Raw genomic sequence first — 57,671 nt, forward strand, 5'->3', positions numbered from 1 at the left:
CCCTCGCTGCCGCAATGGGTGCTCCAGATCGACCACACGACGCTGGTGATCGTCGACGAACACGTCAAACTCGGCGACCGCAAACGCCTGCGGCTGCTGCAGTTCCTCGCCGCCCGCGACGCGACGATCCGCTGTCTGGGCGATCCCCGTCAGCTGTCCTCGATCGAGGCCGGCGGCGCGCACACCGATATGAGCGAGGCCACCGGAGAACCCCCATTGACCTTGAGTCACGTGGTGCGTTTCGCTTCCGCGGGGGAAGCCTCGGCGAGTCTGCTGCTGCGCGAGGGCGATCCGTCCGCGCTCGGCTTCTACCTCGATCACGGCCGCGTCCACTCCGGCAGCGCCGCCACCGTGGCCGACGACGCCTACACCGGCTGGATCGCCGATCACCTCGGAGGTCGCGACGCGATCATGCTCGCGCCGACCCACGAAATCGTCGACGCGCTCAACCGCCGCGCCCGCGCCGATCGCCTCGCACGCGCGAATGCACCATTCGGTCCGGAAACCGTACTGGCCGACGAGCTGGGCGCCTCGGTCGGCGACATCATCGTCACCCGCCGCAACGATCCGAAGCTGCGGTTACCGGACACCGATTGGGTCCGCAACGGCTATCGCTGGATCGTCGCAGGGATCGGCGGCGACGCAAGTCTGACGGTCACCCACCTGCGCGCGGGCCGCGAACTCGGCCACACGACAACCCTTCCTCCCGACTATGTCCGCGCCCACGTGCGGCTCGGGTATGCGACCACCATCGACTCCGCGCAAGGCGTGACCGCTGATACCTGCCACGTCGTGCTCACCGGGTTCGAGAATTTGGCGCAAATCTATGTCGCGATGACGCGTGGTGTGCACGCCAACCACGCTTACGTTCCCACCACGCTCGAGGGCGGTGAAGGTGCGATCTACACCGAGCCGGCCCTGTTTCCGCGCACCGCGGTCGAGGTTCTGCTGCGGGTCTTCGGGCGCGACGGCCGCCAGAAATCCGCGCACACCGAGCACCGCGACGCCCTCGACCCCGTCCAACGCATCGGGCGCGCCCTCGACATCTACCTCGACACCCTCGCGCTCACCGCCGAAACCGAGCTCGGCACCGACGAACTCGCCCGCCTCGATCAGGCCGCCGAAACCGTGTTCTGCGGTCTCACCGACTGCCCGGCCTACCCCGTGCTGCGCGGACACCTGGCGACGATCGCGCTACTGGGCCACGATCCCGTCGCCGCCCTACACGCCGCCGCCGCGGTCCGGGAACTCGATACCGCCGTCGACGCGGCCGCTGTTTTGGATTGGCGGCTCGATTCCACTGGCGCTCATTCCGCCGGGCACGGCCCGCTGGCCTGGGCGCGCGGGCTGCCCGAGAGTCTGGACACCGGCACCGACCTCACCCAGTTGCGCGCGCGGGCGCGGATCGTCACCGAGCTCGCCGACCAGATCCGCACCCGAGCCCGCGACTGGACTCCGGCGTCCGCACCGTATTGGGCGCGCCCGCTGGCGGGTGCCGATCCGCGGTTGCTGGCCGAGCTGGCGGTGTGGCGGGCGAGCCTGCATGTCGAGGACCGCGACCTACGCCCCACCGGCCCGCCCCGCTACATCGGGCTCGAACGCCATCACCAACGTTTACTCGATGCCCGCGTCAACGCCGCTGTCGGCGACCTGAACCGCCCCGCCAACCAATGGTCGCAGTTCGCCCAGACCCTCGAGCCCCGCCTGACCACCGACCCGTACTGGCCCAGTTTCGCCGAGAAGATCGACCTCGCCCACCGCGCCGGCATCGACATCACCACCCGCCTCACCGAAGCCGCCGCCCAGCGTCCGTTGCCCGACGAGATGCCCGCGGCCGCGTTGTGGGCGCGCCTGGAACTGGACCCGACCGCCCTGGACACCCCCGCCGGGTTCCGCCCGGACTGGACCTCGGCCCTGCACGAAGTCCTCGGCACCGACACCGCCGAACGGGTCGTCGCCGACCGTGGATGGTCGCGGTTGGTCGCGGCCGTCGACCACGGAATCGCCCACGGCTGGGACCCGCACGACCTGCTCGCCACCGCGCACGAACTCCTGCTCGGCGCGCAACCCGACCCGGAAACGACGCTGCGCCCCGACCAACTCGCCGCGGCGCTCGCGTGGAGAGTCGATGCGCTCCTGCGCCCCCAATCCAGCTCCACCGGTACCGATCCCGGCTTCCCCACCGAAAGCGAGGCCACCCCCATGGAGATCCCCGAACCCCCACTGCCGGACGAACGCGAACCCGATCCGCCGCCGGAACCGCCACCCGATCAATCCCATCGCGCGCCGCGCCATCCTGATGTCGGTCTCAGTCACGGCATCGACGAGATCGCCGCACTGTTCCAAGCCGGCCACATCCGCGCCGCAGGACTGCGGTTCGCCGATCTCACCGCCGCCGCCACCGCCGAGCAGCGCGACATCATCACCCGCTGCGCCGAAACCCTCTACCGCCACGCCTGGCCCGTTGCCCGAGCCCGGCTACGCGACGCGGCCCAACGGTTCCCCGAACACCGCGCGCTGATCGACGCCTGCACACCGCGGGTCGACCCGCAGGTCTACCAACCCCCGACAGAGCCCGACCAGCCGCGATACCAGCGCAGCCGACGCCACGAAACCGCACGCGACAACCCCACACCGACCACCACCCCGACACCACGCACGGGACCGGCGCCCGAGGAAGAGCACTCCACACGGCTGGTCAGCGAGTACTTCGAACAGCGCCATACCGTGGACGACGCACCCGCCGAGGACCCGGACCCCGACGGCTTCGCTCATCCGTATCGCAACCCCGCCCGCCACGACCCACGCCGCGATCTCGACCGTGACCCCGGCGGATACGACAACGATTACGACCGCGCCGCGGTTGCCGAGAGCCGCTCGTTGCCGTGCTTTTCGTGCGGGATCGAGCGCGCCGACATCGACACTCCGACACGCATCCGGCCACGCCATGACGACGGCCTGTGTGCGGAATGCCGCGTCGACAACGTGCCCGGTGTCCCCGACCACGAACCCGCCGAGGTCATCCGCGCCCGCTGCGCCCACATCGCCGCCACCCATACCCCTGCGGAAACGCGTGCGTTGCTGCTGCGGGATTGGCGTGTCGGCAGCCCCGTCACCCGCGCCATGATCACCGACTGGGTCGCCCGCAACGACCCGTTCCCGCAGCCCGATCCTGTGCTCGACGAGCTCGGGCTGCTCAGTGATTCCGACCTGCGTCAATCGATCGAGGACCTCGCGCACCGGATCGCGATGTCGGCCACCGACGAATTCCTCTTCGCCCCTTACACCGAACCAACGGCCGATCCAGCCGAGGAACGCGCACACCTGCACCGACAGCAAGACCTCATCACCCAAGCAACCCAGGCCGAGGACGCCCTGCAATCCGCCGAGCGTGCACACCGGAGCGCCGACTCCGAACTCGCCGGCCTGCGCGCAGCACTCGACAACACGCGAGGCCATCGGCGTGGTCAACGCCGAGACCTGACGGCCCGGATCGCCGCCGCTCAACAGCAACACGCCGAGGCCACTCGCATCCGCAACGACGCCCGCGCCGCGGCCCGCATGGCGCGCCGCGACGCCGAACGGATCGCCGGTCCCCGGCGACGATGGCAGCAGATCCTCGATACGCAGCCGACACCATCCGCCCCCGCAGCACGCCGGGGCTATGTCACCGACGACGTGGACCGCGCGCGCGTGGATGAGTTCCAACACCAGCTCGACGACCTCGAAACCGAGCTCCAGCGCCGCATCCGGCTCTCTCCGGAGCAGGCCGCCCGCGAACACGCAGTGCGCCACCCACTCACCGAACGCACCACCGAACTCGGCGACGACATCGAGTTGCAGGCCGAACTCCCCGGCCCTGATTACGAGCTCGGTCTTTGACAAACGGACCCCGAACCCGCTCCGGACAGACGGCGGACAACCATCTGTCCCGCGAAACGCGCCCACCGATTCCCGCGTTCTCCAGGGGTCATAAGCCTGTAGCGCACCGTTGCATCCGCTGATCCGGAGGCTTGTTCTGCAACGGTTCTCTGAGGGTGTGCGACAGGGTCACCTGAGCTCTTCGGGCCAGGGCTCCCAGTTCGGCGGTCGAACGGCGGTGAAGTACGTCCCGTCCATCCACTCTTGCCACTTCTGGCATTGGCTCAACAGGCCGTCAGGGGTGTACCCGTCCCATGAGTCGGCGTCGAATTCGGATGTGTCCATGCTTCTTTGACGGGCTCGGCCGCACCGACGGTTCCGCTCGGCGGTGCAGCTGTCCGGAGTTGTCCGCTACCGCTCGATAAGCGGCAGAAGAGGATGTTCGGGCGGATGACAGCGGCACATTTTCGGGTTGCATCCTGTACCTAGGTACAGGATTAACCTCGGAGCAGGGAGCCCGCAGACGGCTCACATGAGGTAGGAGGTGCAGGTCATGACCGTCGAATCTACGATTCGCGCGATCGACGACGCCCAATTCGAAGCCGCTGTTCTCGCCGTTTCCGGTCCGGTGGTGGTGGAGTTCTTCGCGCCATGGTGCGGGTCGTGCCGGCGGATGGCCCCGGCTCTGGAAGCGGTGGCTACCGAGTACGGCGATCGGGTGCGGTTCGTCAAGATCGACGCCGACACCAACCCCGCGGCGGTGGCCCGCTACGGGATTTCCTCGACACCGACGCTGATCGGATTCCGTGACGGCGCCAACGTCGCCGAGCTGACCGGGGCGCAACCTGTGGACGCATTGCGAAACTGGGTCACCGACGTGGCCGGTGCATCGAAGCCGAGCACCGGCGACCTGTTGGGCCAGTCGTGGGTGGCCGTGGATGCGTGCACATTGCCGACCGAGCAGCAGCCGCTGCGGGTTGCCGAGTTCGACGCGCTGTTCCAGGACGCGCTGCGTGGGATGGACCGGGTCTCACCGACCCTGTTGCGGTTGGACTTCGACGCTGCTGCGGAGTCCCGGGCGCGGGAGCTGGCGGCGCGGGAATCGGGCTGCTGCTCGTTCTTCACCTTCGGATTCGCCTCGGCGGGAACAGATCTGGTGCGGATGAACATCGAGGTTCCGGCCGCGCGCGCCGAGGTGCTCGACGGACTGGCCGCCCAAGCGAGCGCGGGCAGGTTGGCGTGAGCGGGCTGCGGACCGGTCAGCTCGCCGACGCTGCCGGAGTCAACATCCAGACGCTGCGCTACTACGAACGGCGCGGTCTGCTGGCCGAACCGGACCGTTCGCTGGGAGGGCACCGCCTCTATCCGGAGCAGTCGGTGACGGTGTTGCGGGTGATCAAAGCCGCCCAGCGACTCGGGTTCACCCTCGACGAGGTCGCCGACCTACTCGAAGCCACCCAACTCGGAGCCAAGCACCGCCCCGGGGCGGGGTTACAGGCCCGTGCCGAGGCCAAGCTGGCCGAGATCGACGCCAAGCTCGCCGAACTCACCGCGGTGCGCCACACTCTGCGCGCGGCGCTGGCGGCCGGGTGCGACGACCTGGTCGTGTGCAGTGAATCACCGTGCTGCCCTGTGCCGTTCACCGGTGAGGCTTCCACCCGAGCGGTCGAGGGCGGGGGTCGTTGTGGCTGCTGAGAGTCGCGCCCGCCGGTGGTGGGCCTCGATCGGAGCCGGTGCCGCGATCTGCGTGGCGTGTTGTCTGGCGCCGCTGCTGGCTGCGCTCGGCCTCGCCGGCGGTGGTGTGGCGTTGCTGAGTGCGTCATGGCTGGAACCGGTGGGTTTCGCACTAATCATCGCCGGTGTCGCCGGGTTGGTCTGGACACGGCGACGCAGTCGTGCCCGAGGCTGCGGACCACAGTGCCGCAGCGCTACCAGCGCGAAGGGAGCCACCGAGACCAGCGCCAGTTGCGGCTGCACGCCCGCTACGGCGGGTCGGTGATCTCGTAGGCTCACCGACCATGATCGTTCTACGCTCTATCCTTCTGTTCGCCCTCGCCGCGGTCGCCGAGATCGGTGGCGCCTGGCTGATCTGGCAAGGCGTGCGCGAGCACAAGGGCTGGGCGTGGATCGGCGCCGGAATCGTCGCTCTGGGCCTCTACGGATTCGTCGCCACCCTGCAACCCGATGCGAACTTCGGACGCATCCTCGCCGCCTACGGCGGTGTCTTCGTCGCTGGATCGCTGTTGTGGGGAATGGCTTTGGACGGGTTCCGGCCCGACCGCTGGGACGTGACCGGCGCGCTGATCTGCCTGATCGGTGTCGCGATCATCATGTACGCCCCACGTCCGGTCTGACACCATCCCATAATCGGCAGAAGAGTGCGCCCGCAACCTCGCCGGCGGCGGAGGCGCCGTGCGAGCGATCAGCGGCATGACAGTGCAGTCGGCCGACGCCTGTTCAAGGCAGTTTGTGCCCAACCGCCCGCAGCACTTCCGACAACCAGACCAGATGTTGCCCGACCGCGGTATCCGGTTCGGCCAACAGATCTCGGGTGTGCTGCCAGGACCACGAAAGCTGGCCAATGGTCAAGTCGCCTGGGGCGCGATCGACCTCGTATAGCTCATCCCTCGGAACCGCCCAGAAGTAGTCCTTTGGTCCAATCCGACTGTGTCTCCGGCTGTGACTGCCTCGATGTGGTCCATCAGCAAGTCGAGAGACCTGCGTAACTCGGCAAGGGACACCTGGAGTTGCCATTCGGTCATGTGCTCAATCATCTCCGGAGCTCGGCCGCGTCCGGAAATCGGCAGATGCCGACGTTCGGTCTTCAACGCCGAAGCCCTCAGAATCGCGGGAACACACTGTGCCCAGGCGAGCTGTGTCGCAACCCGTTTGTCACGGCGAATCAGGCGTCCCACCACTCTGAAGTACCGCAGCCGACTTCGAAATGCCACCAACCATCGCTTTGACCTTGCCCGAGTAGGGCTTTGACTCCGGCAAGATCCGCGTCCGCGGGCACTGTGAAAGCAACCAATGGGAAGTCATCGCTGAAGACCTCGCCGCCCAATCCGAACACCGCGAGTCGTTGGTGTACCGCGTGGGCATCGCGCCCCAACGGTCCCGACGGAATCGGCAAGACCCGAACAGTACAGTTGCCCGCAGTGCTGACCCGCTCGAGCGCCCAATGCAGCCCCTGCGCATCTGTCCTGAATCGGACAACGTCTCCCTCGGCTACCCCGTCCTGCAGGAATGCCGCATTCATCAGGACAGCAGTGTCCGCACCAACTTTTTTCGCCCAGATGCCCTCGGTGTCCTGCGATAGCCATCCCGGGCGCGGGACGAACTCGAACCACAGCTTGATCATCTCGCCCACACTGTCCATCATGAGCCAGCCTTTTTCAGGTGCGCGCCCAGGGGTAGCCGCGGGTAGGGGATCGCCGGCCGAAGAGTCGATCCCGATCACGCGCATCGGCGAGCCGCGAAATTGCACGGCAATCGGCATGAGCGTGCGTCCGCTGCCGGCGAGGTTATCTCCGAGATGCCGGGAGTTCGGCCTGGGATCACGTGCACGACAGCTGTGGTGATTCACCCCGTCGGCGCGCATCACCGCTGAGCTGCCCAAACCCCAGGCCGTACCGCCTCGGAACCTCGGTGGCCCCAGAGATGCGCCGTCATTGCCCGTATGGACGATTACAACATGCGTGAAGCCGTCGCAGCGCTCGGCGGCGATCCCGATGATTTGCGCGCCCAGATCAGCCGGGCCGTGGCTCGATTCAACCTGCGCCGGTTGGCCATCGAGAGCGGGACGCGTCCTCGTCGACTGCCGCCAAATGTCTGACGCGATGATGCTCTGCCGGTTTAATGGAGTCGGGATACTGGACTTCAGGCCCCGGGTTGGATGGACGACTGCATCATCTCGTACTCGATCGCAGACCGCATGCCGAGGGCCGAGTGGCGGTGCCGACGGTTGTGGAAGATCTCCATAGATGGGCTTGCCTACGGGAATGCGTAGCAGGTCGTTGCGACGTGTCGCCCGCAGCGGTCAAGAGATGGCCGCTGTCGGGATCGATTTGGGTCCGTTGCGCCGGGGCCCGGAGGTGGCGCGGTGAGCGATCTCGACAAGCCTGAAATGACAACCTCCTCACGCCCCGTAACAGGATCGGCTCGCGTACCCACCTTCGAGGAGTGGCGGCAGGGGATCGACGGTTTGTTGGACGCTCGGGTGATGTGCTGGGAGGCAATCGGTTACGCGCGGCTGGTGCGATCACGCAGGCATCGGTGCCGGTGACGCGATCAATTTCAGGAAAGCCTATGCCATCCTCGTTGTAGGGGGTCCATCGCGGCCTGCCATCTACCGGGCATGGGAAAACTGGCGTCACGGTCGAACGATCGACGCCTTCGGCTGAGACCCGGGGCCGGAGGAATAGGGGCGAGCGTGGTCTCGGGCTGGTGATCCGGATGCAACGCTCTCGCTCATCTCGCTTCTGCCACCGGTTTGGTGCTCGTGCTAAATTGCGCCCGCAACTACAAGTCAGTTGCGACCTGCACGGGTGTCGGGGGACGCACGCCCCCGACAACCGCTTGGACTGCTGAATCAGCAGGGGCCCCGTCAACGGACTCATGCTGGCTGCTGGCAATCACCGACTTCCGTAAACCCGATAGTCGCTCGCCCCCAACATCCACACGCGGGCTCTCGCGTCAGCCGTCCACACCCTTGCTGGTCGGCGGCATTCAGCAACCACCCGCCGGGCACAGCTGCGGGTCCGACGAAAACCGGCACCCCCAGAACCCCGGGCGACCGCCCGATTCACTCCCGCCACCGAATCGTGGTTGCGCCACTTTTCGCAGCGGCGTTTGGCATTGGGATAACGGCCCGGCCATGCCAGGATCTATGTACTATTCGTTACTTATTGCGGGTGCGGCGGTCGACTGGTCCGTAGACGCACCAACCGCCGCACCGTGAGAGAGGCCGGTGTGGCGGTGGCAGATATTGGTAAGGGCGTGACAGAGGCAGCGGTGTCTCGGCGACGATTTCTGGGACTTGGTGCAGTCGCTGCGGCGGGCCTCGGGGTCACATCGGCGCCGCGAGCAGCCGCAGACCCGCCTCTTGCCGGTGCCTCCGCGCTCGCTCGAGACGTTGCAGCGATGGTCGACCTCGGACCCCGCTACCCCGGCAGCAGTGCACATGCCACTCTGGTGGACCACATGCAGGAAGTTTTCGAGCGCCACGCGGTAACGGTGAACCGTGACCGATATTTTTTCGACAAGTGGACGCCGAGACACACGTCACTGACGATCACCTCCGGAGCCGATTCGGGGGCATTGGCGGTAGCAGCTCCATACCCGAATTCCGGAGCCACCGCCGCGGGGGGCGTCACCGCGCCCTTGACCTACCTCGCGCCGTTGGTCGTGCCCGCCGTCGATGAGATCTCCCACAACGCCACCCTCGAATCCATCCAAGCCCACGTCGACACGGCGGTCGCCAGGTTGCTCGCCGCCGTGCCGGGCGGGGTCACGAATCGGATTGTCGTGGTCGAGAATCCAGTCCCGCCGCTGACAGTGGGGATGTTCAACTCGCTGATGAGCTATCGCCATGACCCGGGGCACACCGTCAGCGATTCCGACAGCTACTCCCGGGTCTGGATGACGTTGTTGACCGCGACGTCGCTGACAGCCTTCCGGCAGGCCGGTGCGGTTGCGTCGATTCTGATACTGGATGCTCACCCTGCCAATGCGCTCGGCCAGGTCGCCCCCTTCACGCGCCTATACCAGGATTTGCCCGCGCTGATCGTCGACCGCGAGCAAGGTGCACGTCTGCGCCGGGCCGCGCGTGACGGCGCTCAAGCCACCTTGGAACTACAGGCCACCGTCGAGCGTAGAAGTTCCGACAGTCTGATCGGCGTGCTGCGCGGCAGCGGACGCGGCGGCGAGGCGCTGATTGTGCACACTCACTCCGACGGAATGAACGCCTTCGAGGAAAACGGCGTACTCGCCCAGCTACGTCTGGCTGAGTACCTTGACGCCTTGGGCCCGGATCGACGCAATCGTGACATCATCTTCAGCGCTGTCACCGGACATTTCGGTCCCGGCCTTCCTGAGACGAAAGGATTTCTCGAGGCCCACCCTGACCTCGTCGCCCGTTCCGTCGCGTCACTCACCATCGAGCACTTCGGAGCCACGGAGTGGGTGGACGACGCAGGTGGCTACCGCTCTACCGGCCAGGTTGAGCCGGCGGTCGCTTTTCACAGCCCCACCCGCATCGTCGAGCCCGCCATCGAGGCCACCCGTCATGTCGACCTGCGCCGTCTGGGTCTGCTGCGTCCGATAGGCACGACGTTCTTCGGCGTCGGCAGGGACTTACACGCCGCCGGCATCCCCTCGATCGCCTACATCGGCGGTCCGACATATCTGTGCGCGGAAGCACCCAACGGTCATCTCGACAAGCTGGACCCGGCGCGGATGGCAGCTGAACTCGCCTGGACCGCCGACCTGCTGGGCCGCCTCGACACCGTCCCTGCCGAGCAACTGCGCAGCTGATGACCTGGGCGAGCCGGATACGCTTCCAGCGTGACCGGCTCCCCTGCAATCGAACGTGTCCGCGACGGGGTGTTCTTTACTCGCTCCCCCGCTCTGCCGCGAGGAAGGCACACCCTTTCGCGTGAGCAGGTCGGCGCCGCGCAGCGCGAACGCGTCCTGTGCGCCGCCACCGAATTGCTCGCCGCGCGTGGATATGCCGGATTCAAGCCCAGCGATATCGCGCGCCATGCCGGTGTTTCCCTGGCTTCGTTCTACAACAGCTTCGCCAACAAGGACGCGTGCCTGTTCGCCGGCTACGACCGCTTCATCCAGGTCGTGCTCACCATGCTGACCACCCGACAGCCCCAGACCAACGACCGGGCACGAATCGTCGCAGCGCTCCTTTGTGCATATTTGGACGCTCTCGCCAACGACCTCGTCGTCGCCCGCGCCTACCAGGTCGAAATCGACGCTCTGGGTGCGCAGGCACGGGATAGACGCCGCAACGCACTGCAGCTGATAGCGGATGCGCTTCACAGAATCGTGGAATCCCAGTCTCCGGGCGGGATCCCGGAGCGGCTCACTCCCAGCGCCTACCTCGGCGTCGTCTACGCCACCCGGCAGTTGGCCTCCGACGCCCTCGATTGCCAACAGTTCCCTGACTTTTCCGGGCTGGCCGCCGATCTGCAGCCATGGATTCAAGATCTGTTTCGAGACGGATGACCCGCGCCGGTCGGATCGACCCAAACCCAATAGTCATCGGTCTTCAAGGTGAGCCGTCTGAGTGCCCCGATGTCCGAATGGCGGTGTTTCTTTCCAACCGAGCTGTCGGCGATGGACGAGGCAGTAAAGGCCCGGTGGATCCGGGGGTATCGGCCGGCTGGTGGCTGAGGAGACGAACCGTGGAGGCGTAGGAACACCATGGGGCCGGGCATCCCTGGAGGCATGCCACCGCCATCAACGGGTGGTCAGGTGAGTCCGCACACTGAACGCGATGAGGTCAGCGACCCCTCGCATCCCCAGTGGAGTGAGATGGAAGGGCATCAGGGTGTCGCCTGCGAGCAAGGGCTCGATCCAACGCTCGGTATCCGGGGCGCAAGCGTCGTGCCCGATACCCGGGCCCCGGGTATCGATGTAAATCGCCCCACGCTTGGTCGCTTCCCGCGCAACGAGGGAATTGAGGAGGTCGTAGCCTCTTTGAACGGTCGTCGCTGCCCCGGGGGTGAGCAGGACCGCCGGACAGGACTGCTCACGCACATAGGTCGGCCATCCGTCGACGAAGATCTGCGCCTCCGGCGCTCGCCGAGCGATCTCGTCCAGTGCTGCGCCGTAGGCACCGGCGATGGCTTCGGTTCGCTGGGGCCAGGCCGCGGCAGCGGTGGCGCAGTCGCCCGCGGCGAGGGAATCGAGGTGACATTCGACGTGGTTGCGGGTGGTCGGCACGTCGTTGGCACCGATGTGCAGCGTGACGACCTTGGTGGCCGGACCGAGCGCATCGAACTGGGGCGCGATCCCGGCCGCCTGGGAGGTGGCGAGATGGGCAATTTTCGCGCCGCTGCAGCTGCGATCGTCCAGGACAAGGCCCAGCTGCGCGGCGACGAGCTTAGGACTGTTCACCGTCGACTGCATGCACCGTATCGGCGCGTGCAAATCCAGACTGATCTTGCCCGTCGTGGCGGCACCGGAATCACCCAGCGCCACAAATTGCGCGCCGTGTGGACTGGGCTCGTGCCCATGCGGTGGGGCGGCAGTGGCAACCGCGCTCGCTACGAAGACTGCAGCGGTGGCGAAGACAACCACACTCAGCCTGCGCAGACCCGACATCCGGGAGAAACTGGCAGTGGCCATTGCCGCATCCGAGCTATTTCCCGAAAGGTGTTGCCGCGCACCGCGCCTGATCCCGCACGATTCAGCCGAACCTGGCTGTGATCGCCCGCTCGGAAGAGTGTCCGCGTCATCGGCCGATCGGAAAAAGCAATCACCGACCCCAGACCCGGCCTGCAATCCTTGGCTACCGAACGTCACCGCAGAATGCCGGCGAGCGGTTGCGGCGGCGGCCGCCTCGAGCCCTGTCGTCGAGTGGCTGGCACCGCCGCGTTGCGAAGCCTCGCGCATCCATTTGTCCTGTCGTCGTCGAACTGCCCAGACGGTACACATCAGCGATATGTACCGGCAAGGGCATAGGTGCGAAGTGTCCTCATCCTGGTGTAGATTGCACCTGTGGCTGCGGGCGAGATGAACTGGCCGGCAACCTCCCTGGCCTACCGCGCGGCATCTGAACTCCGTGAGATGCGAACGCCCGGCCGATCCACACCGGCGGCCGCGTTCCATGCCGCCAGGCAGGTGTTTCTGGCTTCCGAAAAGCTCGACATGCGCCGGCTCGCCGCTCACCTCGAGGTCGGGCGAACGACGCTATACCGCTGGAGTGGCGGGCGCGAGCAACTGATCATCGACGTCATCTGGAGTTTCACCGACGCCGCGGTCGAGGCCGCATGGACTACGAATGCCGACCTCGAGGGCGTCGCCCGGCTTCTCGGTACCGCCCGCTCCTACTTGCAAGTGCTCACATCCTTCGCGCCGCTCGCTGCTTTCCTTCGGAACGAAACACACTTCGCCCTGCGATTGCTGACCAGCGGCCCATATCAGCAGCGACTCGTCGCAAAGGTCGAACGCCTGCTCCAGGAGGAGGCCGAGCGCGCCGGACTCGAGCTGCGGGCCGAATCCGGCCTGCTGGCCTACGCGACCGTGCGTTTGCTCGAGGGGTTCGCCTACAACGATTCGATCGCCGATCTCGATGTGCGGACCGACGATGCCCTCGAGATCCTGACGCTTATTCTGACCTAGCGATCGCGTCCCCCAACGACCAGTCAGCTCGCTTCACGGCACCCGGAAAGCTGACCTGACGAAACCTGCTGTTACAGCGATTGATTCGTCTAGTCGGTTTGGTTCCGGGTCAACTCTCTCGACCTCACTCGCATCCCGGTCCACTCCCAGGCGCGGGGGAAGTACGGTGAGTCGAGCGCTGGCGCAACGCAGACTGCTGTGGTTTGCTGGCGCGTGCGGCACGAGTCCGCGATCCGCTCGATCGCGCCCACAGCGAGGCGCATTCGATGGCCCACCCGCTTCTGGCAGGGCCGAATCAGACAGAACTGGAGTCATCCGCCATGGGTACAGAGTTGTTCGATCTCGAAGGCAAAGTCGCAGTTGTCACCGGCGGGGGGCGCGGTATCGGCGTCATGATCGCTCGTGGACTGCTGGAAGCGGGGGCGGCCAAGGTCTACCTCGCCAGTCGCAAGACCGCGGAACTCGAAGCAGCCGCCGAGCAACTGCGGCCGTTGGGAGCAGTCGAAACCGTGACCGCGGATCTGAGCAGTTCCACCGGCGTGGAGGTACTGGCGTCGCACCTGGCCGGTCAGGAGGAAGCTCTGCATCTGCTGTTCAACAACGCGGGCGCGACCTGGGGTGCACCGCTGGAGGAATTTCCGGAATCCGCCTGGGACAAAGTGTATTCCGTCAATGTGAAGGGGGTGTTCCTGCTCACGCGGGCGCTGCTGCCTCTGCTGCGCGCGGCCTCGACTCCCGAGGATCCTGCACGGGTGATCAATACCGGCAGTATCGACGGACTGCGGCCCCCGGTCCGGGGAATGAACAACTTCTCCTACACCGCCTCCAAGTCTGCGGTACACATGCTCACCCGCCATCTGGCCGCCGAATTCGCCCCTGATGTCCTGGTCAACGCCATCGCGCCAGGGTTGTTCGAATCGAAGATGACATCCGGGCTGCTTGCCGGCGGAGCAGAGTCGATCGGCGCGCACCTGCCGCTGGGTCGCATCGGTCGCCCTGAAGACATCGCGGGGCTGTCGGTGTTTCTGTCCGCCCGTGCCAGCGCGTACATCACTGGGGCGGTAATCCCTGTCGACGGCGGAGTGTCCACGCTTCATTAGCAAGGACGGCCACCGAGATCATCAGGGGATTCGGCCCAGAGCAGGTGGACGAGCGCTCGACCGGGTGAAGGGCTCGACCGTCTACTGCGGCGACCTGCGATGAGGCACTCGCGCGATGCTGCCGCAACGGCTCTCGGCCACATCGTAACGGCGGCGGGGACCGCGGGTCCGAAGGGCGTTGCGCCCGGCCGAGGAGGTCGACAGCATCGGGTGGAGTCCAGTTCGCACGGAGTCGGGCCCCACCCGATCGGGCGATGCCGTGTCAACCGGAAAGGTCGCGGCCGTTGGTCTCACGAACAAAGAACACCAGGGTGACCAACGAGACGCAGAGCAGCAGCACCGTGTAGGCGGTGAACAAACCCGGAACGCCGCGGCTCGTTGCCAGTGTCTGGAGAAATGGCGCGGTGCCTCCGAAGATCGCGACTCCCAGCGACATCGGGAGTCCGATGCCGACCGCTCGAACCTCGGTCGGAAGCATCTCAGCGAACAGCGCGGGCCCGATCGCGTTGGCCGCCGCAATGAACACAAGAGCGACACCCATCGTGAGAAATAGTTGCCACGACTGCCCGCCCTGCAAAATCCATGCGAGCGGAAACAACAGAAGCGTCAGCGCGACGGTCGCCTTCACCAGTGCCGGTTTGCGGCCGACGAGATCCGAGTGCAGGCCCCACAACGGTAAGGCGACCAGAAACACGACCTTGGCTAATGCTCCAGCCCACATCGCCCCCGCCGCCGGCACACCATATGCGCTCATGGCGTACGCAGGGGCTGAAACGCCCCACGAGTAGTACACCGCTGTCGCACCGGCAGTCAGCGCAACAACAATTGCCAGAGTGCGGCGATGGCGATATAGATTGCGCCCCAAAGTACCTCGTGTCTCGCTTTCGACGCTTTCCGGTCGACTCGTGAAGGCAACGGGCTCGGCTAGATTGGTGCGCAGGTAAAAAGCGACTCCGCCCAGCGCCGCGCCGAGCAGGAACGGGATACGCCACCCGAAATCTGACATCTGGTCCTCGCCGAGAACGGTGGTAAGCGCTGCTCCGAGCAATGCCGCGGCGATGATTCCCACGGTGCCTGAGATATAGGTCAAGCTCGACCACATCCCGCGCCGGTGAGTGGGCGCTACCTCGGCGATGTAGGTCTGCGACGCCGGCATTTCCCCGCCGTGAGCAAAGCCCTGTATCAAACGGGCGCCTACCAGCAGCACCGCGGCGAGCACCCCGATCGATTCCTGCACCGGAGCGAGCCCGATAACAAGACTTCCGAAGGAGGACAGGCCGATCGAAAGCAGCATCGCGAACGACCGTCCCCTTCGATCCGCGAGCCACCCCAAGACGATTCCACCGATGGGTCGGGCGATGAAGCCGACGGCGAAAACACCGAAGGTACTCAGCAGGCTGGCTACTTTGTCCGGGCCCTGGAAGAATTGGGGAGCGAAGAATGCCGCGAAGCTGGCATAGCAGCTGACGTCGAACCATTCGATGGCGTTGCCGGCGCCCACGGCTATCAACGGCTTGCGACTGCCTGAGCCAGCCGCGATGCCGCGATCGTTCGGAGATCCGCTCGTCGACCGGGCGTGCGCCGTCATCGCGCCACCCGCGCGCGTTCGATCGCCAAGGCCGCGTATACCGCTGCGGCTTCGGGGAGAACATGATCGGAGAACATCGCGCGGGGGGAATGATTCTGCGGGACCGCGGTGGCGTCCAGCTCTGGCGGACAGGCGCCCAGACCGAAGAAGGCTCCCGGCACGGCATCGAGTACCTGTGAGAAGTCCTCCGAACCGTTACTCGGGTGTTCGGCCTCGAAATAGCGCTCCTCGCCGAGCAATTCGCGAATGACGTTACCGCCGAACTCGACCTCGGCACCGTTGTTGTTCGTGGGCGGGTACTCCCTGTGGAAGTCGATATCGACCTCCACCCCGCGTGCGAGCGCTACGCCTTTCAATACTCGGGGTATCACCGCCTCCAATCGCGCCGTGGCCGCGGGTGTGAAGCATCGAACTGTCGCGGAGAACCCGGCGGTATCCGGGATCACGTTGCGTGCGACTCCGCCGCGGATCATGCCGACTGTGACCACGACCGGGTCGAAGATGTCGAATTCGCGTGTGACCGCAGTCTGCAGCGAGATGATCATTTCCGCCGTGGCGACGATCGGATCTCGAGCGGTGTCGGGTGCGGAGCCATGCCCGCCCTGCCCCAGAACAGTGACATCGAGGTGATGGGAAGCCGACATGATCGTCCCTTTACGACTGACGAACAACCCGGACGGGACCCGATTGGACATCACGTGCATCGCGTACGCGTAGTCCACACGCCGCCCCGACGCTTCGAGGACACCCTCTTCGAGCATGATGCGTGCTCCGTTCCACCCTTCTTCACCGGGCTGAAACATGAAGACCACATCACCGGCGAGTTGATCGCGGTGGTGGGCGAGCAGGCGTGCCGCTCCCACGAGGGCCGCGGTGTGCATGTCGTGGCCGCAGGCGTGCATCGCTCCGTTCCGTGAAGCGAAATCGAGTCCGGTCTGCTCCGCGATCGGCAGCGCGTCCATGTCGGCGCGTAGCAAGATCGTCGGAGCGTCGTCGCTTTTCGCACCTCCGCGCAGCACCGCGGTGACAGAGGTCGTCGAAGTCCCGGTGGAGATCTGCAGAGGCAAATCCTCCAGGCCCGAGAGCACCTTTTCCTGAGTTCGAGGGACATGTAAACCTGTCTCCGGCTCGCGGTGGAGGTCATGGCGGAAGGTCACCAGGGTCTCCGTCAATTCTCGGGCATCTTCGAGCAGGTTCATTGGCTGTATCCGATTCGTGCGCGCGGGCGATAGTGCTGTGGCGTACAGTCTCAGCGTGCCGCCGCAGAATCGGCGAAAACTTTTGGATTCGATCAATATCTAGGCTCAGGGACAACATTTCGTGCATCAACCACTCGACGAGCAAGATCTGGCGCTCATCCATGCGCTGCAGATATGTCCTCGCGGCAGCTGGTCGGAGCTGGCCTCGATACTGCGCAGTACGCCGACCACGCTGGCGAAGAGATGGGCCCGGCTGACCGAGTCGGGGCTCGCCTGGATCACGGCCTATCCTCACCCCGCGACCATGCCCAACCACGTCGTTGCGCTGCTGGAGATCGAGGCGCCTACCCCGACGCTCGACCACATCGCTGGGCTGTTGACTGCCGAACGCAGAGCCGTCCATGTCACCTATTACGCCCGCGGATGCCTGATGATCACCGTCATCGCCGCCTCCCTGGAGGACTTCGGCCAACTTCTGCACGGTGATCTCGCGACTATGAGCGGGGTGAACACAACCAGTCATATCGTCACCCGCTCTCACGTCGAGGCGAGCCGGTGGCGGCTGAATGCTCTCGACCCTGCGGAGATCGAGCGCCTGCGTCGGCTGAATATGAGTCTCAGCCACCTCGGCACCGCGGCCATGCGAGCACTGTCACCGGCCGAGCTCCCGATCGCCGAGGCGTTGGTTCGCGACGGCCGTGCCAGCGCGAAGACCGTCGCCGAACAGATCGGGAAACCGGACTCCACCGTCCGTCGCCACATGGGCGCGCTGCTGCGTTCCCGAGCGCTATCGTTCCGATGCGAAATCGCGCAGCCTATGACGCGCTGGCCCGTCACGGCTACATTCTGGTGCCGTGCTCCGGCCGCGGACCGCCAAGACCTTTTGGATCAGTTGAGATGGGAGCCACGCCTGCGGACCTGCATGTCGGTAGCGGGCCGGGCCAACTTCGTCGTCACCATCTGGATCGAATCGATCAGCGAGATCCTGTCGTTCCAGGAATGGCTCGAAGCACGGATGCCGGCAGGCGAGATACTCGATACATCGATCGTCGTGAAAGCTAAGAAGCGGATGGGCTGGATTCTCGAGCCCGACGGTCGAGCCTCGGGGGAGATCGTCCCTTACCTGGTAACTGAACCTTTTGCGACATCGTGATTTCCCCCAACCACGAACAGGCTGAGGAAGGCGGCCCGTGTTGGGCTGTCGAAATGCGTGGACACTGACCTCGGCTTCGGTCGAGGTTCTCACGACGACATGGCCCGGATGCATGGCTCGGGGCCGCGCGGGATCACATCGACTCGCCGCTGCCGATCCGCTACCTAGGCGCCCGGTCGCGCTTCGCGGCCCGAGCGGCGGTGCCGCTCGCGATTAGTCCGGTTGTGTTGCAATTGGTCGAACGGTGGACGTCTACGGTCAAACGCTACCAACCGTTTATGGCATATCCTCTGCCGATGACCCCAGGAAACGGGTTGCGGACTGATAACTCGCTGCGGAGAACACCGTGAGCATCGGTATGCGCTTGGCGTGCTGGGCGATCCGGATAACCGGCAGGCGCGCTCATCTACGCAACCTCAACGTTCACGACCAGCCGGCTTTGCGCCGCCGCCGACCCGCCGAGCCCCCGCGGCGAATAATGCGGGATGTCGATGTGCGACGTGAGCGCGTCGACGGTCGGCCCGTGTGGTTTCTCAGACCGAAGCCGCATATACGGTCCAGGTCGCGCGCGCAGGTGCTGTATCTGCCCGGCGGCGCCTTCATCCATCCGATCACGCGCTCACACTGGCGACTGATCCACCAACTCGTGCGGCGCACGGGCGCGCCTGTTGTCGTCGCCGCCTACGGTCTCGCTCCCGACCATACGCCGGACGCGGCATGGAAACTCGCGACGACGCTCTACAGGACCCTGTCCGAAACCGGAACGCCCGTGGTGGTCATGGGTGACTCGGCGGGCGGCAACCTGGCGTTGAGCCTGACCCAGCAGTGGGCGGACTCCGGCCTCATCCCGCCCGCACGAGTCGTGGTCATCTCCCCATGGCTGGACCTGACACTGTCCAACCCGGACATTCCCTCCGTCGCCCCCTCCGATCCGATGCTCGATGCCGGCGGCCTGCGCGTAGCGGCCAGATGGTGGACGGGCGAGTCCGACCCCACCGAGCCCGAGTACAGCCCAGTTCATCTCGACTACACAGATTCTCCCCCGGTCGAGATCATTATCGGAACCCGGGATCTGTTCCATCCGGATGCGCGGTTGCTGGCCGCACGCGCCCGTGAACGCGCGTGGCCCCTGAGCGTCGCCTGCTATCCAGGCGGTTTCCATGTTTTCCCCGCGCTGGTCTGGCTGCCCGAATCCCGACGGGCACTGACCCGAATGGCGGCGCTGATCAACGGGGCGCGATCATGAACGCGCTACCCGACCGCTCAGATCGCACCCGGTTTCGTCCACTCGACAGATATCATCTCGAGCTATCTAAGTTTGCGGTTGAGTAACTCTCGGCTGTAGGGGCTCGGATTCGAGAATCCTACGGCTAGGCTTCCAGGCGATGTACGCCGCGGGCTCACTCCATTCAGGTTGCGCGACGTAGGCAAACAACACGCACTCACCGAGGGGTGGATAGTGGCCGCAATTCCAGAGGACTACCGTACTCGGCCTGTCGCCGTTGTCGGCGCGGGAACACTCGGGCGGCGGATCGCCCTGATGTTCGCCACTCGGGGCGGTACGGTGCGCATCACCGATCCCGATGCTGCCCAGGGCAAGGCCGCAGTGGATTTCGCAATGGGCCAATTGGCGGAAGTCACGTCGAGCGTCGACGACGGGGTGCCGGGCGAGGTGACCTACGAGCCCGAGCAGAGCCAAGCGGTGGCCGACACCTGGCTGGTGGTCGAAGCCGTCCCCGAACGACTGGAGTTGAAGAAGTCGATCTTCGCCCAACTCGACCGTGATTGCCCGTCGGATGCGGTCGTCTCCTCCAATTCCTCCTCGTACGCCAGTCGGCTGTTCACCGAGGGGCTCAGAACCAGCGACCGGATGCTCAACACGCACTTCTATATGCCGCCCTCCTCGACAGTGCTCGATGTGATGTCGAACGGCAACACCGCGCAGGAGGTCATCGATTTCGTCTTGAAAAGCTTTCCTGACTTCGGTCTGCACCCCTTCCTCTGCCATAAGGAAAGCACCGGGTTCATTCTCAATCGCATCTGGGCCGCGATCAAGCGCGAAGCACTCGAAGTTGTCCACGAGGGTGTGTCCACTCCCCAAGACATCGACACCATGTACACGTTGAACTTCGGTACCGCGGCCGGCCCCTTCCGGATGATGGATGTTGTGGGCCTGGACGTCGTCTTGGATATCGAAAAGCATTACGCCCAAGACAATCCCAGCCTTCCTCACGGCCCACAGACGGTCCTGGAGGACTACATCGCCAAGGGCCGCAAGGGCCTGAAATCGGGCGCCGGCTTCTACGACGACTACCCCGACCGCGACCAGGAATAGAGTCGGTGGATCATGGCCACTGAGCTACTCGCGCTCGGTCTCCAAGCGGGCGCCATATACGCGGTCACCCTGGACAGCCGCCGGGTACGGACCATCGTCCAGGACCTCAACGCAGCGCCCGATGGCATCGTTGTCGACCAGGACAACGGTCACATCTACTGGACCAGCATGGGTGTGCCCGACCAACATCCTCCCTCCGGCCGTGAGCTGACGTTCTTCGACCGCAACGGAATGATCGAACGCGTCGACTTCGACGGTCGCAACCGCACGACCATCGTGACGCAGGGGGCTTTCACCACCGGTAAGCAAATCACGGCGGACTTCGCCGCCGGTCGGTTGTACTGGTGTGACCGCGAAGGCATGCAAGTACTGACCTGTGATCTCTCCGGCGCCGATCTTCATCCCCTGGTTGTGACCGGCCGAGGCCCCGACGATGCCCGGATCGTACGCAACTGGCCGGTCGGGATCTCTTTAGATCCCGTACAGCGACTGCTGTATTGGACACAGAAGGGCGCACCCAAAGCTGGGGACGGCCGAATCTTTCGAGTACCGCTGGATCTTCCAACAGGCGCAGATCCCTACGCTCGCGAGGACATCGAACTGTTGTGGCAGGACCTACCCGAGCCAATCGATCTGGAACTGGACGCCGCGAACGGAAAGTTGCTCTGGACCGACCGCGGCGGCGAACCTGACGGCAACACCCTCAACCGCGGCGCGCTGGTCCCCGAGCCCGGCCCTGTGGAGGTTCTGGCTCGCGGGTTTCATGAAGCGATCGGACTCGCGGCGGTCAGCGCCACGCAGTTCTACGTCAGCGATCTCGGGGGCGCCGTCCGGCTCGTCGACCTCATCGCCGGCACACACACGGTGATCGCGCGGCCGGGAGGCGCACTCACCGGCTTGGCGTTGGCCGAATTCTGAAGTCGGAACCACTCATTCGTCTTCGAAGGGAGGTCGGACACGCGAGCGCGTGTCCGACCTCCATTGTCGAGCCGCCGGCACACACGGCTTCCGCCCAACCGCGGGAGCCCCCTAACAGGGTGGGTGTGCCTTCCGGCTCCACCACGATCACCTCCCCGATGCGAGGGTGGACGAATTCCTCGCGGGAATGGAGGCAACGGGTGAGGTCTACGGGCCGATCACGCTCAGTCTGCATGGGCACGCCCGAGGGCGCTTGACTTATAGCGTCACGTTGTTGACGGTCTACGCCATCGGCTTGGCGTTTGTCGAGAACGGCGAGCCAACCGATCGCCCACCGACAGGATCGGTCACGGCCGTTCAGCCCCCGGCGCACCGTATCTCCCAGGTCGGCATAGGTAGACACCGAGTACATCGAACCGAGGCAGACCAGAGCCGACATCGTCGGCCGGTTCGGTTTCGGTGCAGGCAACCCGTCCGGGGTGAGCGGCGCTCGGCTCGGCATGCGACAACGGACCCAGCTAGCGCTCACAAGCACGCAGTCGGCTACCGTTCGCCGGTATTCGTCTCGCCGACTCCGGAGGGCATTCAACATGGCACGCAAAGTCGTTGTCACCGTAGTCGATGACCATGATGGCCGATCCCCGGCAGAAGAAACCGTGTCGTTCGCCCTGGAGGGTGCCGCATACGAGATAGACCTGTCGTCGCTCAACGCCAAGCAGCTTCGCGCATTCTTCGAGCAGTGGACCCCATTTGCGCGCAAAGTCGGCCGATCACCCCGCACAAAGGCCAACCACTCGGACCTCGACCGCGTCCACGCCGCAGTCGTCCGCGCCTGGGCGCGCGAACACGGCCACGCCGTCGCCAGCCGCGGACGCGTTCCGTCACATCTCGCAGCCGCCTACACCGCCGCCAACAGCTAGCCGCCCCGTCCAGAAACCACGCCGCTCGGTCGCCGTCCGTCCCGGCCACCGCCAGCCGCCATGCAAGCTCCAACCCGGACGATCTGCGCATCACGGCTCCGAGGTGTCGATGCCGATGCCGTTCCAGGCAATACACCAGGAAAATAGAGAACTCGATGTCGACTGTGATCCAGTCACCTGACGACGCCAGCCAGCCTCGGCTGCTGCCTCCCCGCGACGGCTCAGCGGACACAGATCATCCGGCAGAAAATAGCTATCGCCGACCGATGGGAATCTGGTGAACTAGCCAACGCGCCAGGCTATCTGCGACCTGGGCAGGCACAAACGTCTTGGTCCCGATACGGAGAAGCTCACGATGGCACTGCAGTTCGGTTGGCCGATGGCAGTCGGTGACACCGTCTATTCCGATCTCCCGCAAGCGCTCTCGGATACAGCCCGCATCCATGCCCGCCGGGCTTTGGACCTTCTGGGGTCCACCGGACCGCTCGATCTGCTCGACCAGGCCACCTCGATCGGGGTCGCGGCCGAACTCATGCTCAAGGCGATTCTGGCCTCCGTCGATATCGCGCTGCTCCGAGCCAAGCAGTCGGACTCCCAGACGGCTCTTACCCTCGCCGGAAGACCGCTCGACCCGACGCTGACATTGCCGGATATGAAGACCGTGGGAGCCGGCGAAGCGCTCGACGCGCTGACGAAGATGGCGAAAGCATGGGGGCTTCCGGCGTGGAAGTTGTTGAAACCCACGCTGCTGACCGAGCCCGTAAGAGTGCGGGATTCGGCTGTGCACATGGGCTTTGCGCGTGAGGAAGCGAATGAACTGGCCGTAGCCGAGCTGGTCCGCTTCATCGACATCATGACCCAGCTTCAGAGCGAACTCGGTCAGCAAGGGGACTGGGCTTCGTTCTGGACCGACGAATACCTCGAGCGTGCAGACGAGATCCTGCGCCTGCGGAAGGTGCGCATCCTGTCCGCGTTTCAGCAGGCCATCGTGGTGGCGAAGAAGACCTTCGCGGCGCGGTGGACACTGCCTACCGCCGCCGACACCATTCGCATCATCGAGCAGGTGGATTCATTTCCGCGGGTCGAGCACGATCAAACCTCCCGCCATCACAGGTGCCCAGCGTGCGGCAGCCTGGGGTGGGTCCTCTACGACATCGAACGAGGGGCAGTGCAAGTCGATACGAGCGACTCTCCTCACTCGGTGGCATATTTCGTGGAGCAGACCGCGATCCCGACAGCGTTCCACTGCGCTGTCTGCGACCTACTGCTGGAGGACGAGGAAGACCTGAGCCTCGCGGCTGTGCACCAGCTCGATCTCGGCGAGACCGATGCCACAGATGCCGAAGTGGACCGGGTGTTCGGCGGGACCGACGATGACCGCTGGGATGACGACCGGTGGGAAGACCGTTAGGGCGACAACTCTCACAACGGCTTTCGTGCGGCAGACCGCGACTTCTCGACCCGCGTGGGCTCCACCATCTCCAGTGTTGAGCGTGTGCGGGCACGGGGATCAGGGTAGGGGTACTTGGGAGCCTGCACGCCGGGGTGGCGTCGATAGCTGCGGGCCACCAACGCTGCTCGCATGTACCACACACCCGCGGGGCTGGTATCGAGTCCGACGAGATCTCCGATGCGCCGCATTCGGTGATCGATCGTGTTGACGTGGGTATACAGCTGCCGCGCGGTCTTTCCACGATTGAGGTTGTTCCCGATGTGGCATTGCAGGGTTTCAAGGAGGTCGGGGTAGGCGTCGAGGGGATCCAACAGCGTGGCGAGCTGATCTCGCGCGGGGCCTGGACGAGTCAACTGATACTCGAGGACCAAATCGTCGAAATAGTGGAGCTTCGGAGTTCCGTGGAGCCGCGCGACGATGTCGAGTGTCGCGTGGGCACGCTCGGCTGCCTCCGGGATCTCATCGACGCCGGCCGACACCACTACCGCGGACAGGGGAGCCTCTGCCGCCTGGGCGAGCTGATCGATCAAAAGGTCGAGGTCGCCGAATCCGATCAAGTCGCTGGGCAGCAGAATCGTGCCGCCCTGGACACTGAGCAGGTACAGACTCGACGAGCCGAACCGGGTTGCCAGAACCGATCGGAGTCGACGTAGTGTGCCTCGCGCTGCAATCGAGCTGCCCATCGCGCGGTCTTGCTCTTGCGGATCGGCAGCTATCTGAATTGCCAATACCTGATAGGAGTCCGAGAGTTCGATTCCGCATCCGCGCGCGATAGTCGTGCTGGACTGCCCAGCCAGCAGCGCGGTGGTCAACGTCTGGGTGGCGCTGTGGTGTTGGCTGGCAACCGCTTCCAACTCCCCGACGTAGGCGCGCGAGATTGTGGTTGTGAGCATGTCCACGATCTCGAGGAGCCGACGGCTGATCAGCTGTACCGTGTGGGAATCCATGGAGGCCACCTCGTCGACGAGTAGGTCGAAACCGAGCTTGGCACCCTCGTGTACTGCGTGCTGTACGACGTCGATGGATACACCGTCTCGCGCCCAGCCTGCTGCTGCGGCCTCGAGGTGCGGTCGTAGCTCCGCAGTGTCGCTCTCTTCGAGCATCGTCACGGCGAGTTCCAAACACAGTCGAGTGTTGTCCGTGAGATCACCCCGCACTGTCTCGTGTGGCAGTGCGCTCCAAGGAAAGACGGTCTGGAGGAAGTGGCCGACCATCTGGCGTGCCAGGGTCCGCACATCCTTGAGTGCAGCAGTGATTGTATGAATCGCTGGGCGCACGGCCACATGCGAAGGATCGGCCACGGACATCGGGGCTCCTTTCGCAGATCGATCTATCTGGTTTTCGATTACGGCTCATCGAGCCGGTCTCGGCGAGATTCTGATTGGCTGGGCACTGTCGCGCGAGGACGGGACTCGTCTCGCTCGCATCGGCATTGATCGCTCGCTTTGCCTCCGCCGTGCCGCGTGGTCGCGCGGTCGGCTGTATGCCTGCCGGGTGCCCGAGGCGGTTGGCTCGACTCACGCTGGTCGGCTGGAGATCTGAGGTGAGCATCGCCTCTGCAGCGACCGCCGGGACTGGTTGCGCCCGACCAGCTTCGCCTCTGTCTGGGCGCTGAGCAGGACGACTTGAAGATCGCGCGCACCGCCTGGGACGGTTGACATCGGCGCTGGGAACGGCGATCGCGCCGCCACGCCGCCGACGGCCGCAGTGTCTGTCGAGTTGTCGTGCGGAAAAGCGGTGTGGCCCTGCACTGTTGATGCAGGGTTCGAGCTCGGCGCGCGTCTCGCAAGCAGCCTCCCCGATCCATCGGCTTTCAGGCGAGGCGGGCCATGACCCTGGCCGGGGATGGCGTATTGGTGCGTAGAGAGGGCTTGTCACGTTCGAGACCGGGGCAGCGTCCCGTGGCGTCGCAGCGTGGTTGGAGTAACTCCCCACCACCGCTTGGAGTACCTGGTGAGGATCGATTGTTCGGCCAAGCCCAGCCGGGTTGCGACGTCCGAGAGTGCCATTGTCGTGTCGGTGAGGTAGCGGGCGGCGGTGTGGCGGCGGACATCGTCGAGAATGACGCTGAAGCTGGTACCCTCCTCGGCCAAACGTCGTTGCAGGGTTCGCGGGGTCACACTCAATCTGGAGGCGATTGTCGCGATATCGACCGGTGTCCGGCCCAGACCATGGTGAAGCGCCGCTCGGACTCGGGGCGCGAGGATTGCGTTCGCGTTCGTGGGCAGCTGCTCGATGAGCAAGGCTTCGGCGAGTTCGCGAAGGTGCCGATTGCCGCCGCCGGGTATGGGCTGACGCCGCAGGCTGCATGGCACCCGCAGGAGCGCTGCGCTGCAACCGAAACGGACCGGTGCCTGGAAAAATTCCTCGTAGGACGACAGTGGCGCCGCTGGTCGGTGCGGCAGCTCTACCGAGCGCAGTCCATAGCGGCCGCCCGCCAACGCCAGGGCGTAACGATGAATGGCCCCTAGGCCGAGGTCGATCGCCTGCGAGTCGTTGCGGCCTCTGGCCGGGATGCTGTACCGCAACGCTTCCACTCCGGCGGCACCGTAGGGGTCGGGCACGACTGCCAGAGCGATCGTCGGAGAATGGACGAATAAATACCGCGTCGCGCAGTCCAGCGCATCGCCCAACGTCGCACATGATTGCAGTGCGGTGGCCAGCGACCCCAGCGCGCTGAGATCTTGTCGCCCTGCTATTCGCAGACCGAGGTCTGGACATTCGAGTATCGCGGCGGCGTGATTCAACAATTCAACGAGACTCACGGGCGAAATAGGAATCTCGTCGGCGTCCAGAGCCGGAATGGGCACTCCGACCGACCGCGCAAACTGTTCGGCGTCCGCCTGCATTTCCGCGACGGTGGCTCGAAATCCCCGTAGAGCCGCTGAGCGGATAAGGGCGGCCTCGACTGGGGATCGGCAGATCTCCACTATTCCTCCCACGACCTCGGGTTCGTAATCCGTCGTCTTTCCGAACTCGGCCGCATCGTCCGATCCTCCAGTGTTCAGCACGTCGGCAGGCTCAACTTGATTCTGCGCGACAAATATTTGATCCATGACGCCAGCCGGAGCGGGCGTCGGTCATGTGCTGGTTCATCGGCCACGCCAATACAGGATCTGTAGGGCGACACTGATCTCGATGGGCTGGTCGGCCAGCTTTCGCGGTAGCAGCTGGTCGGCGCGTTGCAGGCGCCGTAGCACGGTATTGCGGTGGGTGAACAGACGCTCCGCAGTCCGTGACGCGTTGCCTTGCTCGGCGATGAACCCTCGTACAGTGTCGATGACCTCGGCGGGAGCCGCCGCCAAGGGGCCCAGTACGCGGTTGACGAAGCGATCTGCGCCCTCGACGTCACGGGTCATCAGCGCGATGAGCTCGATTTCGTCGAAGGTCGCCATTCGCTGCTCGGGAGCCAGACGCGAAAGCAGCTGCTGAGTCGCCAGGGCGTCGAGATGGCTACGCCGGAAACCGTCGACACCCTGGGCAGTCGTGCCGACAGCTACCCGCACCGAAGCAAGATGCGCAAGCTGGGCACGCAACAGGTCAACATCGGGTTCACCGTGCACCCACACCCAGCGGCACGCGGCACTGGCCAGTACACGAAGCGGGGCCGCTTCGCGGGCGGCCTCGGCCACCGTCTCGACGGCAGCGTCGAGTTCGCGCAGGTCCGCAGCTGGGTCGGTGCTCCATACGATCGCCGCGGTGTGAAGCCGGTCGAGGGCATACCCCAGCCGCATCTCGGTACGGTCGTGGGATATGGGCGCGCCCTCCAGCAGCATCGTCACCAACTCGCGGCGTTCGGCCCGCGACCCCAGGCTCATTTCGGCCCGTTCGGCTCTCAGGCGCGCCGCGATGGAGCTGGCCGTGTCGTCGGTGAAGGCGCTGATCGAGCGCAGGGACACCTCGAGCATCTCGGCCAGTTCGGTCGTGTCGTCTGTCAGTGAGCAGGCAAGACGCACCCAGATACGGGTGGCCGCGCTCTCGCCGGCCCGGTAGGCATCCAGCGTCAGCTCTTCGAACCCGCGCTGAAGCAGATCACGGCCCACAGCCAGGGACACCTCGGCGTTGTTAGGCGGCACGGGCGCACCAGGTGCGCGCAAGTTCGCCGCCGCCCAGAACATGATGTTGGATCGGTTACTACGCCGGACACCTGCGGCAAGGACCGGGTCATCGGCGATCTGTCGCAGCGCGTGGCCTGCCAGCGTGGCGGCGTCGACCTCGGCAAACCATTGAGACGGGGCCTCCAAAACGCGCTCGGCGGCCTTCCGCACCAATTCTTGAACCCGAGGAGAAGGGCGCTCGTAGGTCACCGGCTGAGAGTAACCGATTGATGGTGTTGCACATTGTCGCACTTCCATGGTTATTCGGTGCAAATCGACCTTGGCTCACAGCGATGGAGATCACAGAATGGACGAGCCCGGTCTCAACCAAGCGAACACCCGGTACGCCGAAGTAATTAGTCGACCTTGCCTTGGCCTTTGTCGCAGCCAGACTCCGCTACATCCTGGTCGCGCGCGATTTTCGGCAGCGACGGCATTGCAGGAGCGCACCAACGACGGGAGAAACAATGATGTTCCTTCGTGCGGGCATTTCCGCCGCGCAACCTGCTAGGGCATGGGCTAGAGCCGATGTATCGAGCCGTGCGGTAGGTAACGTCCTCGCCCGGATACGCGCCGCTGCCGGCCGACAGGCCGATGACCGGCCGGATTCTGGGTTGGAGATCGCGCGGGCGTTTCACGACCTGGTCTATGGTGCGCACCCGCGTCGGGATGGTGGCGGCAGCGCAACGTGGAGCGTGTTATCCAGCCGGTAGCGGCGTATGGCGCCCCCTGCGGGGTCCGGCGGGATCGAGATCGGTTTCTCGGCAAGACCTGCCGACCGGGATCCAGGACCCACGTCATCGAAATACGCTGCTGCCCAGCCATTTCTGCAGCTTCTCTCGCCGGACGACGAGCCGTTCTTGACGAGACCCTCGCATGCGACCACCTCGAGCGCAGCGAACGAATTTCCCACGGGCGGCCTCGTTTTCCACCCAGGGCAACCGCGAAGGACTGATGTGACCGACCAGAAGAATCGGGCCGGCGTGCTGACCGCACACCAGGCCCCCAACGCGTGGCGCATCGTCTGCGTGCTCACGCTGGCCAACCTGCTCAACTTCTATGACCGCGCGGTTCCGGCAATCGTGATCGAGCCGATCAAGGACGAGTTCGGTCTCTCCGACCTCGCTATCGGAGTGCTCAGCGGAGCGTTCACGGTCGTGTACGCAGTGGCCGGTATCGCCGTGGGCCGCATGGCCGACCGAGGATCTCGCCGCACGATCATGGCCGTCGGCCTGCTGGTATGGAGCATCTTCACCGCCGCCGGCGGCGGCGCGTGGAGCTTCGCGTCGCTTCTGATCTTCCGTCTGGCGGTCGGCGTCGGCGAAGCATCCTATGCTCCCGCCGCGAACTCTCTGCTCGCCGATCTGTTTCCCGCCGCAAAACGCTCACGTGCCATCGCTGTCTTCCAGTTCGGGCAACCGCTGGGACTCACGCTGGCGTTCTTCACCACCGGTGCCATCGCAGACGCCTTCGGCAGCTGGCGTGCACCGTTTGTCATCGCCGCCGTCCCCGGCTTCCTGGTCGCGGTCGCGATGATGTTCATCAAGGAACCCGAGCGCGGCGCTTCCGAGGAACGTCCCACCACCATCTCCCCCGTCCACCAGCCGATCCGTGTGGTGCTGCGGATTCCCACGATGTGGTGGCTGATCCTCAGCGGAATCGGCTTGCAGATCGCGGCGTACGCGGTAGCCACCTTCCTGGTCCCGTTGTTTCAGCGCTATTTCGAACTCTCGCTGGTTCGCGCTGCCACCAACGCCGGGATTGTGCTGGGCCTTTCCGGAATTCTCGGTCTGCTCTTCGCCGGTATCGTCGCCGAACGCGCTGCTCGGCGTTCCCGCCGATTGCGTTTGACCTACGCCTCGGTCAGTCTCGCTGCTTCGGTGCCGCTGACGTTCTGGGCGTTGACGCTCCCCCACACCGCCACCAGCGCGTTCGTTCTCATCTTCTCCGTCGCCTGGTTCCTGCAGTTCGCGTTCTACGTGGCCGCCTATCCCGCGGTCGCCGACGTCATCGAGCCCCGACTGCGCGCCACCGGAATCGCTGTGTTGTTCGCCGCGTTCTATCTCCTCGGCGGTGCGCTCGGGCCTGTCGTGGTCGGCGCCCTATCCGACCAGTTCGGCGACGACACCATCGGATTGCGCTTCGCCTTGCTGGCAGTGGTTCCCTCTGCCCTCGCGGTGGCAGCAGCGGGGCTATTCGGGGCGAGCGCGACAGTCGAACACGATCACGCCCTCAGCATGAAGACACCGAAGACAGCGCTTGTCCCCGCTACCCGTCAACCCTGAAAGCTACTGCCTCATGCGTGAATTCACTGTGCCCGCTACCTACACCCTGAACTCGGAAGCCAGCATGGCCGATGCCGTCGAGCGAAACGGCCGCGCCTATCCCGACACCGTGTGCTTCCTTGTGCCCGAAGCCAAAGCCGGTTGGAGCGAGATCACCTGCTCGATGTTCGCAGATCAGGTCGCCGCTCTCGCCAAAGGCTTGATCGCACTCGGCGTCGGCAGCGGGGATCGCGTCGCCTTGATGGCCGATACCAGCTACGAATGGATCCTGTTCGACTACGCGATCTGGCGCGCCGGTGCGGTCACCGTCTCGGTGTACCCCACCTCGGCGGCCGGTCAGATCGGTTGGATTCTGCAAGACTCCGGTGCCACTGCGTTGATCGTACAGAACCGCGAGCAGCGCACCCTGGCAGAAATGTCCGCGACTCCGAGACCTCAAATCTTGCAGATCGAGGACGGAGCCGTCGCCTATCTGTCACGTCTGGGCGTCAGGATCCCTGACGAGGATCTCCGTTCGCGCCGACAGAAGATCAACTCGGCGACCCCGGCGGCACTGATCTACACCTCCGGCACGACCGGCCTGCCCAAAGGCGTCCCGCTCACCCACGGAAACCTCACCGCGATGTCGGCAGCGGCCAAAGAACGGGTTCCCGAGCTCAACACCCCCGGCGCGCGAACGGTGATGTTTCTGCCGATGGCCCATATTCTGGCCCATACGGTCTCCTTGGCTGCCTTCGAAGAACGCGTCGTCGTCGCCCACACCAGCGATTGGACCCGCCTGAGCGCGATCTTCGGTGAGGTGCGCCCCACCGGAGTGGTGGCCGTACCTCGCGTCTTCGAAAAGTTGTACAACACAGCCAAACAGCTCGCCGACGACAACGGCCGCGGCGCGTTGTTCGACCGCGCCACCGCTGCCGCCATCGCCTACAGCCAAGCCCTGGACGCCGGCGGACCCAGCCTCTGGCTGCGAATTCAACGCGCCCTGTTCGATCGGCTGGTCTACCGGAAATTGCGTGCCGTACTCGGCGGTCAGTGTGATCACGTCGTGTCCGGCGGGGCCCCGCTTGGCGCGCGGCTCGCTCACTATTTCCGAGGAGTCGGAGTCAACGTCACCGAGGGCTACGGACTGACCGAAACCACCGCGGCGATCACCCTCAACGGCACCCAGCCGCACACCCAGCGCATCGGCAGCGTCGGCCGTCCCTTGGCCGGGCACACCGTAGCGCTGGCCGAGGACGGCGAGCTGTTGGTCCGCGGCCCGGTAGTGTTCGCCGGATACTGGAACAACGAGAAGGCCACCGCCGAGCAGTTCGTCAACGGATGGTTCTGCACGGGTGATCTGGCCAGCATCGATGATGACGGGTACGTCACGATCACCGGTCGTAAGAAGGAAATCATCGTCACAGCCGGCGGAAAGAACGTCTCGCCCGCACCGCTGGAGGACGCTCTGCGCTCCCATCCCCTGATCAGCCAAGCCATGCTGGTCGGCGACGCGCAACCCTTCATCGCAGCCCTGATCACCCTCGATCACGAAGTACTTCCCGGCTGGCGCGAACGCCATCATCTCCCCGCAGACACCTCCGTCACCGAACTCATCACCCACCCCGCGCTGTATGCAGAGATCGATGCCGCCGTCGCGGAGGCCAACACACAGGTTTCTCAGGCCGAACAGATCAAGAAGTTCCGCATCCTCGATGCCGAATGGTCCCAGCAAAGCGGCGAACTCACGCCGAAGATGTCGCTCAAACGACCCGTCATCCTCGAAAAGTATCGGCCCGACCTGGAAGCCCTCTACGGCGCGCCCGCGCCCGCGATGCGCTGAGAGAGGCAGCGCGCAAACCGGTGCCGCACCGTTCGCCCGCCCGTCGGCCTACGCACACTGACGAGAAAGAGCTCCTGATGCCCGATACTGTCCTGTCCCGCCGCGATCTCGACTTCTTGCTCCACGAATGGCTCGACACCGAAGACCTTTTCCACCGTGGCCTCTACGCCGCTCACTCACGCGGCACCGTCGACGACGCGCTCGCGCTGGCCGAACAGATGGCCACGCAGCTGTTCGCTCCCCACAACCGCGCAGCCGATCTCGCCGAACCCACATTCGACGGGAACAAGGTAGAGGTCATTCCCGAGGTCGCCAAGGCGTTGCGCGCCTATACCGACGCCGGCTTCCAAACCGCGGCACTACCGGAATCCCTGGGCGGCATGGGACTTCCCTATTCGGTGTTCGCGGCGTGCACGGCCTGGTTCAACGCCGCCAACGCCGCCACAACCAGCTACGCGTTGCTGACATTGGGGGCGGTCAATCTCCTCGCCCGCCACGGCAGCGGAGAACACCTGCACCGCTATCTCGACCCCATGCTCGCCGGCCGCTTCTTCGGCACGATGGCGCTGTCGGAGCCTCACGCCGGCTCCAGCCTGGCCGACATCACCACCCGCGCAGAACCACAACCCGACGGCAGTTACCGCTTGTTCGGACGCAAGATGTGGATTTCGGGCGGTGATCACGACCTCTCCGAGAACATCGTGCACCTGGTGTTGGCGCGCACACCGAACGCCCCGGCCGGCACCCGCGGTATCTCACTGTTCCTCGTGCCCAAATACTTGCTCGATGAACACGGCGAACGCGGGGAACGCAACGACGTCGTCCTGGCCGGTATCAATCACAAGATGGGCTACCGGGGTACGGTCAATACCGCGCCGGTGTTCGGTGACGGTGCCCATCGACCGGGCGGCGTCCCCGGCGCGATCGGCTATCTCGTCGGCGGCCTGCACCGAGGCATGTCGGTGATGTTCTCGATGATGAACGAAGCGCGTATCGGTGTCGGACTGTGCGCGACCGCCCTCGGATACACCGGCTATCTCAAATCACTTGCCTACGCCCGCGACCGGATCCAAGGCCGCGCTGTCGGCGCACTGCCCGACGACGGCCCGGTGCCACTGGTCGATCACCCCGACGTGCGACGGATGCTGCTCGCACAGAAGTCCTACGTGGAAGGCGCCCTCGCGCTCGAACTGTATTGCGCGCGCTTGGTCGACGACATTGCTTCCCTCGCCGACTACCAGCAACGCAACGACGCCACACAGCTCCTGGCGGTCCTGACACCGATCGCGAAGAGCTGGCCGTCCCAATGGTGTTTGCATGCCAACGATCTGGCCATTCAAGTGCTCGGCGGCGCCGGATATACCCGCGACCATGATATCGAGCAGCACTATCGCGACAATCGCCTCAATGCCATCCACGAAGGCACCCACGGTATCCAAGGGATGGATCTGCTGGGACGCAAGATCTTGCTCGACGCCGGCGCGGCCCTCCAGCTGTTGGTGATGCGGATGCGTTCCACGACTGCCCGCGCCCGCGCCACCGGATCGGTACGCGCGGAAGGCTACGCCGCTCAACTCGATGCGGCGATCGATCGATTGGTGGAAGTCACCACAGCGCTGCCCACCCTCGGAGATCTGCAGGCGATGCTGGCCGAGTCCACCGCCTATCTCGAAGCCAGCGGGCATATCGTCGTCGGCTGGCTCTGGCTCGAACAGTGGCTGGTTGCCTATCCCCGTGGTGGCTCCTTCTACGACGGGAAACGGGCAGCTACCCGATACTTCTACACCCGCGAACTTCCCAAGGTCCAGCATCTTCTCGACCTCCTCGCCGCATCCGATGACCTTCTGCTCTCGCTCGACCCCCAAGACCTCTGACACTCGGCAAGCTCGAAACCAAGGAGTAGCCCATGAAGCGCGACCCGGATGTTCAACTGCCGGAGCTAGATACCGTCTTGCTCGAACTGCAGGGCCATGTCCTACGTATCGGCCTGCACCGGCCAGCCAAGGGGAACAGTTTCAACCGGACGCTGGTCAATGAACTGGCACTGGCCTACGGATTCCTCGAGCAAGAGCCCGCCGTGCGTAGTGCGGTGCTCTACGGCGAAGGCCCCAACTTCACGACCGGACTGGACCTCGCCGACTTGGCGGCCGAACTCGGCACAGGCAAGCGAGTCCTCCCCGACGGCGGCCGCGATCCCTTCCGACTCGACGGCGCGTGGACCAAACCAGTCATAGCAGTCGCACACGGATGGACGATCACCGCCGGCATCGAACTACTGCTGGCCGCCGACATACGAATCGCGACCACCGACACACGGTTCACTCAACTCGAAGTCCGTCGCGGAATCCTGCCCTTCGGTGGTGCCACCATCCGCTTCCCTCGCCAATGCGGTTGGGCGAACGCGATGCGCTGGATGTTGACCGGCGAGGAATTCGACGCCGAAGAAGCGCTCCGGATCGGCTTGGTACAGGAACTCGCAGCCGATCCACAAATCGCGCTGCAACGCGCTACCGACATCGCTAGCGCGATCGCGGACAAAGCCGCGCCGCTCGCTGTAGCCGCCACCCTGCGCAGTGCGCAGCTAGCGCTCACCGACGGCGATGACACGGCGGCAGCTCATCTGGGGCCCGAGCTGGCCCAGCTTTCTGTCAGCGCCGACGCCCTCGAAGGTGTCTTGGCCTTCGCCGAACGCCGTGAGGCCCAATTCCAAGGCATGTGAATCCCGATCTTCCGGCGAGATCACCGACGGAGATACGAACTACTTCCGCATCTCGCTGCCCGAGTCACACATATCTTCGACGAACGCTGTGCCGCAGCCAGTTTCACCGCGGCAGGGGTGGGGCCCTTATACAGAAATCTCAGGACAGGTTATGGATGTTGACATGAACATCGACCGAATCGACGTAGGTAACGACCGAAGTACTATTCGTATTGATCTCCTTGGTTCCGTGTCGGTGGTCGTTCGCGGAGAACGTACCGAGCTGCGCTCGAGCAAATTGCGCGCGATGCTCGCGACGCTCGCACTCGACGCCGGGCGCACGGTCTACTACGACGATCTCGTCGCCGAATTGTGGCCGCGAGATATCCTCAAGGACTCTCGAAATGCGTTGCAGGCCAACGCTACTCGAATTCGACGCACATTGGCGCACTGCACCCGCGGAAGTGGGCAATCCGTGGCTTTGCGTGCGGTTTACAACGGCTACATCCTCGACATACCACCTCATAGAGTGGACGGGCCTCTCTTTCTCGACCTCAGCGCGCGTGGCTCGGGGGCGCTTTCGGAAGACCCGCAGTCCGCCGTGGACCTGCTTCAGGAAGCACTTCGCTTGTGGCGGGGCCCGGCCCTGCTCAATACCCACGCCGGGGAGCGATGCCGCGGAGCGGCAGCGTTTCTCGAGGAACGGCGGCTGCTCGCCTGGGAGGACCTGGTGTGCGCTCAGCTGCTGCTCGGCGACGATCGTTCGGCTGTTGCCGAACTGCAGCGGTTGACGGCCGCTTTTCCTACCCGCGAAGGTCTCTGCGAACTGCTGATGCTCGCGCTCTATCGGGGAGGCCGACAGTCCGAGGCCCTGGAGCTGTTCCACCGCACTCGACGGCACCTCGATGAAGAACTCGGAGTCGAACCCAGCAGGTCGCTGCAACGACTCTACGAAGAGATCCTCGCCCAGGACACTGCCCTGGACTCTGCCGAGGCGGTGCTGCGCCGCGCGGCGTTCGGCTATGCCTTGTGACCGCGCGACCTTCACCCACAGGGGCAGCAATGAGCGGCGATGTCGGAAGTTCTAGCCGGCCCCGGTGTGCGGTACATGAACGCGCCACCCCGCGCGCAGAGCTGTTACAGCCGGTGCGCGTTCGGGGACTCGAGCGAGTGCCGCGCGCGCTCCGCGCGGGCTCGTTTTCGCCCGACTACCGGTGCGCGTCGAACCAGGAGCGCAAAGCTGGTCACCGTAACCAGGGCAAGCAAGACCATCAAGACGGTCCGGAAGGCGGACACGAAAACTGTGCCCAAGAGCTCACGTGCCGCGGTCTGAACCACCGAGCTAATCCGCTCGGCGAGGTCGCTCGCCCCGGCGCGCTCATCGTGGCTGCAGCCCTGTGGTGTTCGTTCCGGAGTGGGCGATTGCAGTTGCAGCGTCGCGCACCGGCCGAACTCGCCGGCAATTCCCGATGCCAACGGCGTGACCGTCGTCAGCTGTTGCTGAAGCTGTGCCCGCTCATGGCTCACTGCCGGTGGGGCGCCAACGGCTACGGCTTGGAAGAATATGACGCCGATCAGCGCCACGCCCAATGAATTACCCACTTGCTGCGCCGTCGGCACCAACCCCGACGCCGCATCTATCGACTGCGGCGGCGCCGCTTCGACAAGGGCGATCTGCAACCGGGCGGCGGCCGCCCCCACTCCCAGACCCCCCAGTATCAGGGGAACCATCAGCACCGGCCACGATAGTGTCGCCGGACTCGGTTCCAGCGCTAGCAGCCATCCGAGCAAAAGGACGCCGAACAACGCACAGCCGATACCGACAAGGTGGTTGCCCAACCGTCGGGCCAGGCGTGGGGCGGCCAGCGCGCCCAGCACCGCGCCAGCCGAGAACGGCAGCGTCGCAACACCGGTGAGCAGCGCGCTGTAGCCGAGCCCGAACTGCAGCGCCACCGACATGCTGAACAAATAGGCCCCGAACACGCCGTACACCAGCAGACAAGCCAGCATCCAGGCGAGGAAACGCCGAGCTGCCAACAATCCAGGGTCGAGCAGTGGGGCGCCGCCTCGCTGGGCAAGGCGATGCTCGTGGATGACGAAGACCGCGAGCAGCGCTCCAGCGCATGCCAGCATCGCCACGATCGGAGGCGACCAGCGATGTTCACGACCGATCGACAGTCCGTAGACCAGGAGGAACAGTGCGCTCGTCGCCAGCAACGCACCTATGAGATCCAACGGGCGCCGCTCCACCGATACCGATCCGCGCAGGTACCGTCCCGCCAACGCGAGGGCCACGGCACCGGGGATCACATTCACCAGAAAGATTGAGCGCCAGGTCATCTCGAGCGGATTCGCCGCGAGCAGCACACCTCCGATAAGGGGCCCCAGCATCGCGGCCGTCCCCGCTGTCGCCCCGTAAAGCGCAAAGGCCAGGGTACGGCGGTTCGTCTCGCCGAACCGCGCGCTGATGATCGCGATAGGCTGGGCCGACACTGCGCCGGCCGCCGCGCCTTGGATCACCCGCGCGGCGATGAGCGTGAGCGGCGTCGGCGCCAGCCCGCACAGAACCGAGGCGCCGACAAATACGGCCAGGGCTGCGAGGAAGAACCCTCCACGCCCACATCGCATTCCGGCTCGCGCACTCGGCAATAGCGTGCATGCCAGCGCGACGGTGTACCCGGTCAGCATCAGCGACGACTCCGCGGAGCTTGCCCCGAGGTCACGGACGATGTCCGGAAGCGCAACAGTAACAATCGTCGCATCGACCATCTGCATGAAGACGGCGATGAAAATCGCTGCGACCCCCGCCCACGCCCCCGTCCCCACATCAGGATGCGAGGTCTCCAGAGCGCTCACGAGCAGCCAGTCATTACTACGTCATCCGCCGGCACCTCGGCACCGGAGCGCGCGACCGACTCCATCACCACGGCGATCGCCTCGTAGTAGCGGGTCATTGCCTCGTCGGCGAGCTCGGTATCCGGGAAGAGAGAGGCCGCCCAGATCGTGTCGTCGGTGCGCTGCACCCACGTGTACACCTCTTCAGAGGTCCCCCGGCTGCCGAAGAAGGAAAAGTCGAGCGCGGAGAACAGTTCGGCCCCCGGCAGTTTCCGTAGATCCAGGAACGACAACATCGGAGCGACCCACCCGCGGCGGACGTGAAAACCCTCCCTTTGCTCAAGCAACTCGACCACGCGGTGTAACGAGACGTTCGACAGAGACTTTCCGGCGGCGAACGCGGCTTCGGCTCGCCGAGCTGTGGTGGCGAACCCTTCTGCGGGATCGAACTCGAAATCGATCGGGATCAAACTGGCGTACCAGCCGACGGTGCGTTGCTCGGCTGCGCCGAATCGGGTGTTCTTCGGCGACAGATTGAAGTATCGGGTTCGCCCGGATAGTCGATAGTCGGCGTAGGCCGCCGCCGCGAAGATCCCTGACACCAAACGCACTCCTGCTTTGGCGCATTCGCCCTCGAATGCCTGCGCCGCCGAACCCGACAGCAGGACCTGGCGGCTCGAGGCCGCCATCGTCGGTGCCCCTGGTTCTTCGTGCAGTGTCAGCGGGAAGCTGGGCAGTTTGCCGCCGTTTGCCTCGATGCGGTCGGCCCACTCGATGATTTGCGGCGAGCGCTCATCCAGCTCGGCGGCCTCGGCTCGCTCGCGAGCGCAGTATTCGCGGTAACTTGCGACCGGAGTCTGATCCAGGCGCGCCTGTGCGCCTGGATCGAAGTAACACTGAAATACCTCGGCACTGATGATCGCGCCGGAGACTGCGTCGACGTTCAGATGATCGCAGGCCACTACCACGGTGAACGAGCCGCCATGATCGATCACCGCGAAGGTGAAGCAGTCCCAGTTGGCCGGACCTGGAGTCAGGCGCTGAACGATGCGGCTGACCAGTCGGCCATCGAACTCACCCCAGAACTGGGCGGTGAGCTCGATCTGGTCAGGCTCGAGAATCCGCCGCCTGATCCCGGATTCCTCGAGCTCGAACCAGCTGTGGAAGGCGTCGTGCCGTCGAACGACCGCGGTGAGCGAGTTCGTCAAGGCGTCGATATCAGGCTCGCCGGCGAGGGTGAAGGCGCATAACAGCAGCCGATCGAAGCGGCGGCCCGTCTGCTTGGCCTTGCGTGCCATCTCCAGATAGGCGTCCTGTTGGAACGACGGCGGTGTCAGGTCGGTAGGCGCCCTCAGCGCAGACGCGCACGCGGTTTCTGTGGGACGGATAATCGTCAGCCTGCCGCCCTTGGGACGCCAGTCATCGATGAGCCCGCTCTCCATCATCAGGTGGAACCTTTCCGTCGGTGATCGGCATTCAGGACGCGATCTGAAGAAGCGAACTCATCGCAGGTCGATGGTGGGTGTTCAGGGCGGCCTCGTGTGGCACGAAACCTTCTGGACCGAGCGGAAATTGGATAATGCCCTCTCCAGAGTCCGGCAGGCCGCACCGCTCCAACGCCGTGGCGATGATTTGACGGCTCATGACACCCAGTTCGTGCAGTGGCCGGTTGCGGTGTTTGCGAACGCCCAGATCCACCTGCCCGATCGCCGCGGCGCCGTAGGTGTCGTGTACATCGATCAGAAGACCGATCTCTACCCCGTAATGCGATGCGAAACGCAGCCCTTCGAGAACCTCACGCGTAGCGGCGTACTCCCCACCGAGGGGTTGCACCACATGCCGCAGACCAGGCCGCAGCGCCGCGAGCAGCGGACGCGCTACGAGTTCAGTGACGCGCCCGCCACCGGATGCATCGATTGTCTTACCGACCGTCAGCGGCCGGCGATAGTAGGCCTTGCTGAAGACAATGGATTCCTCGAGCAGAAGTGGCCCGATCAGTTTGGGCACGAATTGCGGGTCCGGATCGAGGAGGTCGGAGTCCATGAACATGATGATGTCGCCGGACGTTGCGGCCAGTGAACGCCACAGCACCTCGCCTTTGCCCGGCACGGGTGGATAGTCGGGCAGTACCGATTCGCGGGTGATCACCGTGGCACCGGCCGCAGCCGCGACCAGCATGGTGGCGTCGGAGGAGCCAGAATCCATGACGATCAATTCATCCACCAGGCCCCCGGGCAGCCTGCGCACGGCACGGACGACATGCCCCACGGTGGCTTCCTCGTTCAACGCCGGCAGCACCACCGATACCCTGCGCCCGCGCTTCGCGGCGATCAAATCGAAGGTGCTCCACCTGGGCGCGGACCAGGTGCGAATATCGCCGTGGAACTCATTCGTTAACAGATCGACCATTTCCACCACTAGTAAGAAGAGTTACGCTTTCGACTGTGCTTCAGGTGACGCTGGAGCGGGTTCGCAGCATCGGCTCACCATGTTTCGGCCCTCGCGGGATCGAAGTTCGAGGCGCGATCCGAGAGGATCTGCGAATCCAAACGAGTTGAATACGGTTTGCAGTATTGGGTTCCGCCGGTCTGGCCGAGAACCGCGTTAGGTGACGAATAGCTGATCGGCGAGCATCTCATCGAGACTCTTCCCGAAGGCGTGCGCGACCTGGTCGATGTCGTCAGTGGTATGCGCCGCGCTTATCAGGAAGCTGTGCATTTCGGCCATATAGACTTGATGTTTGCGCATGTAGTAGGCCAGGGCGATTGTGGCCTTGAAATTGCTGCCCGCCATTCGATCTCGATACAGTCCGGCTGAGCGGTGGCTGAAATTCAGGGAGAAGATCGAGTTGCGGGCCGAGATGCGGCAGGCGATCTCACGCTGCTGTGTTGCCTCGCGCAGCAGGGTGGCCAGGCGGTCTGTGTTGGCGTCGAGCCGTTGATATATTTCTGGATGTGTCGCGAGATGGCGTAAGGCGGCGAGGCCGGCGGTGCATGTCAGGGAGTTGCCGCTCAGGGTACCTCCAGCGAACACCCGATTCTCATAGTCGTTGAAGGGGTCTTGAGAGCTCTTGGCCATCTCGATGAGCTGGCGTTTGCCGACCACCGCGCCCACCGGCAGGCCGCCCCCGATCACCTTGCCCAGGCAGGTCAGGTCGGGGTCGATCCCGATCATCACCTGGGCGCCGCCGTAGGCGACTCGGAATCCACTGACTACTTCGTCGAATACCAACGGGACTTCCAGTTCGGTGCACAACTCACGCAGCGCGGTCAGGAATTCGACGTCGAGGGCGACGACCGACGTTGGCATGGGCTCCAATATGACGCAGGCGAGGTCATCGGCGTGCTCACGCAAACGCTGCAAACCTTCGACGTCGCCGTACTGCAGAACCAGGGTGGCTGCGACTGCGGCAGGATCGGCGCCTAGAGAGCCGGCGACCGGCTCGGGTCGATTCCTTGCCCCGGAGAACCGGAACCAGGAGCTGACCAGCCCCTGGTCTGAGGAACCGTGGTAGTGCCCTTCGAATTTCGCCACCATCGTGCGCCGCCGATACCCGCGGCACATGCGGATCGCGAACATGATCGCCTCGGTCCCCGAGTTGCACAGGACTGCTCGTTCGGCGGCGGGAAAGGCGTCGACGAGCAGTTCGGCCAGGTCGATCTCGGCGGTGTTGCCGATGCCGTTCACCAATCCGCGTGAGGCGCTTTCGGTGATCGCCGTGGTGATGGCCGGATGTGCATAACCGAGCAAGTGCGGACCGTAGCCGGCCGACAGGTCGATATATTCGTTGCCATCGAAGTCGCGGATGCTCCCGCCGATGGCATCCTTGACGAACACCGGGAAACCGCTGGGGAAGAAGTAGCGATCGATGTGGGTGGGGGCGACCAGCGAGCTGCGCGCGCGGTCTCGCAGCTTGAGCGAGGTTGGCATCTGTTCGGTGAAGTCGTTTTCGAAGCGTTGCTCGACCTCACTACTCATGTAGGGCGAATAGCGGTCGGTGAATTTACGGGCGTTGGCCCAGATGTCGATCTCGGGGTCGATCTGTGATGCGAATCCCTCCCCGGAGAGGAAGACCAGCTCCACCTTGGTGAAGTTGGTGGTGTACCGCGAATCGTATTGCCTAAGTACGGCGTTGACGTCATTGAAGTAGGCCATCGTCGACCAGCGGTTGGTGGAGACGTCGAAGTGGTAGCGCAGTACTTCGATCATGGCGGCGACGTAGTCGGATTGGCGCTGACGCACCGCCTCGCCGGCGATCACGAAGTAGCGAGTGAATCGTTCGACAGCGACCTCCCACTCCTTACGCGTGCAGGCGTAGTAGAACGAGGACAATCCCCATTTTTCGTCCTCGCTGAGCTCGACCGTCACCCCGTAGTCCAGCAGAACCAGTTCACCGGCGGGAGTGAACTTGACGTTGCCTGGATGCGGATCGCCATGGCAAACGCCATGCATGTACAGCATCGTGTAGATGGTGTCCTGGAGGCGCTGAGCCAGACGCTGACGCTCGAAAGGCACCTTCTCGACGTCCCTGCCCGCAATGCCGTGCATGTATTCCATCACCAACATGCGTCGACTCACCAGCTCTGGCAGCACCGCGGGCACCCTCACGAACGGATGACCGCGCAGGTTGTCGTGGATGCGTTGCTGCTGGACAGCCTCGTGGGTCATGTCGGCCTGCGGTCGCAGCAGCCGCGCCAGCTCCGTGAACCGGCGCGGCACGTCCAGGTACCGCACCGGAGGCACCACCGCGTGCAGTAGTTTCGCCATCGCGCCCAGGGAGCGCAGGCTCTGCTCGATCTGCTCGGGCACCGTGTCCTTGACGAGCTTGACCGCGACCTCGCGGCCGTCTCGTAGTACAGCGGTGTGGACCTGGGCTACCGATGCGCTCGCTATCGGTGTGAGTTCGAAGGTGCTGAAGGTGTCGGCGAGCGGGCCGCCCAGCTCGCGCTCGATAGCACGCCGAGTCCGGTCTGCGCTCATGTGCGGAGTCTGGTCCTGGAGGACGCGCAACGTCTCGACCCAGGACTGCGGCAGCAGATCCGATCGCGTGGCCGCGATTTGGCCGATCTTGATATAGATCGGCCCCATCCGCAGCAGGAACGCCAGGATCGCCTCGGCTTGGCGCTTCTCCCGGGCTACCTGGTGCTGGCGGATCGAGTCGATCGAGTATTCGGCGGCTCCGCGGACTCCGTGTCCGGCGATCTTGGCGACGTGTCTGAACACTGTCCTACCTGTCGGGCTTGGTCGTCAGAAGACGAAGGAGAATGCGGCGAAGGACATTCCGGCGCTGCCGACCCAGCCCACGGCACGGTCACCCCGTTGCAGGGCGCCCTGTTCGACGGCCGAGGCTATCGCCGCGGGCACCGAAGCGGACACGATATTGCCGGTCCGGTGATAGACGTGATGGATCGCGGCTCCTAGCCCCACGTGATCGGCCATCATCTGCCAATAGCGCTTGCTGGAGGCGTGAGTGAACAACGCCGTGACCTTTTCGGTGTCGATCTCCAGCCGGTCGAAGACTGCGTAGGCGTCGGGCAGACCCGTTTCGTGCATCTCGAAGCCGAAGGAGGTGAAGTAGCCGATCCCGTTGGCGGCCAGCTTGTCGGACGGATCGCAAAATCCGTCGTAGCCCTCCAGGGGCACGTTGCACAGCGGGGCTAGATCTGGTCGTGAGGCGAAGTGGAACTCCCATGGCTCATGGGCCTCGGCGGTCAGAATCGTGGCGGTCGCCCCTTCTCCCAGTGTGTAGGCAGGGAATCGAGATTCCAGCGCCGCCGCGTGGGGAAGCCGGAACAGATGCGGGACTACGGCACCGCCGTCACGGAGGCTGAACTCCGCGTTCACGATCATCGCCGCCCGATACGCTCCACTGCGCAGTAGTGACTCGGTCACTTGCACCGCTCGGGTCCAGCTCATGCACGCATCGAGAATGTCGAAACAATGGGCGTTGGTCAGCCCGATCGCCGCAGCCGAGTGGTAGGCACCGCCCGGCTCGACGAATCCGCGACCGATCCCCGTGTAGACCAGCAGGTCGATTTCCTCGGCCCGCATGTCGGCCTGTGCCAACGCAGATTTGGCCGCACCTCTCAACAGATCGATGGGGCGTTCGCCCTCGTCGAGCCAGCACCGGTCCTGGGAGCCCGCGTAGCGCAGAAACGCGTCGATCGAGCGCAGTGTGGTGTCGAGGTCGCCGTCGAAATCCTTGACGCTGTGCTTCGCGATCATGTCGAGGATGTCTGCGTTACTGACCGTACGCGAGGGTAGCCCGGCGACAGCGGCGCGCAATCTCATCGTCCACTCCCTGTAATCGTGTTGGTCGGGGCGAGGACGTCGGCGATCTGACCTACCATCTCGGCCACGTTCGAGGAATCCCAGACAAGTTCGGCCGCGAAACGTTTACCTGCCCAGGACTCCAGCCGTTCGTGCAGGTCGATCTGATCCACCGATCCGAATCCGTGTTCGGCCAGTGAACGCTCGAGATCCAGAGCTGGGGCATCCGGGTGGTACTCGGCCGTCCAGGCATTGATCTGATCGAGCAAGCCTTGCCGCACCAACCCCCACATGGCGTGCGGGACCTGGTCGGCGCCGGCGGCGCTCGCCGGGGCCTCCCCCGAGTGAGCCCACCGATGGATTTCGGATAGGCGTCCGGTCAGGAAGTCGCTCATGCACTGCTGTCGGCGAAGTTTGCCGCTGGTCGTCCGCGGTACGGTTCCCGGCTCGATCAGTACGACGGTCACGGGGGCGATGCCGTGCCGAACCGCCACCACGTCGTGGATCGACGCGGCCAAGCTATCGAGATCATGGCCATTCTTGGGCCGGTATTCGGCGATCAGCACCAGATCCTCGCGCCCCCCCTGCTCCGCGGCGAAGGCCAGGACGCTGCCGGCGCGCCAGACCGGGTCGCTGTCGACGACGGTCGCCTCGATGTCTTCCAGGTAGTAGTTCAGGCCGTTGACGATCATCACGTTCTTCAGACGACCGCAGATGAACAGATGGCCGGCGTAGACGAAACCGAGGTCGCCGGTGCGCATCCAGGCGGTGGCGGTGTCTCCCACGATATGAGCATTGAAGGTGTAGTCGGACTCTTCCGGCAGGTTCCAATAGCCGCGCGCGACGCAGGGGCCGCTCACCCAGATCTCCCCGACATCGCCCTCGGGCAGTCTGTGCCCGGATTCCGGTGCGACAATGGCTATTTGGGTGTCCAGGACAGTGTGGCCCAGGCCGACCAGGTCCACACCCTCGGCGTCTTCGGTCGGCACTGCTCTCCCGGCAGCCAGCGTGCTCATGTCGAAACGTACAGCTAGGTACGGCTCATCGCGAGGGCCGCAGGTCACTTTCAGCGTGCTCTCGGCGAGTCCGTAGCCGGGGGTGAGCGCGGTATCCGATAGTCCGCAGGAGGAGAACGCCGCATGGAACCGCTCCGAGGTGGTCCTGCGCACGGCTTCCGCGCCGCTGCTGACCACGCGCCAGCTGGTCAAGTCCAGCTGGGCACGCTGCTCGGAGGTGGTGCGGTCGACACAGAGATCGAAGGCAAAATTCGGTGCGCCACTGTGTGTTCCACGATATCTGGTGACCGCGTCGAGCCAGCGGATCGGGTTCTTCACGAATGTGGAAGGCGCCAGGAGAACAGCGCTGCATCCGGAGTAGATCGGTAGCAGCACACCGGTTACTTGGCCGAAATCGTGGAAATGTGGCAGCCATGAGGTGATGACGCTGTCCTCGTCGACAGCCCAGGCGTAAGCCATTTCCCGGCATTGTTCGATCGCCATCTCATGATCGATGACGACGCCCTTAGGCGTCGCGGTCGAACCAGAGGTGTACTGCAAGTAGGCCACGCTCGTTGCTTCGGGACCGGCAAAGGCCGCGGTGGGAGCGAGTGCGAGTTCGTCGGTCGCGATCCGGGGCAGCTCGGCGAACGACAGCTCGGTGCCGAGGCCATCAAGCGCGGAGGCGGTTTCGCGCGTGGTCAATACACCGGCGGCGGCGCAGTCCCGAGCGATCGCGTCGATCTGTTCGAGGCGTCCCCGTGTCGGCTCGAACAGCGGAACCGCGATGACTCGGGCGTACAAGCATCCGAAGAACGCGCTGATGTAGTCGAGGCCGGCGGGATAGAGCAATATGACGCGATCACCGCTGCTGAACCTCCCGGCCAGTGCTTGCGCGACACTCCGCGCCCTACGATCGAGCTCCTGATAGGTCAGTCTGGCCGATTCCCGGCCATCCTCGTCCAGGAATTTGTAAGCGATCCGGTCGCTGCTGTGGCGCGCCCGGGTGGCGAGCAGATCGACCCAGTCGCGCGCTGCGACAACTGGTTCCGAGGACAAAGTTTTCATGCCACCTCTACACATCGAAGCGTGGGAATCCGAATTCCTGCCGAGAATCTCCTGCCGAGAATCTTCGGGAATGGCCAGCGATCTCACCCTAACCACGAATTCGCCGACGCGTCAACACTTCTGGTTTCGCGAACCGTCAATCAGCAGTTTGTCAGCCATTCTGTCAGCGGGTGATGCGAAAATGGCGAAGCAGGCGCGGCGCGCGATCGACAGGGAGGGCCTCGGAATGCTGAAGAACCGCGACTATGGCCCGGTCACCGCCACCTTCTTCGAGCCACCGGTATCAGCGTTGGATATGGCGGTGACCCTCGATCCGTCGAAATTGCTGCACGTGACGCACTCGGCATGCGGACTGACAATCGCCGTTGTGTCGATATACAGACTACGTGAATTCGATTCAGACGACCTCGCGGTAATTACGGGGCGGAATCTTTCCATCACGGAGGCCGCTCATATGGCGACAGTCTGGCCGTCACGCCGGCGACTCGAATGGCTTGCGGGGCGGTTGGCTGCGAAATCCGCGGTCCGCGCCTTCCTTCGGATGCGTATCGGCGTGATCCGGGAACCGACGGAGATCGCAGTGCACGTCGTCGGTGACGGCCTGTGCGCGGGCAAGCCCTACGTCGAGGTCGGGGGCGGGGTCGGAATCTCGCACTCCGACGATTTCGCGATCGCCGCCTGCACGAGCGGGCCTGTGGGGATAGATCTCGAGCGAAACCGCAGGTTGGCCCCCTCACTGGAGGAAGCGATGGGAGTCGCCACAACTTTGGGCATGCAAACCATGCCCGTCGCCCTGCGCTGGGCTTGCACCGAGGCGGTGCTCAAGCATTTCGGTTTCGGTTTGCGCGTCGACCCGCGGGAGGTGAGCCTGACATCGTGGCGATCCGACGGTCGCTTTCGCTGGCGGCCCGGACCGCAGTTGCGACACGCAATCGCCGCGATGCCCCTGCCCGCCCGCGCATGGGCAGGCGAAATCGCCGGCTACTCCCTGGCTTTGGTGTGGTGAGGAGAGAATCGCATGACCGCGAAACCATCCGGGCAGCTGGACCCGATTCCGTTCGAGCAAGCCCTCATGACAGCGCTGACAGTGGCCGCCTCGAGCCCGTCCTCCCACAACTGCCAGCCATGGGCGGTGGCGAGAGTCACTGGTCTGGTCGCCGGGGGTGCGGCCACCTCCGAGTTCGTGGTCTTGGCTCTCGACCGCAGCCGTGCTCTGAGTGCCTTGTCAGCCCATGATGCGGAGATGAGGATCAGCTGCGGGTTGTATTGGCAGCTTTTCAAGCGCACACTGGCCGCGCAAGGTTGGTCAGCACGGTCTCTGACCCCGGCACTCGAATTACCCACTGTTCTGCCTGGCGATTGGGAACCCCTGCGGCTCAGCGAGTTTCGGCGGGGGGCACACACTACCGAAGCGCTCGCAGACCTGAAGGACGTGGCTTCTGCTCGTCACACGAACCGCGGGCCCTACCGCCCGGTAACTGTACCGCCGACAACCTTGGCGGAACTCGGTCAAGTGTTGAGAAGTAGCGGGACGTCCATCGAGACACGCTATCTTCTGCGCGAGGACGAACTCGATCGCTTCTCCGACTTCGTGAAGCAGTACGGCGGATACGATTTCTCGCACCGACGCGCTTGGAAGGAAACGTATTCCTTCATCCACCGTAACGCCGCCGAGGCTGCCGAGCACGGTGACGGCTTCACCCTGGCACACCTGTTCGGCCCATTGAATACTGTGCAGAATATGCTACGGCGCACTGCGTTGGCGCCGCACACAATGCGGGCCTTAAAGTTCGTCGGGTTCCCGCAATTTCTGGCTGGGCGACTCGCGCGCGTCGTCCGCACTGCACCAGTTGTTGTGATGCTGAGCCTCGCCGAATCCGACCGAAAGAACGAAGATCTGATCAATGCCGGGCAACGTCTGTGTGACTACTGGCTAGCCGTTACGCGCGCCGGGCTCGTGCTGCACCCGATCAGCATCGTGGTTCAACACGATCATCTTCGCACCGAACTTGTTACTCGGTTCGAATTGGACACACCGCCATTCTTCGTTGCACGTCTCGGCTTTCCGACGGTGCAATTTCCGCCGTCGCCCCGCCGGGTTCCAGGCGCGTGTTTCCGCGAGTTGTAACCGTTTACTGCAGATCCCCACCGGCGAAGCACGTCGTGCTCTGCCGGCCCGCCTGGTCAGGAGGCCGATCGTGAGACGCAACAACTGGGGCGAGTGCATGGCGCGCCGCAGACGACTGGTCATCGGCACATGGATAGCGGTCGTCATTCTGTGCGGGCTGGCCTTTCCGTTGCTGTCGGCCAAACTCAAAGCACCGAACTACGGTGTGGACGGCGCCGAGTCGACCCGGGCATCGCACCTGATCCAGCAGCACTTCCAGGGCCTGGGCAACGAGCAGGACGTTATCGTCTTCGACGCCCCGCGGGGAGACATCGGGGATCAGCGTGCCGCGATCGAGCGGGTTCTCGGCGCAGCCCGGACAGCCACCGGTGTGCTCACCGTCATCGGCCCGTTCGACCCGCTTGCCAACAACCAGATCTCATCCGATGGCCGCGCCGCGCTGGCCGTCGTCGGTCTCGAAGGCGACAGCGACCAACTACCCCGCCGCGCACACGACTTACAGCAGGCGATCGACAACGCGGCCGGCGACGAGATCGCCGCCTACCTGACCGGGTACTCGCCGATCACCAACGACTTGACTGTCGTGGAGACGGCCGCGGCCTCGCAGGCCGAAGGCATCGGGCTGCCGATCGCCCTGGCGATCCTGGTACTGGCTTTCGCCGCCGTCGTGGCCGCCGCGCTGCCGTTGCTGCTGGCCATCGCCGGCCTGATGCTGACCTTCGGCGCGCTCTACCTCCTGAGTTTCGTGATGACGTTCGACGCATTTCTGGTCACGATCGTGACGATGATCGGCACCGGCATCGGCATCGATTACGCCATGTTCATCGTCAGCCGCTTCCGCGAGGAATTGGCGCGCCTCGGACCTACAGACCGTGATCGAGACGCCGTTGACGCAGCGGTGGGCGTGGCAGTGCGGACTTCTGGACGCACCATCTTGTTTTCCGGGGTAGTCGTCGCTATTTCGGTCTGTTCGTTCTTCATCGTGAGATCCCCTCTGTTCCGCGAGATTTCGATCGGCGTGCTGGTCTCGGTTGCCTGCACCGTGACCGCGGCACTGACCTTGCTGCCCGCGGTTCTGGCCGCATTGGGCCCGCGGGTCAACAGCTGGCAGCTCCCAGCTCGGTGGCGGCCGGCCGACATACGCTCCGACGCAACGCTCGCCGGCGGCCTGTGGGCGCGGTGGGCGCGTCTGGTCATCCGGCGTCCGGTCGGCTTCGCGCTCGTTGTCGCCGCAGGGCTGACCCTGGCTGCCCTGCCGGTCTCTGGGCTCACCTACGGCATCGACCTGGGAACGAAATCGTTGGCGGGACGACCCACTGCCGCGGCGCAGGAGGTGCTCGATCGCTCGTTCACCCCCGGCATGGTGTCTCCGATACAAGTCGTGATCACCGCCTCGGGAGCCGGCGCCCTCGATCCCGCAGGTATCGAGCGAGTAACCCGCCTCGCGCACGCGCTCTCCGCCGACCCGCGGGTGACGCAGGTCGAAACCCTGGAGAACCAGGGCCGCATTCTTCTCAACGTGGTGCCGCGGGTTCCGATCGATTCCAGCGAGGCTATCGCCTTGGTGGAACACATTCGCAACGATCTCGCCCCGGCAACGGGCGACCAGGTCCTCGTCGGCGGGGCCACCGCCAGCTTCGTCGACCTGTCGGATGAGACGACGGCCAAACTGCCCTGGGTGTTGGCCCTGGTGCTGGGCCTGTCGCTGGTGTTCTTGCTACTGATCTTTCGCAGCGTGATGCTGCCGATCAAGGCGGTCGTGATGAACCTGCTCGCTACCGGCGCGGCGATCGGACTCACCGTGGCGGTGTTCCAATGGAGCTACGGTGCCGGTCTGCTCGGATTCACGAGCACCGGGTTCCTCCAGGTCTACTTGCCGATCACAGTTTTCGTGCTGCTGTTCGGTCTGTCGATGGACTATGAGGTCTTTCTCATTCGTCGCATTCAGGAGGCGCGAGAGGACGGGCATGAGACCGACGATTCCATCGCCATCGGTGTCGAGCACACTGCGCGTCCGATCACCGCGGCCGCGGCGATCATGGTGGCTGTGTTCGGTAGCTTCGTCACCGCACAGGTGCTCGAGCTCAAGCAATTCGGCTTCGCCCTGGCCGTCGCGGTCATCATCGATGCAACACTTGTCCGTCTTGTGCTGGTGCCGGCGCTGATGAAGCTATTCGGCGACTGGAACTGGTGGTTGCCCGCGTGGATGGACCGCGCCTTGCCACGACTCGACGAACACCGGCCGTCCCCAGCCGCCGAAGCGTCCTCGGCAACGTTGGTCAGCGGTGACCGATCTAGCTCGGATCGCCACTAATCGGATCGGTTGAGAACTGGGCGATCTCATGGCCGTTCTTTCTGCGCTGTCGATAATCTGGGCTCGAGTCGGCGGTGCACAGCACCGCTTCGGTACGCAATGCCTCACTCGAGCGACCGCTTGGTCCATGCTCAAGTTTGGCCGCCGCGCCTGGCGCTCGTAGCGGTAAGACCACCGCCGATTGCCGCCAAAGGTATGGCCCAGCACTATCGAACGGGGGTTTTTGAGAAGGTCCACGACGTGTGAGCTATGCTGTGCCGCAGGCGATATCGCGCCCTGGTTCCTCAAACTCGGTCCAGGCCGCTCAAAAAATAGTGTCCACAATTACATTCAGCTCAGCTGCTCCCAAAAACGTATCGCGAACTGACATCTGGCGACAGGCACCGGATTGCTGATTGCGCCGGTCAGGAGGTGCTCCATGACTTCACTGGCGACCGGAGGGCAGTTGCCACCTTGGTCCGTAGATGGAGGTTTTCGCTTGTGAGGCTGCACTCGGTGTACACGCGGTTCTATCGCTCGCTGAACTATGACTTCATTCGTGCGTCCAGCGACGACTACAAAGCCGATCCATGGGATTCGACGGCCCATGGGGATTATCCATTCGTTCGGATTAAACTGCGGCCGGGCATCACCACCATCGTCGGTGCAAACGAGTCTGGAAAGTCCCAGGTCTTACGCGCAATCGAGGCGATCCTGACCGGAGACGGCTACGACCGCAGCGACTTCTGCCGGTACTCGCGCTTCTTTGGCATCGATAGTCTCTTGGTCAAGCCTGAGTTCGGTGCCGTGTTCACCGATGTCAGCACCGCCGATGTCGAGATGATCGAGTCGATCTCAGACCTCGAGAGCCTGCGCGGGGTTGAGCGAGTCGCGATATTCCGAGTCAACCAGACACCGATGCACCGCATCTATGTTCGCCAGCGAGGCGAGTGGTCTGAAGGTGTCCATATCAAGACTCCCAGTTCCCTGACGAAGCTCGGCGTACCTGCCCCATTTCGAGTTGACGCCGACGTACCGTTGCCCGATAGCGTGCCCCTCGAATACTTGGCATCCGGTAAGCCAGTCGCTGGAATTCGACGAGAGGTATTGCGCGCGGTTTGGGACGGGCTCCGCGCCAATATGAAGTTGTTCGCTGATGACAAGACCATCCAACAGAACGCTCCGGCGATCTCCAAGCTGCTTGATCCGATGCGTGAGGCCACCGACCATGAACTCAAAACCTACGAGTTGGCCGCTGATCTGCTGCTCAAGGTCGCTGGCATAAATCGTGAGCTGTTCGTCGAGCTGCAGACGGCAGTTCTCACCAAGAACGGTTACGCCAACTCGATTGTCGACACGATCAACGGCGAACTCGCCCGTGCGCTCGATTTCGAGCATTGGTGGTCACAAGACTCTCAGTTCGAACTGTTCGTATCGCTCTACGAGTTCGACCTGGTCTTCATGATCCGCGATCGAACTGGTCGGACGTACGGATTCGACGAGCGCAGCGACGGGCTCAAGTATTTCCTGAGCTATTTTGTGCAGTACCTTGCCCACGAGCCGCGCCGTGACGGACAGCCGGAAATCCTCCTGATGGATGAGCCAGATAGGTTTCTGTCCTCGTCCGGCCAACAGGATCTTCTGCGCGTCTTCGACGATTTCGCCAGTCCGAAGAATCCCGCACGCATACCGGTTCAGGTTGTGTACGTCACCCATTCACCGTTTCTGATAGACAAGAACGAGTCCGATCGCATCCGCGTCTTGGAGAAGGGCGAGCACGACGAGGGAACACGGGTGGTGAACAGCGCCGCGGCCAATCACTACGAGCCACTGCGGTCGGCTTTTGGCAGCTTCGTCGCGGAGACGACCTTCATCGGCAACTGCAATCTCATCGTCGAAGGCCCCTCCGATCAGGTGCTGATCGCAGGTGTCTCTCGGTGGTTGAAGACGCGAGGCGTGGCCGATCGTGACCGAGTTGACCTCAACCGGGTCACTATCGTGCCGGCCGGCGGTACGCGACACATCCCGTACCTGGTCTATCTGGCCCGCGGACGCGACGTGGACAAGCCGCCCGTCGTCGTGCTCGTCGACAACGACAGCGCCGGAGATGCCGCGATGAAAGACCTGGCATCCGGAGGAGCCTACGGTAACAAGCTGATCGATCCCGAACTCGTGCTGCAACTGAACCGGACGCCACTGACAGGGCTAGAAACCGATAACCCGCTCGGTATCGCCGGCATCGAAGATTTGGTTCCGTTCGCCGTGGCGCTGTCGGCCGCAAGGATTTACTGCCGCGAATTCGTACCGGACATCGACCCCGTGGCGCTGGAATTAACTCCCGGGTCTATCTACCCTACGGTCGAGTCCGACGACGGTGCTGCCACCAAGACTCCTTCGTCCGCCAACAAGGGAACACTGAAATACCTTCAGAATCGTATCGCCGAAAAGACCGGCCGCGAATCGTTTCATCTCGACAAGGTCGCATTTGCCCGCGCTACGATCGATGTCCTGACTGGAGCACACGATGTTTCGGGAGTCGAGCCGGCTGACCTGGAGATCGCGCAAAAAAACTTCACGATCCTGCTGTCACAGATCGCTTTGAAGCAACGCGCTGCTGAGCGAGCCGAGGCGGTGGAGAAGATATCGAGCAGAATCAAACGCGTCAAACGCGACTTCACCCGAACTCGTCACGGACAGGCACGGAAGGAAGATGTCGTGGCGCTCATCGAGGAAATCGGTAGCCAGCTCGATGCAAGTCGCGAGGCGGAGGACGTTCGCGCTGAGATGCGCAGGTGGTACCACACCTTCGATCTCGGGTCCGAGCCACGTAGTCTCATCGCTGACTATCCTGCACTGACCAAGGCGATCGACGGACTTGCCTATCAGGCGATTCGGGCCGCAGCGGTCGCGGGGACCGTACAACATCTGGACGAAGCCGCCACGGCCTCCGACAGCCGTTAGCCAGCTGGTGCCGACTCGGATGCCGGTGTTCGGAGACTCTGGATCGACCGAGAGAGATCTTGCTCGACAGGAGCCTTCTCCGCGGTGTGGTGGTCTTGCTGTCCGTGACAGCTCAGCCGCTTTGTACACGGGTGTAGCCCGGTTCGAGTCGCTCTCCTGCGTACCCGTTGGTGACGCGTGCCATTGCGTCGAATGCGGCTGCCAAGCCTTTGAATTCGGCGGTCTGCATGTCGTTCTCGAAGTCTGCGGTGCTGGTAACCTGGATGATTTCGAAGTAATGTCCGGGTCTTTCGGTTCGCTGGACCGAGAAACTGTGCACGCTAGGAAGCTTCGGACAGGTCCGGTAGTCGACCTCGCGGACCCAGGTCTCGAACTCACCGGCGTCGGTGTCAGGGTGCAGGCATACGAGATGGACGATGATGTCCACGAGTCTCCTTCAGTGGGTTCGTTTGCGTCCCAGTCCCAGGGCGCGCGCGACATTGTTCTTCTGTATTTCGTTGGTACCGGAGAATATTCGCGCAGGTAGCGCGTCGCGGAGCAGGGTCTCGGCGTCACCGCCGGTGACGCCCAAGGCACCGCGCAGCTGGATCGCGTCCATTCCGAGCTGGACCGCGGCTTCGCTCACCGCGATTTTCGCGATACCTGCGGAAACCTCGCAGTCGCCGCCGGCCGCGAGCTCACGAGCCGCCTTGCCCAGCAGTAACGAGCAGGCTTCCAGTCTGGTGAGCATGTCCACGATGCGGTGGCTGACCGCCTGGAATTGTCCGATAGGTGTGCCGAATTGCTCTCGGTCGCTCGCGTATGCGACCGTGCTGTCGAGTACTCGGCGCATTCCTCCGAGGTAGATACCGAACAAGCAGGTGCGTTCCCACTTCATCGAGCCCGTGAAAACGGTGGCCCCGGCGCCTTCTCCTCCGAGCACACAGTCGGCCGGGACTCGGCACTGGTCGAAATGTACTTCGGCCGTGGGAGATCCGCGAAGACCGATCTTCTCGTATGGTTTCCCCACTCGCACTCCCGGCGTTGTGGCTTCGACCAGAAATGCGGTTACACCGAAGAAGCCGCCACCTGGGCGTGTGATCGCCTGGACAAGAAACACATCCGCTACGGGAGCGTTTGTCGTGAACACCTTCGACCCGTCGAGCACATAGTGTTCGCCGTCGCGCACCGCTCTGGTGGACATATTGAAGATGTCGGAGCCCGCTTCTGCCTCGGTAATGGCGTGCGCGGCAATCATTCTCCCGTCGGTCAGGTTCGGCAGCCACCGCTGGCGCTGCTGGGATGTGCCGAACTCCACGATCGGCATCAGGCAGGCGAACAGGTGGGCGGCCGCGGAGAACGCGAACCCGGTGTCGGTGCAGCCTGCCCCGAGCGCCTCCATCAAGGCCACGGCCGCGACCGCATCCAGACCGCTGCCCCCGTATTCGCGAGGGACCGTCACACCAAGAAGTCCCTGCCTGCCAGCCAGCTGCCATCGTCGGCGGAAGTCCTGCGGCTCGAAGGTCTCGGGCCCGCAGAAGTCGCGACGCGCAAGACCCCGCACCGCTTCGCACATCGCCTCGACGTCGGGTGCGAGTTCGGAATTCATCGGCTGGCCTCCAGTGGATACTCCTCGAGGAGCAGGTGATAGTTGATTCCACCGGTGCCGAAAGAGCTCACGCCTGCGCGGCGCGGGCGTCCTGCTGTAGTTGGCCACGGTTGAGGCGTCGTCGGCAGGACGGCGGGGATGGCCGACAGCGCCAGGCTCGGGTTCGGGGCGCGCAAACTCGCGTTGGGGGGATAGGTTTTGGCCTGCATCGCCTGGATCGCTTGGAGGAGGCCGGCGCCACCGGCGGCGGAGAAGGTGTGGCCTACGACCGCTTTGACCGAGCCGATCACCAATGGGCTGGCGCGCTCGTACCCGCCGTACACCGTCGCTGCGGCTTCGGTTTCGACGCGGTCGCCCACGCGTGTACCGGTGCCGTGTGCCTCGAGATAGTCCACCTCGTCCGGGTCGAAATCGACGGCGTCGAAGGCTCGTTGCATCGCCAGCACCTGTCCTGCCACGTCGGGTGCGATAAGTGACCTCGCGTCGTTGGAGGCGCCTATGCTGCGGATCAGGCCCGCGATCGCATCGCCGTCGCGGCGAGCGTCGGACAAACGTTTGAGCAAGAACATCGCGCAGCCGTCACCTGGGCTGAATCCGTCGGCCGCTGCGTCGAACGGAGTGATCACGGTGTGCGAGAGCAGCCCGAGAGCCGAGCAGAGCACGAGATCGCGCGGGTTGCAGGCGAATTCGATACCGCCGACGATGGCGAAGTCGCTGGAGCCGGCACGAAGCGACGCCAACGCCACATCGATTGTCGCCAGCGTGGAGGCGCATGCGGCTTCGACTGCCACCGGGACCGCCTCGAGCTGATATTCGTTGGCGATCAGCGCAGCGATCCCGCTGGCCAAGCTGCCATCCAGGTCGGCGGGCGACAATGGTGCGGCTGAGGTGGGATGGGCCTTTCGTACTCGGTCGAGGATGCGGGCTCGTCCTTGTGCCGGCAGCCTTGTCCACGTCTGCGTCGCGGTGAGGGCGGCCTCGTATCCTTCGGTCGAGCGTGCAACGACGTGGTTGCGCTCGCTGGTGAGGCAGAGCGTGGTTCCCATGGCGACGAGCCCGCGGCGGCCGCGCAGTGCGCTTCGGTGCGGGTAGCTGTTCAACAGTTCGTCGGCCACCGAGAGTGCAAGCCGTTGCGCGGGATCCATGGCCCGGTACCTGTGTGGCGTGATGTCGAGAGCGGTGGGCGGCCGCTGCGGCACCGGGACTGAGCCGCCTACCTGGCAGTAGCTGTGTGTCAGCGTGAGCGTGCCAGGCGCGAAGTAGAGATCTCGATCCAAGATGCTCTCGGGTAGCAGGTCCAGCCCGGTCCTGCCGGATTCGATGGTCTGCCAGAGCATTGCGGCCTCGGGGGCGCCTGCAAAGGTGCCGCCGATTCCTACAATCGCGATCGGCTCCACGGAGCTGGGTTGCTCGGCGTGCTGCCGCAGATGGTCCGAGGCGTCTTCGCGTGCCAAGAGCAGATAGCTGAAGGTGCCTCCGAGTGCGGAGCCGCAGATCGCGGCGTACCTGCTTGCCGGTTCCGGTTCAGCGGGCGGAGTTGCCCCACCGCTGCGAGATGGGGATGAAACCTCGGCAGCGTCTGCTGGCTGGTCGCATCGCGGGGACCGCCCCTCGGAGTGACACTGCGGTCTCGGCGACTTCTGCGCGGAAGGCGGCAGGACGCCATGGTGCAGCGTGAGAGCCGCGCAGGCCACACTGGCAAGTCCGGCGTTGGCGAATGTGGGACCGAACCGATCGCTCGCGGTGCTGAATGTCTGTGGGGGAGCCGCCGCGCTGTCGCCGAACAAGTGCTGCAACGAACGGCTTTCGGCCTCGGTCACGCCATGGCTGGCTGGACCGACCCTTTCCACGTAACGCAGAGCCGCAGGATGTACCCCCGCGGCGTCGTGGCATTCCTTGGCGATGCGGAGGCGCTCTGCGACGTTGGTGGAGTAGCGGAACGCTCCAGGGCGCGGCTCATGGCACAGTGCGCCCGCGAGGATTGAAGCGTAGATACGGTCTCCGTCGCTCAGCGCCGCTCGGCGCCGTTTCAGCAGGATCGCCGTGATGCCCTCCGACAGTGGCGCGCCGGGATCCACGCCCTTGGCGGTCAGGCCCTGCGCGGCGAATTCGCCGTCCCGGCCTTGCCCGGTGATCAGCAATACGGTGTCGGTGGTTCCACTGCGCAGGCTGTGCAAAGCGTGTTCCAAAGCGACGAAGGAGGTGGCGTCCGCTGATTCCATGGCGAGGGTTCGCCCGCGGAAGCGAAACGCCGACGCGATCCGGGCGGGGATGCTGCTCGCCATCTCCCCAACTCGGTCGTGCGCCGCGGCACCCAGGCGCGAGGTGAGGCTTTCTCTCAGTTCCCGACGCAGAGCTTCCGCCGAGGTGCGGACCCGCTCGTCTGGGTCCTGTGCCGCGGCTCGTTCGACCTCGCGTCCATACCCGGCACCAGCGACACGCAGGGCGTTTGCGTATTGACGGTCCAAGCCGAAACACACCCCGACGACGACGTCGGTTCGCTCTGCCCGAAGTGGACGCCCAGGGTGCCCAGCGTCGACCAGGCACTGGCGGGCGACTTCCAGCATCAGCAGTTGCATCCGTGCCATCGAGCCGCGCTGCGCCGGCGGAATGCCGAACTGGGCGAGGTCGATTTCGACATCGCTGAGATCGGAGGCGCCCTCACGCGCGGGCTCCGGGTTGCTCAGCCGCTCCCAGAACGCGTCCAGCCCGCGGGCCTTGGGGTACAGGCACGCCATTCCGACGAT

General features: G+C 64.4%; 40 protein-coding genes (1 of these 40 running past the window's edge). 24 read left to right on the plus strand and 16 right to left on the minus strand.

Annotated elements, in window-relative coordinates; translation table 11 throughout:
- From AB0I43_RS38350 to AB0I43_RS38365, 4 genes are all read left to right on the plus strand, one after another.
- The coding region (locus AB0I43_RS38350) for an AAA family ATPase (protein WP_357433665.1) at positions 1 to 3,882 on the plus strand (3,882 nt) is incomplete at its 5' end.
- 532 nt (positions 3,883 to 4,414) lie between these two features.
- Positions 4,415 to 5,104, plus strand: a complete 690-nt coding sequence (locus tag AB0I43_RS38355; protein ID WP_357433667.1) for a thioredoxin domain-containing protein — start codon at positions 4,415 to 4,417, stop codon at positions 5,102 to 5,104.
- Positions 5,101 to 5,556 (plus strand): MerR family transcriptional regulator, encoded by a 456-nt coding sequence (locus AB0I43_RS38360; RefSeq protein WP_357433668.1) that lies wholly within the window; start codon positions 5,101 to 5,103, stop codon positions 5,554 to 5,556. The genes AB0I43_RS38355 and AB0I43_RS38360 overlap by 4 nt, the downstream gene beginning before the upstream one ends.
- A gap of 323 nt (positions 5,557 to 5,879) precedes the next feature.
- Positions 5,880 to 6,215, plus strand: a complete 336-nt coding sequence (locus tag AB0I43_RS38365; protein ID WP_357433670.1) for a YnfA family protein — start codon at positions 5,880 to 5,882, stop codon at positions 6,213 to 6,215.
- A gap of 548 nt (positions 6,216 to 6,763) precedes the next feature.
- On the opposite strand, the gene AB0I43_RS38370 is transcribed toward AB0I43_RS38365, so the two are convergent.
- Entirely contained in the window at positions 6,764 to 7,360 is a 597-nt protein-coding gene (locus tag AB0I43_RS38370; RefSeq protein WP_357433672.1) for a DUF4265 domain-containing protein, read from the minus strand.
- A 180-nt stretch (positions 7,361 to 7,540) separates the two neighbouring features.
- On the opposite strand from AB0I43_RS38370, the gene AB0I43_RS38375 reads away from it, so the two are divergent.
- From AB0I43_RS38375 to AB0I43_RS38385, 3 genes are all read left to right on the plus strand, one after another.
- A complete protein-coding gene (locus AB0I43_RS38375; RefSeq protein ID WP_357433674.1) occupies positions 7,541 to 7,696 on the plus strand; it encodes a hypothetical protein in 156 nt (51 codons plus the stop codon).
- A 1,307-nt stretch (positions 7,697 to 9,003) separates the two neighbouring features.
- Entirely contained in the window at positions 9,004 to 10,395 is a 1,392-nt protein-coding gene (locus AB0I43_RS38380; RefSeq protein ID WP_357433676.1) for a hypothetical protein, read from the plus strand.
- 30 nt (positions 10,396 to 10,425) lie between these two features.
- Complete coding sequence (locus AB0I43_RS38385; RefSeq protein WP_357433678.1) at positions 10,426 to 11,097, plus strand: TetR/AcrR family transcriptional regulator; 672 nt, start codon at positions 10,426 to 10,428, stop codon at positions 11,095 to 11,097.
- A 234-nt stretch (positions 11,098 to 11,331) separates the two neighbouring features.
- On the opposite strand, the gene AB0I43_RS38390 is transcribed toward AB0I43_RS38385, so the two are convergent.
- Positions 11,332 to 12,222 (minus strand): SGNH/GDSL hydrolase family protein, encoded by an 891-nt coding sequence (locus AB0I43_RS38390; RefSeq protein WP_357433680.1) that lies wholly within the window; start codon positions 12,220 to 12,222, stop codon positions 11,332 to 11,334.
- A gap of 372 nt (positions 12,223 to 12,594) precedes the next feature.
- Here AB0I43_RS38390 and AB0I43_RS38395 point away from each other — a divergent pair, with 372 nt between their 5' ends.
- Together AB0I43_RS38395 and AB0I43_RS38400 are read left to right on the plus strand one after the other, a co-directional pair.
- Positions 12,595 to 13,218, plus strand: a complete 624-nt coding sequence (locus AB0I43_RS38395; RefSeq protein ID WP_357433683.1) for a QsdR family transcriptional regulator — start codon at positions 12,595 to 12,597, stop codon at positions 13,216 to 13,218.
- 320 nt (positions 13,219 to 13,538) lie between these two features.
- Positions 13,539 to 14,318, plus strand: coding sequence for an SDR family NAD(P)-dependent oxidoreductase (locus AB0I43_RS38400; protein ID WP_357433881.1), 780 nt, complete (start codon positions 13,539 to 13,541; stop codon positions 14,316 to 14,318).
- 262 nt (positions 14,319 to 14,580) lie between these two features.
- On the opposite strand, the gene AB0I43_RS38405 is transcribed toward AB0I43_RS38400, so the two are convergent.
- Both AB0I43_RS38405 and AB0I43_RS38410 read right to left on the minus strand, forming a co-directional pair.
- Positions 14,581 to 15,906: an MFS transporter gene (locus AB0I43_RS38405; RefSeq protein ID WP_357433685.1), complete on the minus strand. Its 1,326-nt coding sequence runs from the start codon at positions 15,904 to 15,906 to the stop codon at positions 14,581 to 14,583.
- Positions 15,903 to 17,105 carry a M20 family metallopeptidase gene (locus AB0I43_RS38410; protein WP_357433687.1) on the minus strand — a complete coding sequence of 401 codons (1,203 nt, stop codon included), beginning with the start codon at positions 17,103 to 17,105 and terminating at the stop codon, positions 15,903 to 15,905. Before AB0I43_RS38410 ends, AB0I43_RS38405 begins: the two co-directional genes overlap by 4 nt.
- 121 nt (positions 17,106 to 17,226) lie before the next feature.
- On the opposite strand from AB0I43_RS38410, the gene AB0I43_RS38415 reads away from it, so the two are divergent.
- From AB0I43_RS38415 to AB0I43_RS38440, 6 genes are all read left to right on the plus strand, one after another.
- Positions 17,227 to 18,258 carry an Lrp/AsnC family transcriptional regulator gene (locus tag AB0I43_RS38415; protein ID WP_357433689.1) on the plus strand — a complete coding sequence of 344 codons (1,032 nt, stop codon included), beginning with the start codon at positions 17,227 to 17,229 and terminating at the stop codon, positions 18,256 to 18,258.
- A 574-nt stretch (positions 18,259 to 18,832) separates the two neighbouring features.
- Entirely contained in the window at positions 18,833 to 19,504 is a 672-nt protein-coding gene (locus tag AB0I43_RS38420; RefSeq protein WP_357433691.1) for an alpha/beta hydrolase fold domain-containing protein, read from the plus strand.
- A 213-nt stretch (positions 19,505 to 19,717) separates the two neighbouring features.
- Complete coding sequence (locus AB0I43_RS38425; protein WP_357433693.1) at positions 19,718 to 20,593, plus strand: 3-hydroxyacyl-CoA dehydrogenase family protein; 876 nt, start codon at positions 19,718 to 19,720, stop codon at positions 20,591 to 20,593.
- A 12-nt stretch (positions 20,594 to 20,605) separates the two neighbouring features.
- The gene (locus tag AB0I43_RS38430; RefSeq protein WP_357433695.1) at positions 20,606 to 21,511 is read left to right on the plus strand and encodes a hypothetical protein; all 906 of its coding nucleotides are present in this window, start codon (positions 20,606 to 20,608) and stop codon (positions 21,509 to 21,511) included.
- A gap of 590 nt (positions 21,512 to 22,101) precedes the next feature.
- Entirely contained in the window at positions 22,102 to 22,431 is a 330-nt protein-coding gene (locus AB0I43_RS38435) for an Lsr2 family protein (RefSeq protein ID WP_357433697.1), read from the plus strand.
- 355 nt (positions 22,432 to 22,786) lie between these two features.
- Positions 22,787 to 23,842: a hypothetical protein gene (locus tag AB0I43_RS38440; protein ID WP_357433699.1), complete on the plus strand. Its 1,056-nt coding sequence runs from the start codon at positions 22,787 to 22,789 to the stop codon at positions 23,840 to 23,842.
- An 11-nt stretch (positions 23,843 to 23,853) separates the two neighbouring features.
- Here AB0I43_RS38440 and AB0I43_RS38445 read toward each other — a convergent pair whose 3' ends face one another.
- The 3 genes from AB0I43_RS38445 to AB0I43_RS38455 all read right to left on the minus strand — a co-directional run bounded on the left by AB0I43_RS38445 (position 23,854) and on the right by AB0I43_RS38455 (position 28,191).
- Positions 23,854 to 25,191 carry a helix-turn-helix domain-containing protein gene (locus tag AB0I43_RS38445; protein ID WP_357433701.1) on the minus strand — a complete coding sequence of 446 codons (1,338 nt, stop codon included), beginning with the start codon at positions 25,189 to 25,191 and terminating at the stop codon, positions 23,854 to 23,856.
- A gap of 567 nt (positions 25,192 to 25,758) precedes the next feature.
- Positions 25,759 to 26,940 (minus strand): AraC family transcriptional regulator, encoded by a 1,182-nt coding sequence (locus AB0I43_RS38450; protein WP_357433702.1) that lies wholly within the window; start codon positions 26,938 to 26,940, stop codon positions 25,759 to 25,761.
- Between the two features lie 36 nt (positions 26,941 to 26,976).
- Entirely contained in the window at positions 26,977 to 28,191 is a 1,215-nt protein-coding gene (locus AB0I43_RS38455) for a helix-turn-helix domain-containing protein (RefSeq protein WP_357433704.1), read from the minus strand.
- 746 nt (positions 28,192 to 28,937) lie between these two features.
- Here AB0I43_RS38455 and AB0I43_RS38460 point away from each other — a divergent pair.
- The 5 genes from AB0I43_RS38460 to AB0I43_RS38480 all read left to right on the plus strand — a co-directional run bounded on the left by AB0I43_RS38460 (position 28,938) and on the right by AB0I43_RS38480 (position 35,819).
- Entirely contained in the window at positions 28,938 to 30,266 is a 1,329-nt protein-coding gene (locus AB0I43_RS38460) for an MFS transporter (RefSeq protein ID WP_357433706.1), read from the plus strand.
- A 13-nt stretch (positions 30,267 to 30,279) separates the two neighbouring features.
- Positions 30,280 to 32,088 carry a long-chain fatty acid--CoA ligase gene (locus AB0I43_RS38465; RefSeq protein WP_357433708.1) on the plus strand — a complete coding sequence of 603 codons (1,809 nt, stop codon included), beginning with the start codon at positions 30,280 to 30,282 and terminating at the stop codon, positions 32,086 to 32,088.
- Between the two features lie 77 nt (positions 32,089 to 32,165).
- Positions 32,166 to 33,962, plus strand: a complete 1,797-nt coding sequence (locus AB0I43_RS38470; RefSeq protein ID WP_357433710.1) for an acyl-CoA dehydrogenase — start codon at positions 32,166 to 32,168, stop codon at positions 33,960 to 33,962.
- A 56-nt stretch (positions 33,963 to 34,018) separates the two neighbouring features.
- Complete coding sequence (locus AB0I43_RS38475) at positions 34,019 to 34,807, plus strand: crotonase/enoyl-CoA hydratase family protein (protein WP_357433883.1); 789 nt, start codon at positions 34,019 to 34,021, stop codon at positions 34,805 to 34,807.
- Positions 34,808 to 34,970: 163 nt separating this feature from the next.
- Positions 34,971 to 35,819 (plus strand): AfsR/SARP family transcriptional regulator, encoded by an 849-nt coding sequence (locus AB0I43_RS38480; protein WP_357433712.1) that lies wholly within the window; start codon positions 34,971 to 34,973, stop codon positions 35,817 to 35,819.
- Between the two features lie 104 nt (positions 35,820 to 35,923).
- Here the strand turns inward: AB0I43_RS38480 and AB0I43_RS38485 are convergent, their stop codons facing one another.
- From AB0I43_RS38485 to AB0I43_RS38510, 6 genes are all read right to left on the minus strand, one after another.
- Positions 35,924 to 37,642, minus strand: coding sequence for an MFS transporter (locus AB0I43_RS38485; RefSeq protein WP_357433714.1), 1,719 nt, complete (start codon positions 37,640 to 37,642; stop codon positions 35,924 to 35,926).
- A complete protein-coding gene (locus tag AB0I43_RS38490; RefSeq protein ID WP_357433716.1) occupies positions 37,639 to 39,066 on the minus strand; it encodes a condensation domain-containing protein in 1,428 nt (475 codons plus the stop codon). The genes AB0I43_RS38485 and AB0I43_RS38490 overlap by 4 nt, the downstream gene beginning before the upstream one ends.
- Positions 39,067 to 39,097: 31 nt before the next feature.
- Positions 39,098 to 40,030, minus strand: coding sequence for a glucosyl-3-phosphoglycerate synthase (locus tag AB0I43_RS38495; protein WP_357433718.1), 933 nt, complete (start codon positions 40,028 to 40,030; stop codon positions 39,098 to 39,100).
- Positions 40,031 to 40,225: 195 nt separating this feature from the next.
- Entirely contained in the window at positions 40,226 to 42,844 is a 2,619-nt protein-coding gene (locus tag AB0I43_RS38500; protein ID WP_357433720.1) for an aminotransferase class III-fold pyridoxal phosphate-dependent enzyme, read from the minus strand.
- Between the two features lie 24 nt (positions 42,845 to 42,868).
- Positions 42,869 to 43,912, minus strand: a complete 1,044-nt coding sequence (locus tag AB0I43_RS38505) for a 3-oxoacyl-[acyl-carrier-protein] synthase III C-terminal domain-containing protein (protein ID WP_357433722.1) — start codon at positions 43,910 to 43,912, stop codon at positions 42,869 to 42,871.
- On the minus strand, positions 43,909 to 45,954 hold the full coding sequence (locus AB0I43_RS38510) for an AMP-binding protein (protein ID WP_357433724.1): 2,046 nt from the start codon (positions 45,952 to 45,954) through the stop codon (positions 43,909 to 43,911). Before AB0I43_RS38510 ends, AB0I43_RS38505 begins: the two co-directional genes overlap by 4 nt.
- 70 nt (positions 45,955 to 46,024) lie before the next feature.
- Between AB0I43_RS38510 and AB0I43_RS38515 the strand changes: the two genes are divergently transcribed.
- From AB0I43_RS38515 to AB0I43_RS38530, 4 genes are all read left to right on the plus strand, one after another.
- Positions 46,025 to 46,960, plus strand: a complete 936-nt coding sequence (locus AB0I43_RS38515; protein WP_357433726.1) for a hypothetical protein — start codon at positions 46,025 to 46,027, stop codon at positions 46,958 to 46,960.
- A gap of 12 nt (positions 46,961 to 46,972) precedes the next feature.
- Positions 46,973 to 48,082: a hypothetical protein gene (locus AB0I43_RS38520; protein ID WP_357433728.1), complete on the plus strand. Its 1,110-nt coding sequence runs from the start codon at positions 46,973 to 46,975 to the stop codon at positions 48,080 to 48,082.
- 70 nt (positions 48,083 to 48,152) lie between these two features.
- Positions 48,153 to 50,396 (plus strand): MMPL family transporter, encoded by a 2,244-nt coding sequence (locus AB0I43_RS38525; protein ID WP_357433730.1) that lies wholly within the window; start codon positions 48,153 to 48,155, stop codon positions 50,394 to 50,396.
- A gap of 495 nt (positions 50,397 to 50,891) precedes the next feature.
- Positions 50,892 to 53,336 carry an AAA family ATPase gene (locus AB0I43_RS38530; protein WP_357433732.1) on the plus strand — a complete coding sequence of 815 codons (2,445 nt, stop codon included), beginning with the start codon at positions 50,892 to 50,894 and terminating at the stop codon, positions 53,334 to 53,336.
- 112 nt (positions 53,337 to 53,448) lie between these two features.
- Here AB0I43_RS38530 and AB0I43_RS38535 read toward each other — a convergent pair whose 3' ends face one another.
- The 3 genes in view from AB0I43_RS38535 to AB0I43_RS38545 are tightly spaced (at most 9 nt apart) and all read right to left on the minus strand, a layout consistent with a single transcriptional unit that may run on beyond the window.
- Complete coding sequence (locus AB0I43_RS38535; RefSeq protein WP_357433733.1) at positions 53,449 to 53,763, minus strand: hypothetical protein; 315 nt, start codon at positions 53,761 to 53,763, stop codon at positions 53,449 to 53,451.
- 9 nt (positions 53,764 to 53,772) lie between these two features.
- Positions 53,773 to 54,924 carry an L-prolyl-[peptidyl-carrier protein] dehydrogenase gene (gene redW, locus AB0I43_RS38540; protein WP_357433735.1) on the minus strand — a complete coding sequence of 384 codons (1,152 nt, stop codon included), beginning with the start codon at positions 54,922 to 54,924 and terminating at the stop codon, positions 53,773 to 53,775.
- Positions 54,921 to 57,671 carry the 3' portion of a polyketide synthase gene (locus AB0I43_RS38545; protein ID WP_357433737.1) on the minus strand. It continues 18 nt past the right edge of the window, so 2,751 of the gene's 2,769 nt are visible here — the last part of the coding sequence; the start codon falls outside the window, past its right edge; it ends in the stop codon at positions 54,921 to 54,923. Before AB0I43_RS38545 ends, redW begins: the two co-directional genes overlap by 4 nt.

The sequence above is a fragment of the Nocardia sp. NPDC050435 genome, assembly GCF_040655395.1.
GTDB lineage: Bacteria > Actinomycetota > Actinomycetes > Mycobacteriales > Mycobacteriaceae > Nocardia.

Coding starts and splice junctions, on each gene's coding strand:
- AB0I43_RS38370 (WP_357433672.1), bottom strand. CDS start 7,360: ATGCCGATTGCCGTGCAATTTCGCGGCTCGCCGATGCGCGTGATCGGG.
- AB0I43_RS38440 (WP_357433699.1), top strand. CDS start 22,787: ATGGCACTGCAGTTCGGTTGGCCGATGGCAGTCGGTGACACCGTCTAT.
- AB0I43_RS38380 (WP_357433676.1), top strand. CDS start 9,004: ATGGTCGACCTCGGACCCCGCTACCCCGGCAGCAGTGCACATGCCACT.
- AB0I43_RS38445 (WP_357433701.1), bottom strand. CDS start 25,191: ATGTCCGTGGCCGATCCTTCGCATGTGGCCGTGCGCCCAGCGATTCAT.
- AB0I43_RS38390 (WP_357433680.1), bottom strand. CDS start 12,222: ATGGCCACTGCCAGTTTCTCCCGGATGTCGGGTCTGCGCAGGCTGAGT.
- AB0I43_RS38405 (WP_357433685.1), bottom strand. CDS start 15,906: ATGACGGCGCACGCCCGGTCGACGAGCGGATCTCCGAACGATCGCGGC.
- redW (WP_357433735.1), bottom strand. CDS start 54,924: ATGAATTCCGAACTCGCACCCGACGTCGAGGCGATGTGCGAAGCGGTG.
- AB0I43_RS38450 (WP_357433702.1), bottom strand. CDS start 26,940: ATGGATCAAATATTTGTCGCGCAGAATCAAGTTGAGCCTGCCGACGTG.
- AB0I43_RS38480 (WP_357433712.1), top strand. CDS start 34,971: ATGAACATCGACCGAATCGACGTAGGTAACGACCGAAGTACTATTCGT.
- AB0I43_RS38375 (WP_357433674.1), top strand. CDS start 7,541: ATGGACGATTACAACATGCGTGAAGCCGTCGCAGCGCTCGGCGGCGAT.
- AB0I43_RS38365 (WP_357433670.1), top strand. CDS start 5,880: ATGATCGTTCTACGCTCTATCCTTCTGTTCGCCCTCGCCGCGGTCGCC.
- AB0I43_RS38400 (WP_357433881.1), top strand. CDS start 13,539: ATGGGTACAGAGTTGTTCGATCTCGAAGGCAAAGTCGCAGTTGTCACC.
- AB0I43_RS38435 (WP_357433697.1), top strand. CDS start 22,102: ATGGCACGCAAAGTCGTTGTCACCGTAGTCGATGACCATGATGGCCGA.
- AB0I43_RS38505 (WP_357433722.1), bottom strand. CDS start 43,912: ATGAGATTGCGCGCCGCTGTCGCCGGGCTACCCTCGCGTACGGTCAGT.
- AB0I43_RS38520 (WP_357433728.1), top strand. CDS start 46,973: ATGACCGCGAAACCATCCGGGCAGCTGGACCCGATTCCGTTCGAGCAA.
- AB0I43_RS38410 (WP_357433687.1), bottom strand. CDS start 17,105: ATGAACCTGCTCGAAGATGCCCGAGAATTGACGGAGACCCTGGTGACC.
- AB0I43_RS38430 (WP_357433695.1), top strand. CDS start 20,606: ATGGCCACTGAGCTACTCGCGCTCGGTCTCCAAGCGGGCGCCATATAC.
- AB0I43_RS38470 (WP_357433710.1), top strand. CDS start 32,166: ATGCCCGATACTGTCCTGTCCCGCCGCGATCTCGACTTCTTGCTCCAC.
- AB0I43_RS38465 (WP_357433708.1), top strand. CDS start 30,280: ATGCGTGAATTCACTGTGCCCGCTACCTACACCCTGAACTCGGAAGCC.
- AB0I43_RS38515 (WP_357433726.1), top strand. CDS start 46,025: ATGGCCAGCGATCTCACCCTAACCACGAATTCGCCGACGCGTCAACAC.
- AB0I43_RS38355 (WP_357433667.1), top strand. CDS start 4,415: ATGACCGTCGAATCTACGATTCGCGCGATCGACGACGCCCAATTCGAA.
- AB0I43_RS38495 (WP_357433718.1), bottom strand. CDS start 40,030: ATGGTCGATCTGTTAACGAATGAGTTCCACGGCGATATTCGCACCTGG.
- AB0I43_RS38490 (WP_357433716.1), bottom strand. CDS start 39,066: ATGATGGAGAGCGGGCTCATCGATGACTGGCGTCCCAAGGGCGGCAGG.
- AB0I43_RS38510 (WP_357433724.1), bottom strand. CDS start 45,954: ATGAAAACTTTGTCCTCGGAACCAGTTGTCGCAGCGCGCGACTGGGTC.